The sequence below is a fragment of the Actinomadura sp. NPDC048021 genome, assembly GCF_040653135.1.
GTDB classification, from domain to species: Bacteria; Actinomycetota; Actinomycetes; order Streptosporangiales; family Streptosporangiaceae; genus Spirillospora; species Spirillospora verrucosospora.
Window position 1 is genome coordinate 1 of sequence record NZ_JBEZJQ010000045.1, and the last position, 46,916, is coordinate 46,916.

Here is a 46,916-nt window from a genome sequence, read left to right on the forward strand (position 1 = left end):
TAAAGGCACTGGCTTTTAACACGCTGTTGAGTTCTCAAGAAACGGACACCCACCGTACCGGATCCGCTTTCGCGTTTCCCGCCCCGGGGCGACTTATTCTTACTTTATCAGATCCGCTCGGACTGTCAATTCCGGGCTTTTCTGATACGCCATTCCGAATCCGCTTGCGCGGTTCCTTCCCGGCGGTGTTGCTATTTCACCAGATCCGGCCCGATTGTCAAATCGATCCTTTTCCGACCCATCCCGACGATGCGGGCGCGACGAAGTCGCGTCAGCTGATCGAGGATGGTTCCCCCGGGCCGGCCGCCGTCAGGCGTCCCGCACTCCCGTGGGGCGAAGTGAACAGTATGCCCAAGCGGAGGGGACGTCAAACCAGCTCGCACGCCCCAATGGCGCGGACTCGCGCGCGCGGCGCGCTCTGAGCCGCTCCAGCACGCGACCTACCTCGGGTTTCGTCCGGATCCACCCTGTTTGAACCGCTCGAACATCCCATTCACGCGGGCGAGGTTTCATTTCGGCAACGCCGACCGTTCGGCGCGCCTCAGGGCTTGGCCAGGTATCCGCCGACGAACAGCACACCTTCGGCGATCACCCAGGCGAAGGCCGTGACGGTGAGGGTCACGTCCAGCCGCCAAGGCCTGCGCCTGACGGCCGGCATCGACCACGCCGTGACGGCGACGGCCGCGGCGGCGACCGCCACGGGCGCCGAGATCCGCACGGCGTCCTCGAATCCGGCCGCGCATTCCAGGTCGCGGCCCTCGTCCTCACCGCAGAAGGCGGCGTCGCCCCAGCCGCCGAGAGCCGAGAAGAGCCAGAGGACGGCCAGCGCGCAGTTCGCGATCGTCGGAATCGCCGGCGAGATCCGCCAGCCGTTCGGGCGCCCGGACATGGCCTGCACGACCGGAACGTACCTCGCCTGGCGGGAGCCGGGAACCCCTCCGTGGGGCGGCCTCCGGTCCGTCAGGTGATCTCTTTGGCCTCGTGCAGGTTCATGTCCATGACGATGGCCGTCATGACCGCCATCGTCCGCAGCGGTTCCCGGACGGGGTCGGCGATCTCCACCGCGTACTTGTCGGCGGTCGTGAGCAGGTGGGTGGCGAGGCCCGCCCACTTCTTGCGGACGTGCGCCACCTTGCCGCCGTCGGCGTCCTTCACCTCGAAGTTGTTGCGCGGCACGTCGACCTCGACCGTGCCGATGAGCGTCCCGTCGTCGTCGTAGACGACGTAGCGGCGGCCGACCCTCTCGGTGACGAAGGAGCCGACGCGCTCTCCGTCCGGCCGGAGGATCTCGGTGTACTCCCGGCCGCTCTGCTTGTCCACGACGTACAGGGGGTCGCCGTCGGGCGTCGTCAGCAGGACGGCTCGGGCGTCGAGGTTCGACTTGCCGGGGAACAGGCCGCGCATGACCGCGGCGTTGCCCTTGTCGTCGGTCGGCGCCGCGATGGCGAGGACGGTCCCGCCTTCGTCCAGCACCTTGTACCGCGACTTGGCCAACGGTCCCCTGCGAGGCTGTTCGACCCTGAGCACCGGGGAGCTGAACACTTCGCTCACGTGTTCTCCTGCCTCGTCGGCCGCATCGGCGACCGCCTCACTGTTCACTTCGCCTGCGCCCGCGTCCTCGGCGGCACGCCCTCCAACCGGCGATCCTGCCAAGCGCCGGGCCCGCAGGGGAAGCACTTTGCGCGCCCGTCTCCGCCCGGCGGAATCGCCGCGCCCGCGCCCGGCTCACTGACCTGCACCGCCGTGGCCCGGGGTGCCCGTCCGAGAAACATTCTTCTTTCGGCCCGGCGTCCCCTGAGCATCCCCACGGACATCTCCGAGCCCCTACGGGCTTCCACAGAGCGTCGTCCTGCCCGAACCAGGGCTTCGACCCGCACCGGCCCTCGCGGACGCGGAAAGGGGCGGTTCCCGAAGGAACCGCCCCTTTCACATGCACTCGGAAGTGCGAACCGCGGACTCGCTCAGAAGTCCATGCCGCCGGCGTCGGGCATGCCGCCCGCCGGGGCCGGGTTCTTCTCGGGCTTCTCGGCGATGACGGCCTCGGTGGTGAGGAACAGCGCGGCGATCGACGAGGCGTTCTGCAGCGCGGACCGGGTCACCTTGGCCGGGTCGAGGATCCCCGACTCGAACATGTTGACGTACTCGCCGGTGGCGGCGTTCAGGCCCTCGCCCGGGGTCAGGTTGCGGACCCGCTCCACCACGACGCCGCCCTCGAGGCCGGCGTTGACGGCGATCTGCTTCAGCGGCTCCTCGAGAGCGCGCTTGACGATGTTCGCACCGGTGGCCTCGTCGCCCGCCAGCTCCAGCTTGTCGAACGCCTTGGTGCCGGCCTGCAGCAGCGCCACGCCGCCGCCGGGGACGATGCCCTCCTCGACCGCGGCCTTCGCGTTGCGGACGGCGTCCTCGATGCGGTGCTTGCGCTCCTTGAGCTCGACCTCCGTCGCGGCGCCGGCCTTGATGACCGCGACACCGCCCGCGAGCTTGGCCAGGCGCTCCTGGAGCTTCTCGCGGTCGTAGTCGGAGTCGGTGTTGTCGATCTCGGTGCGGATCTGGTTGACCCGGCCCGCGATCTCGTTGGCGTCACCGGCGCCGTCCACGATGGTGGTCTCGTCCTTGGTGATGACGACCTTGCGGGCGCGGCCCAGCATCTCGGTCGTGGTGTTCTCCAGCTTGAGACCCACGTCCTCGCTGATGACCTGGCCGCCGGTCAGCGTGGCGATGTCGCCCAGCATGGCCTTGCGGCGGTCGCCGAAGCCCGGCGCCTTCACGGCCACGGACTTGAAGATGCCGCGGATCTTGTTGACGACCAGGGTGGCCAGGGCCTCGCCCTCGACGTCCTCCGCGATGATCAGCAGCGGCTTGCCGGACTGCATGACGCCCTCGAGGACGGGCAGCAGGTCCTTGTTGGCCGACGCCTTGCCCTGAACGATCAGAATGTACGGGTCCTCGAGGACTGCCTCCATCCGCTCGGGGTCGGTCACGAAGTAGTGCGAGATGTAGCCCTTGTCGAAGCGCATCCCCTCGGTCAGCTCGAGCTCCAGACCGAAGGTCTGGCTCTCCTCGACCGTGATGACGCCTTCCTTGCCGACCTTGTCCATCGCCTCGGCGATCATCTCGCCGATCTGCGGGTCGCCTGCGGAGATGGACGCCGTGGAGGCGATCTGCTCCTTGGTCTCCACGTCCTTGGCGAGCTTGGACAGCTCCTCGCTCACCCGCTCGACGGCGGCCTCGATGCCGCGCTTGAGCGACATCGGGTTCGCGCCGGCGGCCACGTTGCGCAGACCCTCGCGCACCAGCGCCTGGGCCAGCACGGTGGCGGTGGTGGTGCCGTCACCCGCGACGTCGTCGGTCTTCTTCGCTACTTCCTTGACGAGCTCCGCGCCGATCTTCTCCCACGGGTCCTCGAGCTCGATCTCCTTGGCGATCGACACACCGTCGTTGGTGATCGTGGGAGCGCCCCACTTCTTCTCCAGCACGACGTTGCGGCCCTTGGGACCAAGGGTCACCTTCACGGCGTCGGCGAGCTGGTTCATGCCGCGCTCGAGACCGCGGCGGGCCTCCTCGTCGAACGCGATCATCTTTGCAGCCATAGGCTCCAGTCCTCCCGGAACAAGGTGGCTTAGACGGATCGAGCCGACGCCCGCGACGGACGGCCCCGCCGACGACTTCCATTCCGCCGCCGGCCTGAGGCCTCATCGCCCCGACCCATGACTGTGTGAAGTTGTCACTCTCCACATCAGAGTGCCAATGCTTGTTTAGCACTCTACCCTGCCGAGTGCAAGCGCCACACATCACCGCCGCACGCGTCGCGCCGACCCGCTCGGAAGCGCTCTGACCTGCACCGGAGGGTCGCTTTAGCGCTGACGGCCACCAGGCGGCGTCCCTCCGAAGAGCAGCCGAACCATCGTCCCGCCATGAGCGACTCACTTCCCCGTAACGCTTTCGTTCTGCCTTGAGCAGGTGCCGTCCGAGCGCGGGGAGCGCCGGTCGTTCAGACGCCGGCCGTCCGGCTGCGCGCACGGGCGGGATCACCCTCGGTCGCGCCATCCGCCACTCCGACGGCGCCGCCGGCTTCGACGAGATCGAGTCCCCTACCGGGCTTCTCCGGGCTGACCCTGCGGCTGTTCGACCCGGCGACCGCGCACGCCGCGCGGACCGGCACCTCGCCTGAGAGGGGGTGCCGTAGCGGCCACCCGTTCCGCGTGCCATTGCACCGGCGGCGGCCCGCGCCGCTGTTTTGCCGCGGATTTTTTCGTCACGGACCATTGGTGCCTGTTCTGTCGGTGCGACGACGTTTGCGGCGGCCCGGTGCACCGGGAATCACCACGGCCCGTTAGGGCCGCTTTCATGGAGTATGGCGAATGGTGAGGATGTTCTTTCGGTCCCGGGCAAAGGGCCGCCGCAAACGGGTCCGGACATTGGGCGGCCGCTCCGGCGTCGATGCGTGACCGGGCCGGAGCGGCCGTGGTGCTTCGGTGTCCTGCTAGGAACCGCGGTTCACCGCTTGGTGGACTCCTGCTCGGGGCCCTCGACCGCGTTGATCACGGTGTTGTGCTTCCCGCCGTGGATGTGGCTGGTGATGGGCCCGGTCATCGTCGCGCTGTTGCCGGCGTAGACGTTCGAGCGGGGCGATCCGCTGAGGTTCGTGAAGATCGCGTCGCCCGAGCCGTTCTCGATGTTGGCGACGTCGCCGTTCTGGCCGACGATCGCCTTCTCGGCCGCGTGGACGTGCACCGGCCCGGGGCGGTCCCCCGTGGTGGCCAGCCGCTGTCCGGCCTGCGGAGCGTTGGCGTCGGCCTGCTGCTCCGGCGCGGCCTGCTGGGCCTCCTGCTGCGGGGCGGCCTGCTCGGCACCCTGCTCCGGCGCGGCCTGCTGCGCGTCCTGCTGCGGAGCAGCCTGCTCCGCCTCCTGCTGCGGAGCCGCCTGCTGCTCGCCCTGCTGCTGAGCGGCCTGCTGCGCGTCCTGCTGCGGAGCGGCCTGCTCGGCGTTCTGCTGCGGGGCGGCCTGCTGCTCACCCTGCTGCGGAGCCGCCTGCTGCGCCTCCTGCTGCGGAGCAGCCTCCTGCTGCGGAGCGGCCTGCTCGGCGCCCTGCTCCGGCGCGGCCTGCAGCGACTCCTGCTGCGGGGCGGCCTGCTGAGGAGCCGCCTGCTGCTCGGCGGCCTGGTGCTCGGCCGCCTTGGCGAGCGCGACCTTGGTGGCCTCCTGCTCGGAGCCCTCGACGCCGGTGACGGCCGTGTTGTGCTTCCCGCCGTGGAGCTTCGTGGTGATGTCACCGGTCTTCACCGGCTTGTTCCCGATCACCGGCGCGGCCTTGGGCGACTTGGTGATGTCGGTGTAGATCAGATCGCCCGGACCCTTCTCACTGATGTACGAGGGCCCGTTGTGCCCCACGTACGCCTTCTCCACCGCGTAGAAGTTGATGTCGGCCATGGCCGAGGGAGCCGCGAGGACGGCCGCTCCCATCGTTATGCCGGTCACGGCCATCGTGCGCAAAATGCGCTTCATGCCTTTCCTCACTCTCGTATGCCGTTCGGCGCCCCAGGGAGCGCCACTCCGGGTTCAATCTTCCAGGACGCGGCCAGCGAGAAACCCAAGTGACGGAGAGGCGGTGACCAAGATCAAGTCGCGAAACTGGCGCTCGCTAAAACTTGTTCCATGCGCGTTTGGCCGGACGGGAAGAACAGTTGCCCAATCCAGCATCCACCGGGCAATCGCGTTCCGGAGAAGGGGGAATCGGCCAGATGTGAAAGGAAAAGCCCCGGCACGGTGGACGTGCCGGGGCCTCGCGGACGAGACGGACGTCAGCCGCCCGCCACCGCGGGGATGATGGAGATCTGGGCGCCCTCGGGCGTCGGGGTGTCGAGTCCCTCGGCGAAACGGACGTCCTCGTCCCCGACGTAGACGTTCACGAAACGGCGGATCTTGCCCGCGCCGTCCAGGATGCGGGCGGAGATGCCGGAGTAGCTGGCCTCGAGGTCGGCGACGACCGCGCGCAGGGTCGCGCCCTCGGCCTTCACCTCGGACTCGCCACCGGTGTAGGTCCGCAGGATCGTCGGGATACGGACGGACACGCTGCTCATGCTGCTCCTTCGTTCTCAGGCGAGGCCCGCGGCGCGGAACGCCTCCAGGGACGGGGCGATGTTCGCCGACGGCGCGACGACCGGGGCGACGGCGTCCAGGGTCTTCAGGCCGTCCCCGGAGTTGATGATCACGGTCTCGGCGCCCGGGTCGAGGGCACCGGCCTCGATGAGCTTGCGCAGGGTCGCGACGGTGACGCCGCCGGCCGTCTCACCGAAGATCCCCTCGGTGCGGGCCAGGAGCCGGATCCCCTCGACGACCTGCTCGTCGGTGACGTCCTCGACGGCGCCGCCGGTGCGGCGGGCCACGTCCAGGACGTAGGGGCCGTCGGCCGGGTTGCCGATGGCGAGGGACTTGGCGATCGTGTCGGGCTTCACCGGGCGGACGACGTCGTGGCCCGCCTTGAACGCGGCGGCGACCGGGTCGCACCCGGAGGCCTGGGCGCCGAAGACGCGGTACGGCTTCTCCTCCACCAGGCCCAGCTTGATGAGCTCCTGGAACGCCTTGTCGATCTTGGTGAGCTGGGAGCCGGACGCGACCGGCACGACGACCTGGTCGGGCAGCCGCCAGCCGAGCTGCTCGGCGATCTCGTAGCCGAGCGTCTTGGAGCCCTCGGCGTAGTAGGGGCGGACGTTGACGTTGACGAACGCCCAGTCGTCCTGCTCGCCCGCGATCTCGGACGCGAGCCGGTTGACGTCGTCGTAGTTGCCGTCGACCGTCACGAACGTCCCGCCGTACACGGCCGTCGTGATGATCTTCTGGGACTCCAGGTTCGACGGGACGAACACCGCGCTGCGGATCCCGGCGCGGGCCGCCGCGGCGGCGACGGCGTTGGCGAGGTTCCCGGTGGACGGGCAGGCCAGCACCTTGAACCCCAGCTCGCGGGCGGCGGCGAGCGCCACGGCCACGACGCGGTCCTTGAACGAGTGGGTCGGGTTGCCGCTGTCGTCCTTCACCCACAGGCTCTGCAGGCCGAGGCTCTCCGCGAGGTTGTCGGCGCGGACGAGGCGGGTCAGGCCCGGCTCGGTGTTCGGGGTGTCGGCGACGTTGGACGGGACGGGCAGCAGCCCGCGGTAGCGCCAGATGTTGCGCGGCCCGGACTCGATGGACTCCCGGGTGACGCCGTCGAAGTCGTAGGCGATCTCCAGGGGGCCGAAACACTCTTCACAGGCGTAGTAGGGCCCGAGGTCGCGGGACGAGCCGCATTCGCGGCAGACGAGAGCGGTAGCCGGTCCGAGGTCTGTGGCAGGCGTGAGTGCCATGAGGGCGAGGCCTTTCTCCCCATCTTCCCTGCGCCACCTTGGTCGCAGGCCGGAGTTGGCACCATCTCCCGGCCGGCCTCGCAGGATCGCGACGCGCCGCAGCCAGGTGGTTGCCGGGGCTTCGCAGGGCCGGTCCCTCCACCCCTCTGGATGAGCGTTATGAAGTTGTCGATCTACGAGCTTTGAACTCGTATGCGTGACTTTACATGAACTGACCGGATGCCAGACAGGCGGGTCCAGCGATTGAGACGTTACCCGGCGGGTGTCTTGATCACCCGTTGGGTCGGGTCGAGGAACACGTGCCGGACGGTCGGGACGCGCTCGCGGAGCCGCCGGTCGATCTCGCCGGCGACGTCCTCGGCCTCGTCGGCGCTGATGTCGTCGGAGAAGTGCACCTTCGCGGCGACGAGGATCTGCTCGGGGCCGAAGTGCATGGTGAGCAGTTCGTCCACGCCGGTCACGCCGGGCGCGCCGCAGATCTCGGCGCGGATCTCGCGCTGCTCGGCGGGGTCGGCCGCCTGGCCGATGAGCAGGCCCATGCTCTCCCGGCCGATCGAGAAGGCGAGGACGACCAGGAGGATCCCGATGAGGACGGACGCGAGCCCGTCCCAGAACTCCGACCCGGTGATCTGGCGCATCGCGAGGCCGCCGGCGGCGAGCGCGAGGCCGATCATCGCCGCGGTGTCCTCGAACAGCGCGGTCTTGAACGTCACGTCGGGCGACTTGCGGACATGCTCGACCAGGTCGCGGTCGCTGTCGCGCGTCTCCTTCTTGGCCTGGTAGAAGGCGCGGATCCAGGACGTCCCCTCCAGCACCGCGCCGAGGCCGAGGACGGCGTAGGCGAGCCACACCGTCGTCCCGCCGCCGCCGTGACCGGTCATGGTCAGGATGCCCTCGAAGATCGAGAATCCGGCGCCGGCCACGAAGATGCCGAACGCGGCGAGCAGCGACCACACGTACCGCTCGTTGCCGTATCCGAAGGGGTGGCGCCGGTCGGGGGGCCGCTCGCTGCGCCGGAGCGAGGTGTAGAGGAAGCCCTGATTGAGGGTGTCCGCCACCGAGTGCGCGCTCTCCGCGAGCATGGCGCTGGACCCGGCCAGCAGGCCGGCGAACAGCTTCGTGATCGCGAGGATGAGGTTCGCGGCACCGGCGACGAGCACGGTTTTCGTCGTCTCGGACTTGCTCATTGCCGCCGGATACCCCCTGGGCGGATGACTAATCGGGCGGAACGGACACAAGGGCGGGCGATGCCGGCCACCTCGCGGGTCACTTTGATGCGCCTCGGCCGCAACTGAGACCCTTCCCGTATGAGCCAAGTGCTGGTGGCCTCGAACCGGGGTCCGGTGTCGTTCTCGCTGTCGGACGACGGCGGGCTCACCATGCGGCGCGGGGGCGGCGGTCTCGTGTCGGGCCTCGCCGCCGTGACGGGCGCCCCGCGCGACCCCGGCCCGCCGCGTCCGGCCGAGTCGGCGCGGGAGCCGTCCTCGACGGGAGCGGACGTGCTCTGGGTGTGCGCGAGCCTCGGCGAGGCCGACCGCACGGCGTCGCGCCGTTCCCCGGACGGCCGCCTCGACCTCGCCGGGTACGAGACCGGCGGGGCGGCGGTGCGCATGCTCGACATCCCGGCGGCCACGTTCGACCGCGCCTACAACGGCGTCGCCAACTCGACGCTGTGGTTCGTCCACCACCTGTTGTACGACACGCCGCGCAGCCCGCACTTCGACGCCCGCGCCCGGCGGGACTGGCAGTCCTACGAGGCGTACAACGCGGCCTTCGCGGACGCCCTCGCACGCGACGCCGCCCAGGGCGCGAAGGCGGCGATCCAGGACTACCACCTGTCGCTGGCTCCGCGGATGCTGCGCGACCGGCGCCCCGACCTGAAGATCGTGCACTTCTCCCACACGCCCTGGGCGCCGCCGGAGTACTTCCGGCTGCTCCCGGACGACATCGGCGCGCGAGTCCTTCTCGGCATCCTGGGCGCCGACCACGCCGGCTTCCTCACGGAGCGGTGGGCGTCGGCCTTCCTCGACTGCTGCGAGCTGCTGCCTGGCGCGCGCGTCGACCGCGTGGCCCGCACCGTCTCCTGCTCGGGCCACACCACGCGCGTGGGCGTGCACGGTCTCGGCGTGGACGGGGCGGCGCTGCGCAGGCGCGCCGCCGAACCGGACGTCGTCGAGAGGGCCCGCGCGCTGCGCGAGCAGGTGGGCGACCGCCGGCTCATCGTGCGGATCGACCGGACGGAGCTGTCCAAGAACATCGTGCGCGGGCTCGCCGCGTACCGGGAGATGCTCGTCAACCATCCCGAGTGGCGCGGACGCGTCGTGCACCTCGCGTTCGCCTACCCGTCCCGCTACGACCTGCCCGAGTACCGGGAGTACACCGCGGCCGTCCAGCGCATGGCCGGGCAGATCACCGACGAGTTCGGCACCGCTGACTGGGACCCGCTGATCCTCCAGGTGAACGACGACTACCCGCGTTCCCTCGCCGCCTACGGCCTGGCCGACGTCCTGCTCGTCAACCCGATCCGGGACGGGATGAACCTGGTCGCCAAGGAAGGGCCCGTCCTGTCGCGGCACGGCTGCGCGCTCGTGCTGTCGCGAGAGGCGGGCGCGGCGGCGGAGCTGTCCGAGGACGCGCTGGTGGTCAATCCCTACGACGTCTCGCAGACGGCCGAGGCCCTGCGCCAGGCCCTCCTGATGCCGCGCGCCCGGCGGGCCGAACGCTGCGCCCGCCTCGCCGACGCCGCGACCGCCCTGCCCCCGCAGCGCTGGTTCGCCGACCAGCTCGCCGCGCTGGACTAGCTCCCCGCGGAAAGGGAGCGGCGTGCTGCTCTGCGGGCGTCAGGGCAACACGCCGCGGGTCCGGTCAGGGGGCGCTGCCGGCGGACTGCTCGGCGGTGAGGAGGCACTCGACGGGGTTCGGCTCGTGGTGCTGCCTCCACCGCTCGCGCAGCGCGGCCTTGCTCTGCGCCATGCGCCGGTGGGTGGCGGTGCGGGTGAAGCGGGCGAGCAGGGCCGCGGACGGCTTCGGCAGGCCGCTCGGCTCGTAGCCGTACTCGGCGAGCCGCTCGCCGAACGCGGCCTCGGCCAGGCTGATCTCCCACGCGTCGAGGCGCTCGGCCCATGATCCGACGCGGTCGGTCGTGACGGCGTCGCGGGTCCGGCCTTGCCACTTCCTGGTGGACGGGACGATCCGCTTCGCCAGCCCCTCCGGGTGGGTCATCTCGGGGTCGAAGTCCTCGCCGAGGAAGCCGCAGAGCCGGGTCAGCTCGTCGGCGGGGTCGGCGACGAGCCGCTCGTACTGCAGCTCGTAGTAGGAGTCGGGGCCGAGGCGCTCGGCGAGCCGGCGGCCGCGGTCGATCGTCTCCCGCCAGGCGGAGACGGCGTGGTGGATGTCGGCGTCGAACCAGGGCATCTCCATCAGCGACGCGACGCAGTCCCGGCCGTCCCGGACAAGATGGACGAACTGGGCGTCGGGAAACATCCGCAACAGCGTGCCGACGTGCTGGGAGTAGCTCGGGCGCTTGTCGCCCCAGCGCGGTTTGCCGTGCAGGCGGGCGTAGGCGCGGAAGACGATGCCGACCGCCGAGCCGAGCGTCGGAGGCCCGTCGGCGATCTCCTCCACGAGCCCATCGGCGTCCATGCCGAGCGCCCGCACCTTGGTGGCGCGTTCTCCGACGATCCACTCCGCGAGCATCCGCCTGTTCTTGCTGTCCCGGAGGTCACCGTAGTCGCACCTCGCCGCATAGGCGGGCAGGACGAACCGGGTCTCCGCCGGGATCGCGATGCGGGCGTGCGAGTGGAGCATCAGGCGCAGCAGCGTCGTGCCCGAGCGAGGACAGCCGAAGATGAAGATCGGACGATCGCGGCGGAGGGCCGGTCCTGGTGGCATGCACCGCATGCTGGTGCAGAAGCCCAGTTCAGAACCCGGCTTCTGCACCCACTGTTACGGTCCGATGACCCACCCTTGACCGGCGGTCAGGTGTAGGACTCGCCGAGCGTCTGCCTCACCTGCTTGCGCGCCTCGTGGATGCGGGACTTCACCGTGCCGAGCGGGAGCTTGAGCTGCTCGGCGATCTCCGCGTACTCCAGCTGCGAGACGTCCCGCAGCACCAGGGCCTGGATGAGGTCGGGCTTGCGGGCCTCCAGGTCCTCCATGGCGTCGAGGATGTCGACCCGGGAACCCGCGATGACGCTCGTCCGGCGCGGGTCGGGACGCTGCTGGGGAAGCTCGCCCGCCTGCTCGACCGAACGCCGCTTCAGCGAACGGTAGGTGGAGCGGGCGGAGTTGGCGACGACGACGTGCAGCCAGGTGCTGAAACGCGACCGGCCCTCGAACCGGTGGATGTTCCGGGCGACCTGGAGCAGCGCGTCCTGGCACGCCTCCTCGGCGTCCTGTCGGCAGGGCAGGAACCGGGAGCTGTGCCGCAGCACGTCCGGCTCGATCTTGCGGAGGAGCTCGTTGAGGGCGCCCTGGTCGCCCTGCGCGGCCTTGACCGCCAACTCCTCGGTCCTCTCGTCGAATGCCATGCCGCCTCATTGCTCGTTCGCGCGCTCACCCCGTTGTTGGGATGATACGGGAGTGTCTTTCCCACCATCAGTAGGCCGTTACCGGATCGATCGCGTCCTGGGGTCGGGGGCGTTCGCCTCTGTATGGCTGGGGCACGACGACGCCCTCGAGTCCCAGGTCGCCATAAAGGTCCTGAACGGCAGCCTGATCGACGATCTGGACGTGCGCAACAGGTTCCTCGAGGAAGCCCGGATCCTGCGCCGCGCCGACTCCGAGCGACTCGTCCGCGTCCACGACATCGGCGAGCTCCCGGACGGGCGCCCCTACTTCGTGATGTCGTACGCCGACCGCGGAACGCTCGGCGATCGCATGCGCGAGCGGCCACTTCCGGTCAGCGAGGCGGTGGCGCTCGCCGAGCAGATCGCCTACGGCGTCGAGGTGATCAACACGCTGGGCGTCATCCACCGCGACCTGAAGCCGTCCAACGTGCTGTTCCAGTCGACGCCGGACGGCGGCGAGAAACTGCTCATCGCCGACCTCGGCCTCGCCAAGGCGCTCGCGCACGCGTCCGGCGCCTTCACCCTTCCGGTCGGCACGCCCGGGTACATGTCGCCCGAGCAGGCGCGGTTCGGCGGCGGGCTCGACATCCGCGCGGACGTGTACGGCCTCGGCGCCCTGACCTACCACATGCTCACCGGGCGGGCCCCTGGCCCGGCGCCGGTCAAGAAGGCGCCGAGCGAGCTGCGCGAGGGCCTGCCCCCCGCCTTCGACCAGGTGGTCCTGCGGGCGCTGGAGGTCGAGCGGGAGAAGCGGTGGCCGACCGCCGAGGCGTTCGCGGAGGCGCTGTCCACGCTGCGGCCCACCTCCGCGCAGGCCGCGCCGGCGCCCGCCCAGACGGCGCCCCCGCCGCCCGAGCCGCAGATCGACGCCGACGCGACCGTCCAGGACTTCTACCGCGAGGGCGTCCAGGTCCAGCAGCAGCCCCCTCCCGTGCAGCAGCCCGGGCCCCCGCAGCCCACTCCTGCGCAGCCCAACCCCGCGCAGCCCGCCGCGGCGGCGGGCCAGAGCGCGCAGCCCGGCATGCACACGCGGTTCGACCGGCCCGGCGAGGACGACCTCCACACGTCCGAGATACGCGTCCCGCCCAGTACGCCGTCCGAAGAGGTGACGGTCGTCGACCGGCCCAGCGGGCGCTCCACACCCTTCACCCAGGTGGAGGCGCCCACATCACCCGACAACGACAACAACCCGACGATCGCCTACCAGGGTCCGCCGCCACAGGGCCAGCCGCAGGCGCCGCCGCAGAACCAGCCGCAGGGGCCGGACGACAAGACGACCGCGTTCCCGGCCCAGTCGCCGCAGGGCGGGGCCCCGCAGGGCGGGCCGATGCAGCAGATGGGCCCGGGCGGCCAGCAGCCCTACGGGCCGCCGCCGACCGGTTTCCAGCCTCCGCCGCAGGGGCCGGTCCAGGGCGGCGGGCAGGGCGGGCCGCGCGGCGGCGGGGCCCCGAAGAAGTTCGTCACGCCGCTGATCATCACGGCGGTCGTGCTGGTGGTCGCGGTGATCGGCGGCCTGACGCTCGGCATGATGTTCTCCGGCGGCGACGACGGCGGCAAGGACGGCAAGGACAAGAAGCCGGCGGTCCCGAAGGACTTCGTCGCGGCCGCCGACGGCTCGGGCAAGATCAGGACCGCGGTCCCGAAGGCGTGGCCGGTTCAGGGGCAGGAGCCGACGTGGACGCCGTCCGCCGTCGGCCTCGCCGACGGCCAGCCGCGCCCGGTGCTGCGCGCGACGCCGGACAAGGCCGCGTTCCTCGGCAACGGCAAGGGCCCCGGCGTGTTCGTCGGCGTGACCACCGACCTCGGTGCGAACCAGCTCCCGCCGCCGCGCGCCGCCGTCCACCCGCAGTGCACGAAGGCCGCGCCGGAGAACTACACCACGCCGGACGGCGCCCTCAGCGGGACGATCACCCGCTTCACCGCCTGCAAGACAGGCACGCCGTCGGTCACCGAGGTCGGCCTCAAGGACAAGTCCGGCAAGTTCGGCCTGTGGATCCGGGTCAAGGAGACCGACGGCCGCGACGCCACCAAGGACATCCTCGACAACCTGAAGGTCACCGGCCCCTGACCCGGGGCTCGGACCGGTACCACGAAGACCCGCGCATCGAGGCGCGGAGCGGCCCCCCGCTCCGCGCCTCGTTCCGTTCGGCGCGGGCGCACTCCGCAGTGATTCGCGTCACAGAGTTGCATCGCGACATGTTAGCGATATATCGTTGAGGCATCGCAACCGATCAACAACGAAGGAGACTGCGATGCACGAGCACACGATGAGAAGGCGCGGCGGCTTCAGGCGACCGGAGGAGCGGGGTCGCCGCGGCGACCCGTTCGGCCCGTGGGGGTCCGGCGGCCCGGGAGGACCCGGCTTCGGCCCGGGCTTCGGTCCCGGCCATCGCGGACGCGGTGGCCGCGGGCGGCGCACCCGGCGCGGCAACGTCCGGGCGGCGCTGCTCGCCCTGCTCGCCGAGCGGGCGATGCACGGCTACGAGATGATCCAGGAACTGGACGGCCGCACCGGCGGCGTCTGGCGGCCGAGCCCCGGCTCGGTCTACCCGACCCTCCAGATGCTGGAGGACGAGGGCCTGGTCAGCAGCGAGGAGCAGGGCGGCAAGCGGCTGTTCTCCCTCACCGACTCCGGCCGGGAGGAGGCGTCGGCGCAGACCGCCGCCCCCTGGGACGAGGTCACCGAGGCCGCCGGCGAGAACGTCCTGCGCGGGCGCGAGGCCGTCGGCCAGCTGATGGGCGCCCTCCAGCAGGTGATGTCCGTGGGCAGCGAGGCGCAGAAGGCGCGCGCGCTGGACGTGGTCAACGACGCCCGCCGCCGCCTGTACGGGATCCTCGCCGACGACCCCGAAGCCGAGTGAACCTCAGGGAGCACCGACCGGAACCGCCGTGGCCGCCCAGGTCACGGCGGTTTCATTTTCCCTTCGGGAACGGCGCCTCCCTGGCGAGCCGGTCGGCCATGTACAGCTGCTTCCACACGTACAGGGCCAGGTCCGAACGCCTGACGCGGCGGTCGACCGGGACGCCCACCGTCGCGCGGACCAGGTACGCCGAGCCCGGCGGAAGGTACTTGTCGCCGCCCTCCCCCGCGACCAGCGCACCGCCCGCGAGCCGCCGCACGACCTGGCTGTCGGTCGGCGGCGTGCACAGGCCCTCGGGGACGCCGGCCTGCGGCATGCAGCGCCCCCGCGCCGCCGGCGTGACGAGGTCGCGCCGGACGAACACGTCGCCGGGGAAGTCGAGCAGGACCTTCTCGCCGCTCGGGTTGGCGAGGATGTACTCGATGTAGGGGAACGCCGTCCCGGACGGCGGCGTGGACCGGGACGCCGTCCCCACGCCGTCGCTGATCCCGGACGTCACCGCGGCGATCCTGTACCGGGAGCCGTCGGCGGTGCCGATCGTGAGGGGCGCGCCCGCGGGCGGCAGCTTGGCGGCGCCGCCCGGCGCCCGCTCGCCCGCGGCGGGGGCCGCCTCGGTCGCGCCCTCGTCGCCGGAGCCGGGCGTCAGCACGACCCCGGCCGTGACCAGCGCGGCCAGGGCGAGCACCCCCGCCGCGACCAGCCCGCTTCGGCGTCCCTTCCGCCGCCGCTCCCGGCGCTCGCGCTCGCGCTCGCGAGGCCCGAGCCGCACCTGGACGCCGCTGGTCTCGCGGACGCCCATCGGCCCCGTCGCCGACGACCGCTCCTCGGGTTCGGGGTAGGCGTCCTGCGCCTCGGGCACGGCGGCCCACTCCGACCCGCCGAGCGGCGGCTCCGCGCGCGACCGCGGCGGCTCGGGAGGCGACGGCGGCGGCAGCGGGGGCGACGGCGGCGGCAGCGGGGGCGACGGCGGGGGCCCCGGGGGCGACGGCGGGGGCGTTCCCCAGACGCGCGGCGGCGCCTGCGCGGCCGGCGCGGTGTGGACGATCGGACGCGTGGGGGCGTCCGGCGGGATGGGAGGGCCCGGCGGAACGTGCACGCCGGGCGGAACGCGCACGCCGGGCGGAACGTGGGCCACGGGCGGAACGTGGGCGCCGGGCCCGGGCGGGCGGACCGGCGTCCCCTCTCTGGGCGTGGCCCTCGGGATGCCCTGGGAGGGCGTGTGCCTGATCTCGCCTGGACGGCGCGGAAGTCCCGGTTCCGTGTCCACCGTCTCGCCTCCCGATGTCCCTCGTGCGGCTTCCCCGCGAACCACACTCCCCACAATTCACCACATTTTGACCTAATCGCCTTCCGCTGCCACACCGGCCCCCGGAGTCTCGCGAGATGCGACAAGTCGAGCCGGGAGTCTTGTCACCTGACGGACAATTACTCCGCGCTCCGGCGCCCCGGGCGACGCCGGAGGCCGTTGGAGTGAGTCAGGAGAGGGAGTCGGCGAGCGAGCCGATGAGGTCGACCACGCCGGCGGGCCCGTCGACCACCAGGTCCGCCCGGTCGGCGAGCGCGGTGACCTCGGTCGAGCCGCTGCACACCAGCACGCCGGGCACGCCCTCGGCGCGCAGCGCGTCGACGGCGTCGAACGCGGCGAGGTCGCCGAGGTCGTCCCCGGCGAACAGCAGGGCGGAGGGGCGCGTCCCGCGGTCGTCGACGTACGCGCGCAGCGCCTTGCCCTTGTCCATGCCGGGCGGGCGCAGTTCGAGGACGTACCGCCCCGGCTCCACCGACAGCCCGGTCCGCTCGGCGAGCGCGGCGAGGATGCTGCGCAACCGGTCCAGCGCGACCTGCGGTTCGGCGCACCGGCGGGTGTGGACGGCGAGCGCCTGCCCCTTGTCCTCGACGAACGTCTCGGGCGGGGCGCCGGCGGCGGCGAGGACGCCGGGCAGCTTCGCGCGGGCCTCGGCGACGCCGGGCGGCGGCTCCGGCACGGTCAGCGTGCCGGAGTCCCAGCGTTCGAGCCCGTACTGCCCGAGCACGACGAGCCCGTCGATGCCCTCGAAGCCGCCGTACTCGACGGCCACGGCGGCGGGACGTCCGGTCACGATCAGCAGCGAGCCGACCAGCGGGGCCAGCCGGGCCAGGGCCGGCGCGGCGTCCGGATGGGCCCTCGCCGAGGCGGGGTCGGGGACGATCGGCGCCAGGGTGCCGTCGAAGTCGAAGCCGAGCACGGCCCCGGCCGGGTCGTCGCGGATGGCGTCAAGTCCTTCGGCGCCTGCGGCCGTCAAAGAGCGGGGAGAGTTCACGTGACCAATGGTGGCCAGGTCAGGGCCGGATGCCGAGCCGCCGCGCGGCACGGCCTCGTTGCCGCTGTGTCCGCATCCGGCGCAGGCGCTTGACGAGCATCGGGTCGCACTCCAGCGCCTCGGGCCGGTCGATCAGGATGTTCAGGAGCTGGTAGTACCGCGTGGCCGACATGTCGAACGTCTCGCGGATGGCCTGCTCCTTGGCGCCGGCGTACTTCCACCACTGCCGTTCGAAGGCGAGGATCCGGCGGTCGCGCTCGGAGAGCCCGCCGGCGCTGAACGCGGCGTCGTCCGCCGCGCCCTCCGCTTCGGCGGGGCCGGGCTCGGCCGGGGGGCGGCCGTCGTCCATGGTTCGGTCCTGTGGGGGGACGTCACCGCGGGGGTCACCGGGGGCGTTCGCCGCTCGCATCAGGTCCCCTCTGTGGTTACTGATCCCGGGTCGTCCGGGTTCGGGCGGGAGCCATGCTACGCGTCCGCGCGGACAAGTTCCGGCGGATCCCGGTGAACGGACGCCGGTGGTTCAGTGCATCACATCCCCCTTCACCTGGGGCTCTTTCGCTCCGTGTGTCTCACCGGCAACGGCGTTCACGTCACGGTGAAACATATGTACGCTGCATACGTTAGAGTAGGTGATCCGCAGCGTCCGGCGTTCGGAACGGAGACCTTGCATGGCGACGGAGACCTCCGCCACGGGACGGACCGCCGAGCGGGCCGCGCCTCGGGACGGGAGCCCTCCCGAACCCCCCGCCGACGGCTCCCTCACCGAGATCGCGACCGCGCTGTTCCATCTGCGCCGCGTGTGGGCCAAGCCCGACCTCGTCAAGCGCGTCCGCGCCCAGACCTCCACCGCCGGGGACGGGCGCCCGCTGCAGCTGTCGAACCTGATGGTGGTCAACGCGGTCGCCGCCCTCACCGACTGCGCGCGCCCGGACGAGCCCTCCTGCGAGGTCACGGTCGGCGCGGTCGCGGAACGGCTGGAGATCGACCCGTCCACGGCCAGCCGCCTCGTCGGGCACGCCATCGACGCCGGCCTGGTGTCCCGGCGCCCCTCCCCCGTCGACGCGCGCCGCGCCAACCTCGGCCTGACCGAGTCCGGGCGGCGCGTCAAGCAGGTCTCCGACCGGTTCCGCCGCGCCTACCTCGACGACCTGATGGCCGACTGGTCGGAGCGGGAGCGCACCGAGTTCGCGCGGCTGCTCACCCGCTTCGCCGACGCCGCCGTCCGGGCACCGATGTACCCGGACGGCATCGACCGCATCTTCGAGGAGGCGGCCGCCGACTAGGCACCGTTGCGCAGGGCGGACATGCGGACGTGGTACTCGTCCTCGTCGATCTCGCCCCGGGCGAACCGCTCGGCGAGCACCGAGCGCGCCTTGGTCATCGGGTCGGCCGCCGCCCTGGCCGCCGCGGCGCCGTCGTGCATGCGGCGCCGGATGAGGTAGAAGGCGGTGCCGAGCACGGCCAGCCAGAACAGGCCGAACGTGATGGGGAAGACCGGCCAGAACGCGGGGGCGTCCCCGTCGTGCCAGCCGCCCGGGTGCATCGCGGCCGCCTGCGTCGCCAACATCGTCACCATGGTTCATCGACCTTCCTGTGTCGGATGAGTCGATGCTCGGCGAGAGGTCCGGGGGGCCGCATCGTCCGGCCGGAGGCACTCGCGCTACGCCCGCCGGAGTACCGCGCTCACCACCAGGGCGGCCGGTACTCCTCGTCCTCGCCGGGCCGCGGCGGCCGCGAGTGCCGTCCGCGCGGCTCGCCGTCGGCGGGGTCGGGCGGCGGGACGGGCCCTTCCGGCGGTTCGGCGCCGCCCAGGCCGGGCGGCGGGACGTCGGGGAACGCCTCGGCCGGCGCCTCGTCCGCGTGAGGTACGGGCGGAAGCGGCGGCTCGCCGGGCGGTTCCGGCGGTACCGCGGCGAGCGGATCCGTCGCGGGCCCGGGGACGTCCGGCGCCTCCAGGGCGCCCCGGCGGAAGGCGTCCCAGTCGTCGTCATCGAGGACGGACGGCTCGTCCCGCGCCGCCCCGTTCAGCCCGGCGCCGTTGCGCCCCATCCCGTTGAGCGGATCGTGTCCGCTGAGGGGGTCGTGCCCGTTCAGCGGGTCGTGCCCGTTCAGGGGGTCGTGCCCGTTGAGGGGCTCATGCCCGTTGAGCGGGCCGTGGCCGTTGAGCGGATCGTGCCCATTGAGGGGGTCGTGGCCGTTGAGCGGGTCATGCCTCTGGTGCGTCCCGTGCCCGCCCGTGGTGAACTCACCGGGATCGAACGGGCGCAGCTCGCCCGGCATGACCGGCGGCTGCTTCGGCTCGATGGGAGGCGTCGGCCGCCCGTCCCAGCCGGACGGCGGCGGGGGCTCGGGGAGAGCGGGGTCCGGCGGCGGGAACGCGGCGGGGCCCGGCTCGGGCCGCGGGGCCTCCCAGAGCGGGGCGTCCCGCGGCGCGGAGGCCGGCGGCGGAGGCTCCTCGAAGGCGGGGGCCGGGTAGACCTCGTTGTTCTGGAAGAGCGGCGCGTTGACCGGTGCGACCACGGGCGCCGCGTACATCTCGGCGGGGACCGGGGGCACGGCGGCCGCGGGCTCGCGCGGCGCGGCCGGGGCCGAGGGCAGGCCGTAGTCGGCGACGGCATCGGTGTCGCCGCCGTCCTCCTCGGGGCGCCGCCGCTGCCGCCACCCCAGCACGAGCCCGAGGACGACCAGCAGCCCCCCGCCGCCGAGGACGAGCGGGAACAGCACGCCGGAGTCGCGGTCGTCCCGCTGCGCGGCCGGCCGCGGCGTCGCGGCCGCGGGCGGCGGCGTCTCCACCGGCCCGCTGGAGGTCTTGTTGATCTGGTTGGCGGCGACGAGGGTGCGGACGGCGTCGACCGTCCCGCGGCATTCGGGCGACCCGGTGGGGTGGGCGGCGCGGGCCGGCGAGCCCTGGATGAGCGCCCGCCGGACCTCCTCGGGGCTCAGCCGCGGGTAGCGGGAGCGGACGAGCGCGGCGACCCCCGCGACGATCGCGGACGAGGCGCTGGTCCCCGTCCCGACGACGTAGCCGTTGCTGGCGTCCGCGCTGACGATCTCGACGCCGGGCGCGCAGACCGCGGCGCCCGAGCGCCGGTTGCTGTCCTTCCAGAGGCGCAGGCGGCGGTCGAGCGCGCCGACGGCGATCACGCCCGGGTAGGCGGCGGGGAAGTTCTTGCGGTTCGCTCCGGAGCCGTCGTTGCCGGCGGAGGCGATGAGCACGACGCCCTTGGAGAGCGCGTACCGGATCGCCTTCTCCTGCGAGGGCGTGCCGTTGTAGGACTGGCGGCCGCCGCCGAGCGACATGTTGATGATCCCGGCGCCGTGGTCGACGGCGTACCGGATGCCCTGGGCCACCGCGTCGCGGTCGCCGCCGGCGCCCGGCTGCTGCCCGTTGTCGCGGCGCAGCGGGTCGTCGTTCTCCAGCGTCACGCGGACGGACAGGACGTTGCTGAGCGGCGCGACGCCCATCATGCCCTGCGACAGCTCGGGACCGTGGCCGTGACCCGCGATGATGCTGGCCATGGACGTCCCGTGCAGGCCCCAGTAGCGGCTGCCCGGACGGCGTACGCCGCCGGTCAGGTCGGGGCCGGTGACGACGCGCCCGGTGAGGTCGGGGTGGCGCCGGTCGACGCCGGTGTCGAGGACGGCGACCGTGACGCCGCGCCCCCTGGAGTACCGCCACGCCTTCTGGGCGCGCAGGACGTCGAGGTGCCATTCGCGGGAACGGATCTGGTCGGTCGGCGCGTTCAGCAGCGGCCCCGCCACGGCGCCGGCCGACGCGCCGCGCACGGTCCGGTCCTTCGCGGGGGAGTCGGAGACGATCGCCGCGGGCACGGCCACGGCGGCGCCGAGCGTGAGCGCGGTGAGGGCCGCGGTCGTCCGGGCGCCGAGCCGGAGCAACGGCACGGCCGGCCGGGGGTGCGCCGGACGGCGCCGACCGGCTTCGGACACGCCGCCCCTCCCTCTGGCTGACCGCCGCGCTCCACGGCGGGTGACATTCTGCCACGCGAACCGCCCCTGGCCCGGGCACTCGGCACATTAGGGCACGGGCCCGGACAGCGCGGATCTTCCCGGACCAGCCTTCCGTACTCGCGGGTAATCAAACCGGGCACGGCATGCTAACCCGTGCGCGCCGTCCGGGTCACTGTGATCCCGCACCCGTCAGAGCCCTGACCGACAGGTCGTCGTAACGCTCCCGGTCGGCCTTCTCCCGTCCGGCGAAGGTGCCGGCGACCGCGCACGCGAACCCGATCGGGATCGACACGAGCCCCGGGTTCTCCAGCGGGAACAGGTGGAAGTCGACGCCCGCGGGGAACAGCGACAGGCTCTCCCCCGTCACCGGATCGACCTTGCCGGAGACGACGGGAGAGAAGAGGACCAGCACCAGCGACCCGATCAGGCCGCCGTAGATGCCCGCGACGACCCCGGCGGAGTTGAACCGGCGCCAGAACAGCGACAGCACGATCGCCGGGACGTTCGCCGAGGCGGCCATCGCGAACGCCAGCGCCACCAGGAACGCCACGTTCAGGTCGCGGGCGACCACCGCCAGGACGATCGCCAGCGAGCCGACGAGGAACGAGGCGAACCGCGCGACCGCGACCTCCTGCGACTCGCGCGGGCGGCCGAGCATCAGCACCTGGCCGAAGTAGTCGTGCGCCAGCGACGCCGACGACGCCAGCACCAGCCCGGACACGACCGCGAGGATCGTCGCGAACGCCACCGCCCCGATGAACGCCAGCAGGACGTCCCCGCCGGCCCGCCCGCCGACGTGCTGCCCGACGGCCTGCGCGAGCTGCGGCACCGCGGTGTTGCCGGACGGGTCCTGCGCCACGATCGCGGACCGGCCCACCAGGGCCGCGGCGCCGAAGCCGAGCGCGAGCGTCATCAGGTAGAAGACGCCGACGAGGCCGATCGCCCAGGACACCGACGTGCGCGCGGCCCGCCCGTCGGGGACCGCGAAGAACCGCGAGACGACGTGCGGCAGGCCCGCCGTGCCGAGCACGAGGGCGAGCGCGAGGCTGATGAAGTCGAGCTTGTTGACCACGGTCCGGTAGGCGTCGCCCGGGACGTCCCGCCCGTACTGGAGCCCGGGGCGCAGGAACGCCTCGCCCTTCCCGCTCGCGTCGGCGGCCGACCCGAGCATCGCGCCGGCGTCGAACCCGAACCTGCCGAGCACCAGCGCCGTCAGCACCACCGCCCCGGCCATCAGCAGCCCGGTCTTGATGATCTGCACCCAGGTCGTGGCCTTCATGCCGCCGAACGCCACGTAGAGGATCATCAGCGCGCCCACCGCCACGATCGTGACGGTCTTCGCGGTGCCCGCGCCCATCCCGAGGAACCGCTCGCCGCGGTGGATGCCGAGCAGCAGCGACACCAGCGCCCCGGCCCCGACCATCTGCGCGAGCAGGTAGAACACCGAGACGGTCACGGTGGACACGGCGGCGGCCCGCCGCACCGGCGCCTGGCGCCGCACCCGGCGCACCAGCACGTCCCCCATCGTGAACCGGCCCGCGTTCCGGACCAGTTCGACCAGCAGCAGCGCGAGCAGCCACGCCACGAGGAACCCGATCGAGTACAGGAACCCGTCGTACCCGTTCAGCGCGATGATCCCGGCGATGCCGAGGAACGAGGCCGCCGACATGTAGTCGCCGGCGAGCGCGATCCCGTTCTGCGGGCCGGTGAACGTCCGCCCGCCCGCGTAGAAGTCGTCGGCGCCGCGCGTGGTCGCCCGCGCCCGCACCGTGATGGCCAGCGTGATCAGGACGAACGCCAGGAACAGCCCGAACGTCAGCGCGCGCCCCGTCACCGGAGCTCCCCGGCCAGCGGGTCCAGCCGCCTGCGCGCGTACGCCAGGTAGCCCCAGGTCAGCGCGAACGTCGAGACGAACTGCAGCAGCCCCAGCAGCAGCGCGACGTTGACGTTCCCGGCGACCGTCCGCGCCATGAACCCGCGCGCGAACGCGGCCAGCCCGACGAACACGAGATACCACCCGAGGAACCCGGCCGCGACCACGGCCGCCGCCCGCCGGAACCGCCGCCGCAACAGCAGGAACCTCTCATATCCCGCAACTGGCGCAAGTCCCCCCGCCATCGGTCTCCCCCTGCCCCTTCGTTACTCTCCGCGTCCTTTCGGTCGCCCTATGAGAGCAAAGATTCGCCGACCGCAAGCGCCGTTTGACGAGATCCGCATGACGGCGGCCGGAGACGGCCAAACGACCGCCGTGCTGGAGCGGCGGCCGCGACCGTGCAGGTGAGGAGGGGAACGGCGGTCAGCGTTCGTAGCGGCGATGGCCGCGTCTGGCCCGGAGGCCGGCGACGATCGCGACGCCGACCACCGCCAGGCCGATCTGGAAGACCAGTTCGATCCAGTCGATCCCCTTGGTCGTGGCGACGCCGACCGACTGCGCGATCGCGGTGCCGATGATCGCGGCGACGATGCCGACGAGCACGGTCAGGAGGACGCCGATGGGCTGGCGGCCGGGCAGCAGCAGCCGGCCGAGCGCCCCGATGATCGCGCCGATCACGATCGCGCTGATGATGCCTGTGATGTTCATGTCCTCGCCTGTGCCCGTTCAGGCCCGAACGTCACCTTTTCGGGCCGTCTCCCATGGACCGCAGGTCGTCGAAGGTCAGCGCCGGGCCGCCGAGCTCCCCGGGGCGTCCGGCGCGCAGGCCGTCGACGAGCAGGTCGAGGTGCCGGTGCGCCAGCTCCTCGCCCGTCTCCCGCGGCAGCGGGCCGGGCAGCGGGCGCGACAACCGCACGAGCAGCATGCCGACATCGCCGTGGGTGACGTCCGGACGCAGGTCGCCGTCCTCCTGGGCGGCGGCGACGAGTTCCTTCATGACGGCGACGCCCTCCTCGCGGGTGGCGGCGATCTCCGCGTCGTCGAACGGGATCTGGTCCAGCAGGACGGGGAAGACGGCGCCGATGCGGATGTCCAGCACGCGGTGCATGTAGCGGACGAGGGCGTCGAAGGCGGTCCCCTCCTCGTCCCGCGCGCGCCTGACCTCGTCCCTGGTGCGCTCCAGGGCGTCCAGGGCGACGGCCCTCGTCAGCGTCCGCCGGTCCGGGAAGCGCCGGTAGAGGGTGGCGATGCCGGTGCCCGCGCGCCGCGAGATCTCCTCCAGCGGAGCGCCCGGTCCCTGCTCGACGAACACCTCACGGGCGGCGGCGAGGATCCGGTCGCGGTTGTCCCGCGCGTCGGCCCGCAGCGGCCGTTGCTTCGCACCCATGAACCCAGCGTAGTGGAGGCTCACCCTCCGAATCTCCTCTAGTCACAGTTAGTGACTATCAAGATCTATGACTATAGCGTCCCCGAGCGGAGGAGCCGAGAAACGGCACTAACCGGAGACATAACCTCCGGCTAGTGCTGCGGTGCGAATAAGTGGAGAAGGAACCTCCGGAAGGAAGAGATCATGAATGCCGCCACCCGGACCCCCGCCCGGACTCGCCCCGCCGAGCCGCTGACCGTCGACGCCACCGGCCCCGCGGACGTCCCCGCCGCGGTCCTCGCGTCCCGTGAGCGCGGGCTGCCCCTGACCGTCCAGGCCACCGGGCACGGCACCGTCGTCCCGCCGGACGAGGGGCTGCTGCTGAGGACAGCCCGCATGTCCCGCGTCCTGGTCGACCCGTCCCGCCGCGTCGCCCGCGCCGAGGCCGGGGCTCGCTGGAGCCACGTGATCGCCGCCGCCGCGCCCCTCGGCCTGGCGCCGCTGTCGGGCTCGCACGCCTCCGTCGGCGTCACCGGCTACACCCTCGGCGGCGGCGTCGGCTGGCTGTCCCGCCGGTTCGGCTTCGCCGCCGACCACCTGCTGCGCGCCGAGCTCGTCACCGCCGACGGCCGGCACCTCACCGCCGACGCCGACCACCACCCCGACCTCTTCTGGGCACTGCGCGGCGGCAGCGGCAACTTCGGCGTCGTGACTTCCCTGGAGTTCCGGCTCCACCCCGTCTCGACCGTCTACGCGGGAGTCGCGCTGTTCCCGGCCGAACGGGCCGCCGAGATCCTCACCCAGTTCCGGGACGACGCCGCCACGCGCCCCGACGCGCTCTCCGTCTCAGTGGCGCTGGCCGACCACGCTGACCGCGGCCGGGTCGTCGTCCTCCGCGCCGTCTATGCGGGAACCGCTGAAGACGGCGCGCGCGCGTTGCGTTCCCTCCTGAAGGTCGCGGGCCCGCCACTGCATGACAGCTTCCGGACGATGCCCTACGCCGAGACCGAGTCGCTGGGCGGCACTCCGCCCCTGCACTTCCACCTGTACGCCGACCTACCCGACGCACTCATCTCTGCGATCGCCCGCAGCGACGCCTCGGGGATCGAGGTGCGGCACTGGGGCGGCGCCATGGCGTGCCCCGCCCCAGGCGCCGGCCCCGTCGGGCACCGGGACGTCCCGTTCTCCCTCACGATCGAGGGCTCCGCCGCGGACGCCGCTCCGCTCGCCGCCTTCGCGACCGGAGGCTCGTTCCTGAACTTCCTGCACGACACGTCCAGGACGGCCACCGCCTACACCCCGGAGGACTTCCGGCGGCTGCGCGAGGTCAAGCGCGCCTACGACCCGCAGAACGTGTTCCACCGCAACCACAACATCCGGCCCGCCTGAGCGGCTACCTCCGCACGACCCGCATCGGAAGGGCCCCCGCGGGACGGAACGTGATCTCCGCCCGGACGGGCACGGTCACACCGGGTACCAGGTCAAGCCGGTGCGTCCGGGCGATGGTGGCGAGCACCAGGGTCGCCTCCAGCATCGCGAAACCGGCGCCCACGCAGATGCGGCGCCCTCCGCCGAACGGCAGATACGCGTACCGGGGATGTGTCTGCTCCCCCATGAACCGCTCCGGCTGGAAGCCCTCCGGATTCGGCCAGACCTCGGCGTTCCGATGAATCAGGTAAGGCGGCACGGCGATCGTCGAGCCTGCCGGCACCTGCACTCCGGCGACGTCGTCGTCTTCGAGGGCGTCACGCTCGATCGTCCAGGCAGGTGGACAGAGCCGCATCACCTCGGACAGGACGGCCTTCGTCCAGGGCATCCGGTCGACGTCCTCAGCCGTCGGTTCTCTGCCGCCCAGAACCTCGTCCACTTCGTCCTCTAGGCGGTCCCTGGCCGCCGGGTACTTCGACAGGAGCATGAACGTCCAGGCAAGCGAAGCCGCCGTGGTCTCGTGACCGGCCAACAACAGGGTGAGAACCTCGTCGCGCAGCTCCGCCTCGCTGAACTGACCGCTCTCCTTGAGCAGATTCAACAGTTCGCCGCCGGACGAGCCCCGCACGACCCGCTGGACCATGCCGTCGAGGTGTTCCAGCGCACCCCCAAGCCCCGGCACCCGCTGATACACGCCGCGCTTTGCGGCCGCCCCGGGCAGGAAGGTGCCGACGACGGCCGCTCTTTGGAGCGCCTCAAGCGCCCGCCCCGTCTTCTCGGCTTCCCCTTCGAGCTCGCTGCCGAACAACGCCCGTCCCACGATGCCCAACGTGAGGCGTCGCAATTCCCTCGCCGCGTCCAGCGCGACCCCGTCGGGCCACCGTTCGACGGCCTTCGCGGCCGTATCGACCATCTGCGGCGCGAACCCGACGACATGACGCTGCGCGAACACCGGCTGCACCACCCGCCGATGCCGCCGCCACGTCCCGCCTTCGCTGGTCAGGAGACCGTCCCCGAGAACGGCCCGGAGCGGCCGATACGTGAACGCCTTGACGTAGTTGTCCTGGTTGGCGACGAGGACCCGTTCGGCATGCTCGGGACGCGACAGAAGGAAGAACGCCCGGTTCCGTCCGAACGGCACCCGCACGGTGTCTCCGTAGCGTCTGGCCAAGGCCCCGTAGGTGTCGAGCGGGTTCCGGGCCATCCGGCCCCACCACCGAACAGCCTCGACCGCCCCCGGCCCCTGCGCACCCCGTCCGTCCATGCCTCAACCGTAGGAACCGCCCCAACCCCCGACAACCCTTCGCTCTATCTCACTGTCGGTAGTCGATTGACCACATAAGGCCATCACGGCGAGCTGACGCACTGTCACTCTCCGTGCAACGGTGGTCGCGCGGCGTCACTCAAGCCGCCAACCACACCAGACGAACGGAGAGCCCCCCGATGGCCAATTGGAAAGCGCGCCTCCTGGTGACCACGACCGCCCTGGCCGCCTGCGCCATCGTGACCGGCCCCGCGGTCTCGACCGCGGCCCAGGCCGCCACGGTCACGACGCGCACCGCCGAGGCGGACCTTCCCCCCGGCGTCGTCAAGCTCGGCGACGCAGAAGGCTGCCCCCCGGTCACCCTCTGCCTCTACCGGGACTACAACCGGCGAGGCCCGGCCTACGGCATCGGCGCCGGCTACAAGGTCGACCTCAAGGACCTGCCCATGGGCGACGACACCGCCGCCAACAACGTCTCCTCGTGGGTCAACAACACCCACGGCCTCGCCGTACTGATCGACGCGGACAACGGCAAGGTCCGTCCGCTGTACCCCGGCCAGCCCCTGGAGGAGCCGCCGTCCGACAACGACACCGTGGACCTGGTCGACTGGGCCTGACGCCCCAGAGGCCGGGCTCCTCCGATCCACTTCCCTTGCGCACTGCCACAAGACCAACACGGTAAGGAACCGACCGTCCGCACTAGGCGCGGGCGGCGACGCAAAGCAAGGAGGACGATGTGGACACGCATGTGCGCAAACGCAGGCTGAAGAAGTGGTGGGTGCTGGAAGTCGGCACCGACAGGGAGATCTCAGGGCCTTACGACACCAAGGAAGAGGCCGAGAAGGCGAGGGACGATGCGAAGAGCTGACCCGCCTTTCTAACTGAACCACCGGCTCCCCGCGCTGTGCGCGGGGAGCCGGCTTGTTTCACGCCATGTCCCGCTCCGGGCCCCCGCCTCCGCGACCAGCGGCTACAGATCGGTCCCCACCGGACGCTTGCGCAGTGGGCGCTCCTCGGGACGGTCAGTACCGCAGGCGTGCTCAGCGCGAACGTATTCCGACAAACCCAATTATCACAGCCGTGCTCAGCGCGGCCCTTCACGCAAAGGAAACCCGATCATGGACAACATCACCGCCATGCTCAAGCGCAACCGCGTCGTCATCGCCGTCGCGGCCTTCGTCACCCTCGTCGTCTTCGTCTCCGGCGACAGGGCCCACTTCATCTTCACCGCTCTGGGGGCCGGCCTGGTCCTCGGCGGCTACAGGATCGTCGTTCGGCTGGCGAAGAACCCCGCCGAGGGAAAGAAGCACCTGGTGGCCGGCTCGGTCGCCCTCACGGCGGTCATCACGACCGCCATCAACAGCGACCTCAGTGTCGACGCCGTGGGCAACATCATCACCGGCATCGGCGGCACCGGCTTCATGCTGCTGATGTTCCTGCTCTTCAAGCACTTCTGGGCCGACGGCTCGAAGTGAAACCCCACCGGGGCTCCCGCCGAGTCCTGGTCCGATTGAAAAACGGCCCCCTCGGGGCCGTTTTCTGCTTTCCCAGGCTTTTCGGTCAGCGGCCGATGGCCGCGAGGACGTCGTTGGCGATGGCCTCGTCGATCCTGCCGTCGGGTGCGCCACCGACGCCGATGCCGGCGATGGGGAAGCCCCGGTACTTGACGGGGACACCGCCGGGCAGCACCAGGGTGCCGGGGATCTGCTTGATCGTTTCGTTTCCGGTCAGGGCGCTCGTGGGCTGGCCGAACGCCACGGCGGTGTAGGCCTTGCGCTTGGCGGACTCGTACGTCTGCGGGCCCGCCTTGCGGGTGCGGACCACGAGCCGGATGGTGCCGGCCCGTTCCATGATGACCATCGTCACGTGCTGGTTCCCGTGGCGCCGCGCCGAGTGCACCAGGGCCCTGGACGCCCGGACGAGCGCGCTGTCGGACAGGACCCGTTCCGGTGCCGTGGCCTTGCCGTGCCCGCCATGCCCGCCGTGCCCGTCGTGTCCGCCATGCCCGCCGTAGACGGTGATGGCGGCGGCCGGCACCGCGGCCGACGCCGTCCCCGTACCTCCGAAGGTCCCGGCCGCGACCGCGCCCAGCGCGATGGCGCCGCCCACGAGATGCCTGATCGACATGTCTCCCCGATTCTGCAACATCCGACTACATAGAGTGATCGTTCAGATATGCACGGTAATGGGGCCGGGGCCCGGGAACAACCCGCTGTGCGCAGAGCGCCGCGCAACACTCGGGAAACGAATCGCCATGGCTCCCCAAAGCCGGGGCGCGGGTGGGGGCTGCCGGTGACGCTCGGCTGACCACCGGCCGGTCGTCAGCCGAGCGCCAGGGCGAACACAAGGGCGAGAAGGAGAGAGTCGAGCCTGTCGAGGAGACCGCCGGCGCCCGCGAGCCACGAGGCGGAGTCCTTGGCCTCGACCCCCCGCTTGACCATCGACTCCAGCAGGTCCCCCAGCGGGGCGCCGACCGCGACCGCGACCGCCCAGGCGGGCGTGAACGCACCGAACACGGCCAGCGTCCCCAGCCCCGCGGCGGTCCCCGCGAGCAGGCCGCTCCAGTGCTTGGACGGCGACAGCCGGGAAAGGGGCGGCCCGCCCAGCGACCGGCCCGCGAAGGAGGCGGTGATGTCGGCGATCGACACCGCGGCGAACAAGGCCAGGACCTCCGGTCCGAGCAGGACCACGCCGGCCAGCGGCGCGAACCAGATCACTCCCAGCACCCCGAAGCACAGCCTGGACAGGCCGCCGGCCGCGTCCCCGGCCAGCACCGGCACCAGGGCGACGGCCGCGAGCGTGAGGGCGAGGGCCTGGAGCAGATGGGCGGGCGCCACCCAGGCCGTCACGGGCGCGACGGGCACGGCGACGGCGAGCACCGCGCGGTCCGGCCGCGGGAGGTCGGTCAGGCCGCCGTATTCGATGGCGCACGCCACTCCCGCCGAGGCGGCGAGGACGGCCGCACCGCCGGGACCCACGTCCAGTGCGATGACCACCACGGGCACGCCCACCGCCCAGGCGCACCACCGGAGCATGTACTCGCGCCGTTTGGACAGCACGACCGCGATACCGCCGACGAGCAGCGCTCCGGCGAGGTAAGGGAGCGGACCCGCGACCCCGGTCACGCCATGCCGAGCGGGGCGCGCAGTGCCTCGGCGACGGTGACCGCCACGCGGGCGTTCGCCGCGGCGTCCCGTACCGCGATCCGTACCGTCCTGCCCTCGAACGCCGGGGACATCGGCGACAGGTCCCGCAGGAACACCCCCCGCCGCCTGCACCGCTCGACGAGCCGGGACGCGGTGAGCCCGCCCCCGGGCAGCGTGAGCAGGACGAAGTTCGCCACCGACTCGCTGACGGACAGGTTCTCGTCGACCTCGGCGAGCGCCGCGGCGAGCTCGGCGCGCAGCACCGCCGTCTGGGCCCACCGGGAGGCGTAGTACGCCGGATCGCGCAGCGCGTTCACCGCGGCTATCTGGGCGGGCAGGCTCACCGCCCACGGCGGGGTCCAGCGGCGCAGCTCCGCCGCGATCGGCGCAGGCGCGGTGAGATAGGCCGCCCGCAGGCCCGACAGGGCGTACATCTTCGACAGCGATGTGCAGACGACGGCATTACCGGCCTCCGCCGCGTAGGGCTCCAGCGTCTGCCCCGCGCCGACGTAGCCGGCGTACGTCTCGTCGATCCAGAACCGGGTCCCGGCCGGCGCGTCCTCCATCACCCTCCGCAGCCGGGCCGCGTCGGCATGGACCCCGGTCGGGTTGTTGGGGTTGACGATGACCACGAGGTCATAGCGTTTCCGCAGGACGCGGGCGAGACGTTCCGGATCGATCCGCCAGCCCTCCGCGCGGTGCAACGGGAACCGGTCGGCACGGCAGCCGATCACCCGCTCGACGACATGCGCGTACTCACCGTAGGAGGGGTCGATCAGCAGCACCCGGCTGGAGGCGTCCAGCCAGCCGCGGAACGCGCGGAAGATCAGGTCCGAGGAGCCCGCCCCGACGGCGAGGGCGCTCTCGGGCAGGCCCCGCCGGCGCGCGATCTCCTCGACGAGCCCGTCCGCCCGCACCGGCGGGGACGTCCGCGCGATCCAGTCCAGCCCGCGGGTCAGGGCGGCGACCGCGGCGGGAGCCGGCGGGAACCACGCGTCGAGCACGTCGGCGGGGACCACCTCGCCGCTCGCGTCCAGGGTGTCGAAGCCCCGTCCGAGCGCTTCGACGGACGCACCGCCGTGCGCGCACATCTCGTCCCCGGGCAGGAACGGGACCTCCAGCCCCCAGCGCACCGTCTGTGCCAGCTCGCGCAGCAGCGTCCCGTGGCGTCGCAGGGTCCGGTCGGTGAGCTCGGCGACGTCGCCGGTGAGCAGCTGGAACCCGGCGGCACCGGAGCGCACCGCCGTCCCGGTGGACGCGAGCCCGAGCTCCAGGTACATCGGCAACAGCTCGACCCGGCCCAGGGCCACGATGCCCCGGCCCCCGTGCCCCGCCACCCAGCGGAGCGCCGCGTACATCAGCAGCCTGCCGATCATCCCGCCCCGCAGGCCCGGATCCACGGCCAGGATCCGGATCTCGAACAGGCCGTCCTCGCACAGCGCCGGGTGCTCGTCCCTCCGCAGGTGCCTATCGATCGAGAAGCGGCCCGCCCACGGAGGCGTCACACTGATGAACCCGGCCGGGCGGCCGTGGTGGACCGCCACGATGTAGACGTTGCTCCCGTCGAGGTCGTCGGTGAGCAGCCCGGCGTCGTTGGGGGCGTGCTGGCCGAGTTCCCGCGCGTAGACCTCGTGCCGGAGACGGCCGATCCACTCGACGTCCGCTTCGGACGACATCCGAAGTTCCAGCTCCTCGACGCCGGGCGCGACGAGCGAACCGGCGGCGGACGTTCCCGGAAGTTGTTGATCCGTAGTCATTGACCTCACCTCGGGCGCCACTCTGCCGAGGCCGTCGCGCCACCGCCTGGGTACCCGTACTCAGCCCTCCGGCGCCTCGTACTCAACAGCGCCGGAACCGGTGGTCCCCGCTCGCGGTGCCATCGAGCCGGGGCATCTGATTACATCGGGTCACTTGGACGCGAAGAAGGAGACCTGTGACCGAGGACGCCACCGACAGCCAGGTCTGGGACCCCTACGGCACGCTTCGCCGGGTCCTGTGGGTCGGAGGCGGGCAGTGGGCCGGCAAGTCCACCGTGACCCGGCTGCTGGCCGACCGCTACGGGCTGACCTGCTACAACTACGACTACCACGACGCCCGCGGCCACAACGACCGCCGGATCGCCCGCCGGATCAGGCTCGGCCATCCGCCCGCCGACCCCGACCCCGACGCCACCTGGGTGAACACCACCCCCCAGGACATGGCCGCCGAGACGCTCGCCGGCTTCCCGGTCCGCTTCGAGTGGGCCCTGGACGACCTGCGCGCCCTCGTCTCGGGACGCCCCGTCATCGCCGAAGGCTGGGGACTGCGCCCCGAGCTGGTCGCGCCGGTCCTCGGCTCCCCCCGGCAGATGGTCGTCATGGTGCCCACCGAGGCGTTCCGTGACCGGCAACTGCGCGAACTCCCCCGAGCCGCCGCCTTCGGACCCCGCGTCAGCGACCCCGCGCGGGCCCAACGCAACCGCATCGAACGAGACCGCCTCGTCGCCGACGACGCCGTCCGCTCCGCCCGGCGCCTCGGCATCCGCGTGATCGAAGTCGACGGGAGCCGCGACGCCGGCGCCGTCGCCGACATCGTCGCCGACCACTTCCGCCCGTATCTCCCGCCCCCGGAGAAACGCGACCCCTGACCGCCGCAGGCGGTCGTCCGCCTTCGGAGAAGCCTGTTCGGCAGAGAGATGTGGCCCCTCCCGAATGCTCGGGAAGGGCCACACTCCTGGGGAGCGACCCCCGTCGAAGGGTCGCCCGTGTCTCAGCCGACCGCCCAGACCTTCAGGCCATCGGCGACGTAGAGGTCCGAGGACCCGGCAGCGGACGTGCGGGCTTGCAGGCCGTGCTCCGAGAAGTCGACCCACAGTTCGGTGTCCGCGCCGGCGCGCCGGCGGAAGGACTCGTCCGCACGCGCCTTGATCAGCGCGTTCCGCACGACCTCCTTCTTGGTGCTCCCCGTGACGCCCATGAGCAGAAGAGGCTCGACCTCCTCGTCGAGCCGCGGACGCCTGATCGGCTCGACCGCCGCGACGTTCACCCAGGAGGTCTCGTAGCGGGGACCGTCGGCGTCCTCGTTCTCGTACATCACGCAGTAGAACATCTCCAGCCGCGCGTCTTCGCCGACGCAGGCGCGCGCCTTCCTCAGCGCCGTCTGCTCGATCTCCTTCTTGCCGGCCCCTGTGAGGCCGCTGAACGCGAGAACGGTGACCGTCTCCTCGTCCTTGTTCACCTCGGTGAGGATGGTGGGTCCGACCTCCACGACGTCCACGACCGGAATTCCCTGGTCGGGGGCGACCTCAAGGGAGGCCTCCGGGGGGAAGCACCGACGCGCCCTCTCAAGCGCCACCGCTTCCTTCTCCGCCCGGTCGGCTCCGGCGAGGTGCCAGAAACCGAGAGCTGCCAACGTCACGTTGACCTCGGCGATCGCCATATCTTCGTCCTTCACGTGAGTTTTTTTGATTGATCTGGGAACGCGTTCCCCTCAGGCTGAACCGTACGGCATCGCGGGTGTCGGTCAAGGTCGTCACGGACGCGGGCCGACCGTGGCATCGAAAAGGGTGCTCACGCCAAAACAAAGAGCGGCCACGCGCCGGGCAGAAAAGGCCTCCGTGGCCGCACTTCCGTACCGTTCTCATCCCCGCATAGAGCGGGCCCGGTCGTCGCTCAGCGGGTTCGCGCGGGCGGCACGATCTCGCCCACCGCACCCGAGGCGTCCAGGCGGACAACGGTGGGGCCGCGCTCGCATTCCCACGTCGTGACGTTGGCGAAAGTCGTCTCCCCGTGGCGCCAGAGCCCACCGTCCTGGTGGATGTGGCCGAACAGGTGCAGCTTGGGACGAACCTGCCGCACCCGGGCCAGCAGATCCTCACAACCGTGGCGTCCGGGGTAGGCGTTCGCGTCACCGATTCCGAGCGGAGGCCCGTGGGTGACCAGGACGTCGACGCCGTCAGGAATCAGAGCCCATTTCTCCGCGAGGGAACGGCCCCGAGGGAGATTGAACGCCCACTGGTTGAACTCCGGCTGCCAGGGGCTGCCCCAGAAGGTGACGCCGTTGATCTCCGTTCCGCCGTCCTCCAGATAGCGGATACCGCGATCGGCGAGAACGGCACGGGCCCGTGCGGGGTCGTCCATGAACATCCAGTCGTGGTTTCCCGCGACGACCACCTTCGCACGATGCGGAAGGGCCTGCATCCAGTCCGCGGCGTCCTCGAGTTCTCGCGGGTCCTTGCCGCGCCGGCACAGGTCACCGGCGTGAACGAAGACATCTCCGTCGGGGACGGCGAGCTCGCGATGATAGGTGTGCGTATCGGCGACCGCCACAATCCGCATGAGCCGAGCGTACTGAGCCGCCCCACCGCCCTTGAAGACCACCGCCCGCAGGGGCGGTCCAGGGCTAGAGTGCGCGCGTGGGCTCAGTGATCGGGTTCGACTGGCAGGCGGTGGTCTACCGGGACTTCGACGTCGACCTGGACAAACCCGGCGAGCGCAGCGGCGCGGCACTGGAGGCGCTGCTGGCCGACCTGAACGTGGAGGTCGAATCGCCGTTCATCCTCGGCGACTGGGTCGACAGACTGGGCGCTTCCGCGAACGCGGAGCCGGCCGCGCTGCTGGAGCGGCTCACCCACCCGAACGTTCAGATCCGCCGGATCCTGGCCGTCGTGCTCACCTACCTGGACATGCCCGACGATGCGGTTTCCCGCATCCGCGCCAGGAGCGAGAGCGACCCGGACGCCCCGACCAGGCTCGGGCTGCTGCTCGCCCTAGGCCGGTACCCCCTGGCCCACGACCACCTGCGCCGCCGGCTGGATCGCGAGCCGTCCGACGCGCTGGGCGCCGCGCTCGGCCTGCTGCTGCACAGCCCCGAGACGGTGGACGACGCGGTCCTCGACGCGCTCACCCACTGCGACGGCGAGGCCGGATCGGCCCTGGCCGAACTGGCCTGGGGCGACCCCGAATGGGTCGGCCTCCCGCCGGGCGGCCCCGTCGACGCCGTCGTCAGCTGGCTTCACCCCACGCCCGAGCTGCACTCACGCTGGCTGGCCCGGATGCTGGCGCGCTTGAGGACCGGCCCAGCGAACCCAGCGGCCACCCACCTCCTGGTCGCCTCCGCGGACCGCCTGTTCCCCCGGTTCCCCGAACACGCCGCCGCCGTCGCGTCCCTGCTGCGGCACCCAGACCCCGTGGTACGGCGAGCGGCCGTGGCCAAGAACCACCTGCCGTCCCACCCCGCATACGCCGATGCCCTCGCGGCCTGTCTGAGCGATCCCGAGTTGTCGGAGATGGCCCTCGTCGCACTGACCCAGCGCGGTGACCCTCGATGCGTGCCCGCGCTTCAGCGCCTGATCGCCCACGCCCCCCTGGATCTCCAGCTACAGCACCGGTTCCGTGCGGCATCGGCGCTGGCTGAGCATCTCTGGCCGCAGGTCCGAGCCCGGCTCGCCAGCTCCTCCTCCTTCGAGGCCAAGGCCCTGCTGTCGTGGATCAGGGAATGGCCCGAAGGAGAACAGGCCGTCCCCGAGGTCACCGCCGTCCTCGAAGGACTGATCCTGCGGCTCGGCGTCCCCGCCCCCGACAGCGGTGACCTGGAGACCGCCGCCGCGTGCTGCATGTTCCTGCGCAGATGGGGCCTGGCCGACGAACAGGCACTGACCGTCCTCCGGCGGGTCGCGTCGGGCCCGGACCCAGAGACCGGCCTTGCCGCCATCCGCGCTCTCATGGGCCTCGGCGAACCGGCTGACGAAGAGGTCGTCGGCCTGCTGCTGCACGTCCTGGAGCGCCGCCACCAGTTCGACCGCAAGGCCGGACGCCACGGCTGGCGCTTCGACACCAACGCCTGCGACTGGCTCGGCGAACTCGGCCCCCGGGCCCGCGCGGCCGTCCCCGCCCTGCGCGCCGTCCGCGACGACCCCACCGAACCCGCCCGCGCGGCCGCGGCCTTCGCCCTCTGGCACACCACCCGCGACGCCGGCGAGGCACTCCCCGTCCTGATCGAACAGATCCCCGCCGACCCGGTGCGCACGCTGTACGACCTGAGCCTGATGGGCGAAGCCGCCCGCCCCGTCCTCCCCGTCCTCCGCGACTACGCCGAAGGCGAGGGGGACGTGGCAAAACACGCCCGCCAGGCCCTGAGACGCATCGCTCCCGAGGCGTGATGAACCGGTGCGCCCGGGCGCCGGATTCTCGATAGCGGAAAACAGCAAGGGCCCGGCGATGCCGGGCCCTGCTTGTTAGGGAGGCACCAGCCAGCGCTGGAACCCCTTGATGTGCAGGTGGCGGATGGATCACTCCTTGCGGAAGGTCACCTTCCCGCCCTCTTCGCGTACGTCCAGGGCGTCCTCCTGCCACTGACCGGAGACCTCGACATCACCGCCCCCCGTGCTGATCACGAGCTCGGTGGGGTTGTCCGCCCGAACACTGGCGTTCCCGCCATGGGTGTACAGGTGGACCTTGCCGGCAGCCCTGCCCACGACGATCGGGCCGGACGAGGTGAGGGAACCGAAGGTGAGTTCCCCGATCGTGATGCCCTTCCGACCGTCCAGGTGCACCCAGTCCGAAGGGCCGGAAACGGTGATGGCACCTCCGCTGGTCGCCTCCATCTGACGGACGCTGAGCGGCAGGCCGACGGTGACGGTCCCGATCCGCGACAGGCCGCGCCGATGACGGCCCTCCACGGTGTCGAAATGGGGACCGGAGAACAGGAAGGCGCCGTCGGGCACCCTCTTGAGTCCGCGTCCGCGGTAGTCGAGGACGACCTCGATCTCTTCTCGGTCTTCCACGACGATGACCACGTCGGCGGCTCCGCCGTTGATGACGATGGCCCTGTGGGTGTGGAGCATGGTGATACGACGCTGCATGTCGAATCTCCTAGGTGAGGTGTTTGGGTTGCTTCACGCGTCGATGTACGAGCGCTAAGAACAACCGTCCCGGAAATGCCCCCGCCCGCCAGCCACCGACATCACCCTGCGAAAGTGGGCGCTGGTAGCGCAAGCAACACCTAGGCCTCAGGCGGCAAAACGCACAGCGCCGACGCTGAGCGCCTTCAACAGGTCAGAGGGATTACGGCGACTTCGGACAACAGCGGGGGTCCGGCACATATTCGGCAGACTCACCATCCCCCGACGTGCCTCAGGGCCTTTCCGGGCGTTCACCAGATCGTGCCTGCCGATCAGCGCCATGTGCGCTCGGGCATCCGCCAGCACCGCAGCGAGCCTTGCCAACGAACGGTCGACCGCTACGGGGGCCTCAAGCAGGGCGGACAGACGGTATCCGTCTACTTCAAAGCGGCTGGCGAGCAAGAGTCGGCCGGAAGGGCCAGCCGTTTGATCGGCACGGCCGGACGTCCGCGGGCGGCGCGGCGGGCCGGCACCCACGCCAGACGGCCATAATGCCTCCAGGAGCGGGCGACCTTGGCGGCGTCGGACATCTGTTCACAAGAGACTGGCCACCCCAAGATCGCCACGCGAACCCCAGGCAACCCGTGTGCACCTGGTGGTGGCTGCCAGCAGTTCTGTCGCGGTACTTCTCGCCTGATCACGGCGTTCGCCGGCCTCCAAGCCCGTGTTCGAGAAGGCTCTCGTTGGAGGTGTTCGACGGGCCTTGGGCTTGGCGGACGGCGGGCCGTCCGCCACGTGGCAGGTGCCCGTGGCTCGACGAGCTGAGGCTGCCGCCATCCCTCGGTGCCTCCGCCTTGCACAACCTGTAAGCCAGTAAGACCTCCCGGAGAACGTTGTTCTTCCCTGCGCAGAATCCCCGGAAGCCGCTCACAGCGTGTCGCGATACGAGCCAGTGCCTTCACCCGCGCACGCCCTATGGCGTCGCGGATGAGGAGGGGCTCACACGAGACGGAAGGGCGGGGCGGATCGCTGGGATCCGCCCCGCCCTCGACTGGCGTCCCGGCGCCGTCAGTGGCGCCGGGAGGAGTTCATCGGCCAGGACCGAGCCGCGAGTCCCGGTCGGGCCAGTGACCGTACCCCCGTGCTCCGACGAACAGGTAGCCGGAGACCGAGGTGTCGTTCAGCGGGCCATTCCCGCCGATGCCGGTCTTGGTGAGATCCCCGTCGACCGTTTCCATCAGCCGCCGGAAACTCTCCAGCGCGGTTTTCTCGGAGCTGGAGAGACGGACCACGGCCGCGAGTTCGGAAGCGACCGGCCGGTAGATGGTCTTGCTGGAGACTGCCGGCTCGACCTTGTCGATCGCGAGGGTCAGCATGGTCTTCTCGATCGCCATGGACTGGGGATCGGCTTCGGAACTGCCGGGGCAGCCGGGTGCCCGGAGGAGATGGACGTCGACCCAGATGACGGCGTAGACGTCTTCCGACTCCCTCTGGGTTTCCAGGGCCCGCGTCAGGGCCTCGCCGCCCGGCAGGTCGGCCAGCATCTTCGCGTCCTGCGCGCAGGCGTCGGCATAGGTCGGCGGCCGGCCGTCGGTCTCTCCGAGACCGCAGCCGCTCGCGAGCAGTGCCAGCAGCGCCAGAAGCACCGCGATGGCCCCGCGTCGTTTGGTAGACACGTTGGGTCCTCCAAATTTTCCTTTGCGGACCGCTCTTCCTGGCGGTCGTTCTCAGAAGACCGTCGCTGGCCGGCACCGATCGGCAATGCACCGCCCGAGCGGCTTGCCGGTCAAGCGGAGGTGCCGACCGGGGGAGGTCCGCGAGGCAGTCGATACGGGCACGGTGCCGGACGACCGGATCACAATGAAGGCGTTCCTTGAACGCTGGGTTTCGGTGAACCTACCGGGCACTCTGGCAGAGTCCACGGAAGACGACTACGCCGACATGGTCCGTCTGCACCTGGTGCCGACGTTGGGCTGCAAGAAGCTCACGGTGGCCAAGGTCGATCGGCTCTGGAACAGCGAGAGGCCAGATACGCCGCAAACTCCGGAAGAGAACAGCGGTCGCAAGACGCGCATCGTGCTCAGCGAGCTGAAGACGGCCAAGTCACGGCGGACTCTCGTGTTCACGCCAGAGATCGTGAGCAAGCTCCGCACGCTGCACACCGACCAGGCCAAGGCACGGCTCGCGTTCGGCCAAAGCCTGGCAGGATCACGAGCTGATCTTCCCGTCCGAGGTGGGCACCCCCACCGCCCCAGACAACTTCTCGCACACGTTCTCCAAGCTGGCCCAGCGGACGGGCCTCGGTCACTGGCATCCACATGAGCTGCGCCACTCGGGGACCTAGCTGATGCTGGCGCAAGGCACGCCGCTGCACGTGGTCTCGGAGACTCTCGGTCACGCGGGCATCGCCCTCACGAAAGACACCTACGGTCACCTGATCGTGGACGACAAACGCGCGACAGCCAAAGCCATGAGCAGCGCACTGTTCGGCGGCTGATTCCCGTGGCTCCCACGGCGGCTCCCACGGTGCTGCAAAAGCCCCCTTCCAGCGCTGGGAAGGGGGCTTTGAGCTGGGAGTCGGCGAGGAGACTTGAACCCCTTACCTTCTGTTTACAATAAACCAGCCGCCCCACGATCACCACCGTTACCGCAGGTAGAACCATGTGCGCTCGGTCGCCAGTGCCAGCGGCCGTAAGCCTCTGTTGCGGTACTTCCGTGCTGTACTTCTCGGCACCCTGCCACGTGGTAGACGCCCAACCGCTAACCGGAACCACCGCTGCTACCAGGGAACTGAGCATCCGGCGAGATGTGTCGCTGTGTGGGACTGTCTGTTGAAGCCGCCCTCATCGCCGCTCTCGCGACACTCGGATGAGTTGGGCAACTTCAGCGTCTGGTGACTGCGCTTGCGCTCTCCAGGAGGAGGGCCATACGTGGTTGGCGTTGAGTAGCCTCGCCGTGGCACCTTCGAAGTCGGGTTCGTTGTGGAACTGGGCCTCGTTGAATTCGGCTGTGCCGTTGAACTGGCTCCCGCGAAACCCGGCATCTCCGTTGAATCTAGCCCCCCGAAAGCGGATAGTTTCATTAAATACAACTTCATCAAACCACGCGCCCGCATAGAATTGGTTATCCTCAAACCATGTGGGCCCGTTGAACTGAGCGCTACCGAACCAGGCATCCTTTCCGAAGCAAGCCTCGTCGAACCAGGCACTCCCATCGAACTGGGCCCGATCAAATCCAACCTCATCATCGAATTTCGCTGCATCAAACCTGGCAGTGCCGCCGAATTGGGTTTTGCTGAACTTGACGTTGCCATTGAACCGCGCTCCACCAAACCCGGCCTCCTCGACAAACTTAGCCTCGTCGAACCTTGCGGTACCCGTGAACAGGGCTTCAGAGAAATTCGCGCGTACAGGACGGCAGCGAGTGAAGTCGAACTCGATAAGGTGGGCGCCGCCAAGGTCAATGAGAATACCGTCCCAATATCTTTTGGACTGTTCTTCATCAGATGGGAAGGCAGTCAAATGACGATGCAACATTCGTTGAGCGGCCAGCCGAACCTGGAGTTCTTGCCGGGCAATCTCGACGGGTACTGCCTCTGAGGCGTCTAGTTGGAGGTGATGAAAAGGCATACGCAAGTAGGCGCAGACGACGTCAGTCACGGTTTGCCGGTGCTGTTCGTGACCTTGGGCGAGGCGCTCCAATGAATACAGACCGCCCAAACGAACGGCGGCCTTCTCGTGCCCAAGCTGCTCCACAGCTTGTCCGAACAGTTCCGTGACGCGGCGCTCGGTAGCGTCGAAAGCATTGACCCGTGCCACCTGTTCGGCATGCGCTTGGGCCCGTTCGGCTCGTTCGGCCGCTGCTTCGTCGACGCGCTGGCGCCGGTAAGCGGTAACCAGAGCAACGAGGGCACCGACACCAGCGACCAGGGCGAAGCCGAGTTTGAGGAGCTCCAACTGTGCCTTGGTGTCCAGAGGTTGGGGCGTAGCCTTAGATGGTGAGCCCAACAGCCAGAAGATGAAAGACCAGGCAGCAACCAGCAGGATCACTGCGGTGGTAAATGCCACGGTGAGCGCCCGCCGGATCGACCACAGCCCCAACGTGCGGTGGGCGTCCTTCACATGGCGCTTATCCCGTCCTGCGGGTTCGGTGTTATCGCTCACGACCCGTGATGATAGAGAAATCCGGATACCCTCCGCGGTACTTTGCTCTCATCTCCCCCCTAGACCTAGGCACCGCCACTTGGGGTCTCAACCAACCCATGTCCTACGTGTTCAGATCGTGGGCAGGATGAGGCCACGCGGGACGCCCGCGCCCAGCGCATCAGACGTGCGCATCGCACCAAACTCTCCGAGCGATTTCCCGATGGTGTGCCAGATAGACCGCAAGCGAGTGCTCTGACTCTCCAGAGGCCGCAAACCGATTGTCAGCTGGTTCACTCTCGCTCTACCACCTGGGGTCCTGACCGGACAGCAGCCCCTTGACTGGAGCCAACTGCGCAAGGCGCGGATCGCGACCTGGCGGGCCGGCGTCTGGTGACCGGCACCCAGACCACATGCTCCGAGCGGCGTGGGCATGGGTGGGCACGAGCAACGCCGCCCTAGACGCCACAGGCCACGATTCGTCGTTGCAGACGTCTGGTTACAAGCGAGATCAGCGACGTCCAGGCATGTCCCCACGTGCCCGCTGACCAGCGCCGCAACTTCCCGGACGTCCACACCCGTCCAAGATCATCCGACCTCGTTGTTAGCACCGCCGTTAGCACCCACACTCGTCCCGGAGGGTGCGCCCGCGCGAACGACGAGACGCTGTGACAGACCGATTCGCGCGGGCGTGCCCTCCGGCCCGCGGGGGGCTGGGGGCCGCGAGGCCCCCGCTTCACACTCGTCTCGCTATACGAGATATTTGGGCTGCCGATGCTTAGTGAAGCAGCGGTGAGCCCGCAGACACCTAAGACGGCGTCCCCGTGATTCTCCTCGGGGGATGTATCTTCGTACAGTGCCTGCTGAAGCGCCGTTCAACTCCCAGACCCCGTTGTTGCCCTCGCTCCCCGAAGTGGAAGTGGAGCACGGTGAGGTGTTCACACGGCGTTGGATCGTAGATCTGATCCTAGACCTCGTCGGCTACACGGCGGACCGAGACCTTGCAACTCTGCGTATCTGTGAACCTGCTTGCGGCCAGGGTGCCTTTCTCGGCCCCATCGTTGAACGACTTTCGGCCTCGTGTCGAACATTCGGCCGATCACTTTTGGACGCCCAAGAGGCCTTGGAGGCCTTTGACCTCCTCGACCATAATGTCAAGCACACACGAGATTTGCTAGTTACTCAGCTACTTGAAGATGATTGGGATCAAATAGAAGTATCGAAAGTAGTCCGAGGGTGGGTCACAAGAGGAGATTATCTACTTTCAAAGAAATCCAGATTCGCTCAAGTAGATTTTATTGTAGGCAATCCACCCTACATGCGAGTGGAGGCCGTTCCGGACGAGCGCATGGCAGCATACCGGTCCGCGTGCCCCACTATGGTCGGCAGGGCAGATATCTACGTCGGCTTCTACGAGTTGGGTTTGCGTGGTTTGAAGCCGGGCGGAAAGCTAGGCTTTATCTGCGCGGACAGATGGATGAGGAACCAATATGGGCGACGCCTTCGACAGCTAGTTAGCGATCGATTCAGCGTGGACCTAGTACTGAATATGCACGATGTGGATGCATTTCATGATCAGGTGTCCGCCTACCCAGCCATCACCATAATTAGCAATCGTTCTCAAAGTTCGGCCATTGCGGCCGAGACGACGCGGGATTTCGGCCCAGCGCAAGCTCGGGCCATGTTGTCTTGGACTCAGAAGCCGAGTGCCGTTCGAATAGACGCTCCGGAGTTTCACGCTGCCCGCCTTCCACACTGGTTTCCTGGCGAGGAATCGTGGCCAGCGGCCTCTCCGGCGCGTCTCGCGATGTTGGAACAGCTGAGCGACAATTTTCTGCCGTTGGAGGACGAAACAACCAGAACGCGGGTCGGTATTGGCGTAGCGACAGGCGCCGACAAAATCTTCATCACTGACAACCCTGATCTGGTGGAGCCCGACCGTCTCCTACCGTTGTCTATGGTTCGCGATACCGCGTCAGGCAAGCTTCATTGGGGTGGCAGATACCTCGTCAACCCGTGGAGCCTCAGTGGACAGTTGGTCACTCTCTCCGACTATCCGCGCCTCTGGGCCTACCTTGAACGGCACCGGGCCGCCCTAAGCAAGCGCCACATTGCAAAGAAGAACCCTGACCGCTGGTACAAAACCATCGATAAGGTTGACCACCAACTGATCGCGCGTCCAAAACTGCTTTTGCCGGACATGAGGCTGACGATCCATCCGGTCCTCGATGAGGGGGGCCACTATCCCCATCATAATCTGTATTACGTGACCTCTGATGTGTGGGATCTCAAGGTCCTCGGCGGCCTTCTGCTATCCAAGGTTGCAGAAGCTTTCGTCGAAGCCTATGCCGTCAGAATGCGTGGTGGGACTCTGCGTTTTCAGGCTCAGTACCTTCGCAGGATCCGCGTTCCCAATCCGGCGGATATCCCCCCTGAGACACGGAACGCCCTCATCAGAGCCTTTGAAATGCGAGACGTTCAAGGCGCAACTGCCGCCGCACTCAGCGCCTACAAGATAGAAGGCATCCCGGACTAAAGATTCTCAATATTAGAACTCGATAATTTCGACTTTTGCAACATCTCACCCCAAAGCACCTCTGCTTGCTTTTCACGACTTAATCTCACATTATACACCTCCACCCCCCGGGAGACATAATGGCACCAACCTATGACGACTTCGTGACGGCAGTAAAGGCTTACTGGGGCGTCAAAGAGGCGCAGATGGAAGCCTCGAAAATCGCCAATGCAGTAGGGGCCGGCACGGCTGGAGCTATTCGGAGCGGGAAGCACTTTGATCCGATCGCCCATCTAATAGCCAAGTTCTTCGTTGATGCGGGATTTCCAGCAAGTGCGATCCGAGTCAGAGAAGGAGATCGCCTGGAACTGCCTGGATATTATCGTCCGCAGAAGAAATGGGATCTGGTAGTTGCATACCGTGACACACTCGTCGCAGCGTTTGAACTGAAAGGCCTGGGTGCAGGAGAGGAGGGTAAAGGTTTCGCCAAGAATTACAATAATCGCTTGGAGGAGGCACTAGGCAGCGCCGTAGATCTCCGGAGAGCAGAATTGGAGAGCATTTTCCCCGGCGAAAAGCCTTGGCTTGGCTATTTCTTCATCATGGAGGACCATCCTGTCTCCCGCACCGAGAAGAAGGAACGCAACAACAAGATCAAGCCAGCTTTTGAAGTGGATCCAATCTGGCTGAGTAATTCTTCCTACAGAGACAGGTATGCGCTCTTCTGCAAGCGGGTGATTGATGAGGGTTTGTACGACTCAGTTTGCTACATCACCTCATCCGAGCACGAGCCAACCCCGATCGAACCCTCCGTCAGATTGGACTGGCAGCATTTCTCGGCGGCAATCAATGCGCGCATTACGTATCTTCACGATCTCGGCATCCCGGGCCCTGAAAAACAAACAACGATCTTCGATTAGCCGTTGGTCGGAAAAATATTGTGCAACTTAGGGAATATTCGATCGCTCTAGCAAAACAAAAAGCACTCCAACGCCACCTACAAGAAGACCGAAGACAACGGCTAGCGCTGACCCCTGAACTAGCGCAACAAGGAGCGGATTACCGACTTTTTTCGAATCTACCGCTAGAGCAACGGTGGAGGTAATAAGGAGGGTCAGCATGAAGAAGCTCGTAGCAAGCAGGGAAGCCATGAGCTTGGTCCGGGCAGCAGATAGTCTCTGCTCAGATGCTCTTTGTGCTGCATTGTTGGATGGCCGCGGAGGGAAGGCGGCGAGCACTGCAATTGCGGCAATCGTAAAGCCGAGTAGTGCGCTGGCGGTGTTTGTAAGCGAAGCATATGTTTCTTGCCTTGCCGAGGTCGAGACCATAGCAAGCAAAACCGGGCCGTGTCCGGTCAGATGAATCCCCGCCAGACTTACCTCGAAAGCAACGAAAGGAATCGTAGGGATCGCCCATAGATTCTTGTCTAGCCAGAGCAACATGCGGACTAGCCGTGTGTGCATATAGGTGACTCTACCTCTAGGGTACGACAGTCTCTAGCGAGACCGCATAGCTTGAGCCTGGACAGCCCTAGAGAAAATTCCATCAGCGTGAAACTCGCGATGCGCTGTTTTGAGTGCATCAATTACTGCCTGTTCATCGGGAAGAGTGTCGACGTCCGGACTCGATGGCAGATCAACCCTGGATTGTATCCTCTCGTTTAGAAGATTGATCTCTTCGACTAGGCCCGTTCTCTCGTTTCTCCCCGAGATAATTAGACGGTCCACGACATCATGCATGTCTTCTACAACGCGGAAGACTGCCTCCTCTGTCGCATCGTTGAGGTAGCGATCGCGAGGCCCGTATCTACCCATCCCAATCGCGACAGAAATGGAAGGAGCAGATTCCCCAAAAACTTGTGGTATAAGTGTCGCGAACGCGCCACCATCTGTGTTGACGTACTCGGGACGGGTTAGAGAAATTCGGACTGTCCGTAGCCGGCCTCTAATTTCCCCAAGTCGGTCCTGCATGTCCGGCCGAAAGAGTTGCTCGAACGCGATGTGCCTGTTGAATTTTTTTCTGAAATAGAACGAGAGACGTCCAAGTCTAGGCGAATTTCCGTGAACGTCTTGTCCCACGATGCCATCGGGCCACACTGCAACGTGGGTAACGTCCGCAGGGTATTGATCGTCCAGCAGTGGCAATGGGCCTAGTTTTTCTCCTGGAGTGTATTGAGAAGGCCTCTGCTGAGGTCCTCGGAGTGCAAGCAGTTGGAAGACAGACGGCTCTGTCTCTGAACCTCTTTCGAGGACCGTGACCGCAGTGGCGACTTCTTCGTTCGTCAGGATCGTGGATTCCGGATTGGCCCTGATCGCGTTAGCGAGTTGAGCTGCGACTGTGGATGGGAGGAAGGTCGCTCGATTCGGGATCGAACTCCACGCGGAATAAACCAGTCGACGCGAGACCATACGGGCAATGCTAGACCTACTACATGTTATGCGCTAGCCAGTTGAGCAGAGCGCCACGTCATCAGAACTGCGCGACGAAACGACAATGTGTCCGTTTCGCGGATCGAACTTGCCGGGCGGCCGGGGCGGGTCGGCCCGGAGAGGCCGCATGCCCGGCCCGGGCCGACCGGCGGCGGCCGCGTAGCGGGCGCCCTTGAAGACGTAGAGAAAGTTCTCATCCGGCGGACGGGACCTTCTGATGATCTTGGCTTCTGGACATGCATCGGCCCCTGAGTTGCCTGGTCAGGAGCCTTGTGGCGGCAACTCAGGGGCCGTGTGCGGACTTTGGCTAGGTGGTGTGGGGAGTGGTCGGGGTGTTCACCTCTGATGCCATGGCCACCCCTTCGTCAGGGTGATCTGCTCGCGTAGCTGGTGGACGTCGGGGGCCGACAGTAGGCGGTCCCCGGTCGGTAGCGAGATCATCGCCCACCACTCCCCCGTCGCCTCCCCGTACCAGGCTTGGACCCCGGGGAACATCTCGGCGAGGACTTGGGCGGCTCGCTTGGTCTCAGCGTTGCCGCTCATGACGGCGGCCCTTTCCGGGCCTCGGCTGGTGGAGCCGGCCCCAGAGGATGCGCTCGACCTCGGTGACCGCCTGATCCAGGTCGGCGCAGGGGATGGGTTGGGCGCTGCTGCGGGTGAGGTAGACCCATCGGCCGAAGTGCGTGGCGCTGAGTTCCTCAGTGGCCGGCGCGTGCTTGGTGGGCCCGACCCGCAGCGTTGCCGGGGAGACGTGGAAGCGTCGTCTTGTGCGCCATCCCTGGGCGGCGAGGGCTTCGGCGAGTCGGTCTAGGCCGTGTTTCGAAGTAGGTGGAGCCATTCGTTGATGGCGGTGATCTCGAGGGTTGCCTGGTAGCGGACGGAGAGCTTGTCGTATCTG

Annotated in this window: 45 protein-coding genes and 1 riboswitch; of the genes, 15 read left to right on the forward strand and 30 right to left on the reverse strand. The window is 69.3% G+C overall.

The features are described 5' to 3' along the window. Positions 1-422: hypothetical protein (locus tag AB0C87_RS41290; RefSeq protein WP_360582003.1), on the forward strand; the 422-nt coding region annotated here is incomplete at its 5' end. Positions 423-541: 119 nt separating this feature from the next. Here AB0C87_RS41290 and AB0C87_RS41295 read toward each other — a convergent pair. From AB0C87_RS41295 to AB0C87_RS41325, 7 genes are all read right to left on the reverse strand, one after another. Beyond that, positions 542-898, reverse strand: a complete 357-nt coding sequence (locus AB0C87_RS41295; RefSeq protein ID WP_353831319.1) for a hypothetical protein — start codon at positions 896-898, stop codon at positions 542-544. Positions 899-960: 62 nt separating this feature from the next. After that, complete coding sequence (locus tag AB0C87_RS41300) at positions 961-1,551, reverse strand: phospholipid scramblase-related protein (RefSeq protein WP_345173111.1); 591 nt, start codon at positions 1,549-1,551, stop codon at positions 961-963. 410 nt (positions 1,552-1,961) lie between these two features. Next, on the reverse strand, positions 1,962-3,590 hold the full coding sequence (gene groL, locus AB0C87_RS41305; RefSeq protein ID WP_185031769.1) for a chaperonin GroEL: 1,629 nt from the start codon (positions 3,588-3,590) through the stop codon (positions 1,962-1,964). A 907-nt stretch (positions 3,591-4,497) separates the two neighbouring features. After that, complete coding sequence (locus AB0C87_RS41310; protein WP_360582005.1) at positions 4,498-5,505, reverse strand: hypothetical protein; 1,008 nt, start codon at positions 5,503-5,505, stop codon at positions 4,498-4,500. A 296-nt stretch (positions 5,506-5,801) separates the two neighbouring features. After that, a complete protein-coding gene (locus AB0C87_RS41315) occupies positions 5,802-6,080 on the reverse strand; it encodes a MoaD/ThiS family protein (RefSeq protein WP_360582007.1) in 279 nt (92 codons plus the stop codon). A 15-nt stretch (positions 6,081-6,095) separates the two neighbouring features. Next, on the reverse strand, positions 6,096-7,340 hold the full coding sequence (gene thrC / locus AB0C87_RS41320; protein ID WP_345173106.1) for a threonine synthase: 1,245 nt from the start codon (positions 7,338-7,340) through the stop codon (positions 6,096-6,098). Between the two features lie 16 nt (positions 7,341-7,356). Next, a riboswitch (SAM riboswitch) is annotated at positions 7,357-7,497 on the reverse strand. Positions 7,498-7,591: 94 nt separating this feature from the next. Beyond that, entirely contained in the window at positions 7,592-8,527 is a 936-nt protein-coding gene (locus tag AB0C87_RS41325; RefSeq protein ID WP_345173105.1) for a cation diffusion facilitator family transporter, read from the reverse strand. Positions 8,528-8,647: 120 nt separating this feature from the next. Between AB0C87_RS41325 and AB0C87_RS41330 the strand changes: the two genes are divergently transcribed. Continuing rightward, complete coding sequence (locus AB0C87_RS41330; RefSeq protein WP_360582010.1) at positions 8,648-10,141, forward strand: trehalose-6-phosphate synthase; 1,494 nt, start codon at positions 8,648-8,650, stop codon at positions 10,139-10,141. 64 nt (positions 10,142-10,205) lie between these two features. Here AB0C87_RS41330 and AB0C87_RS41335 read toward each other — a convergent pair whose 3' ends face one another. Together AB0C87_RS41335 and AB0C87_RS41340 are read right to left on the reverse strand one after the other, a co-directional pair. Beyond that, positions 10,206-11,231, reverse strand: coding sequence for a sulfotransferase (locus AB0C87_RS41335; RefSeq protein ID WP_360582012.1), 1,026 nt, complete (start codon positions 11,229-11,231; stop codon positions 10,206-10,208). An 86-nt stretch (positions 11,232-11,317) separates the two neighbouring features. Then, complete coding sequence (locus AB0C87_RS41340; protein ID WP_089313869.1) at positions 11,318-11,869, reverse strand: RNA polymerase sigma factor; 552 nt, start codon at positions 11,867-11,869, stop codon at positions 11,318-11,320. 52 nt (positions 11,870-11,921) lie between these two features. On the opposite strand from AB0C87_RS41340, the gene AB0C87_RS41345 reads away from it, so the two are divergent. Both AB0C87_RS41345 and AB0C87_RS41350 read left to right on the forward strand, forming a co-directional pair. Beyond that, on the forward strand, positions 11,922-13,976 hold the full coding sequence (locus AB0C87_RS41345; RefSeq protein WP_360582014.1) for a serine/threonine-protein kinase: 2,055 nt from the start codon (positions 11,922-11,924) through the stop codon (positions 13,974-13,976). 184 nt (positions 13,977-14,160) lie between these two features. Further along, the gene (locus tag AB0C87_RS41350; RefSeq protein ID WP_345173098.1) at positions 14,161-14,769 is read left to right on the forward strand and encodes a PadR family transcriptional regulator; all 609 of its coding nucleotides are present in this window, start codon (positions 14,161-14,163) and stop codon (positions 14,767-14,769) included. A gap of 52 nt (positions 14,770-14,821) precedes the next feature. On the opposite strand, the gene AB0C87_RS41355 is transcribed toward AB0C87_RS41350, so the two are convergent. The 3 genes from AB0C87_RS41355 to AB0C87_RS41365 all read right to left on the reverse strand — a co-directional run bounded on the left by AB0C87_RS41355 (position 14,822) and on the right by AB0C87_RS41365 (position 17,415). After that, positions 14,822-15,904: a hypothetical protein gene (locus AB0C87_RS41355; RefSeq protein WP_360582016.1), complete on the reverse strand. Its 1,083-nt coding sequence runs from the start codon at positions 15,902-15,904 to the stop codon at positions 14,822-14,824. Positions 15,905-16,244: 340 nt separating this feature from the next. Continuing rightward, a complete protein-coding gene (otsB, locus tag AB0C87_RS41360; protein ID WP_345173094.1) occupies positions 16,245-17,066 on the reverse strand; it encodes a trehalose-phosphatase in 822 nt (273 codons plus the stop codon). Positions 17,067-17,085: 19 nt separating this feature from the next. Continuing rightward, positions 17,086-17,415, reverse strand: coding sequence for a DUF3263 domain-containing protein (locus tag AB0C87_RS41365; protein WP_353831322.1), 330 nt, complete (start codon positions 17,413-17,415; stop codon positions 17,086-17,088). Positions 17,416-17,734: 319 nt separating this feature from the next. On the opposite strand from AB0C87_RS41365, the gene AB0C87_RS41370 reads away from it, so the two are divergent. Further along, positions 17,735-18,349, forward strand: coding sequence for a MarR family transcriptional regulator (locus AB0C87_RS41370; protein ID WP_353831323.1), 615 nt, complete (start codon positions 17,735-17,737; stop codon positions 18,347-18,349). Here AB0C87_RS41370 and AB0C87_RS41375 read toward each other — a convergent pair. The 6 genes from AB0C87_RS41375 to AB0C87_RS41400 all read right to left on the reverse strand — a co-directional run bounded on the left by AB0C87_RS41375 (position 18,346) and on the right by AB0C87_RS41400 (position 24,295). Continuing rightward, positions 18,346-18,642: a hypothetical protein gene (locus tag AB0C87_RS41375; protein WP_353831324.1), complete on the reverse strand. Its 297-nt coding sequence runs from the start codon at positions 18,640-18,642 to the stop codon at positions 18,346-18,348. The genes AB0C87_RS41370 and AB0C87_RS41375 overlap by 4 nt on opposite strands. 107 nt (positions 18,643-18,749) lie before the next feature. After that, positions 18,750-21,014, reverse strand: coding sequence for a S8 family serine peptidase (locus tag AB0C87_RS41380; protein WP_360582019.1), 2,265 nt, complete (start codon positions 21,012-21,014; stop codon positions 18,750-18,752). A gap of 190 nt (positions 21,015-21,204) precedes the next feature. Further along, positions 21,205-22,869 (reverse strand): cation acetate symporter, encoded by a 1,665-nt coding sequence (locus tag AB0C87_RS41385; RefSeq protein WP_353831326.1) that lies wholly within the window; start codon positions 22,867-22,869, stop codon positions 21,205-21,207. Beyond that, the gene (locus AB0C87_RS41390; RefSeq protein WP_345173085.1) at positions 22,866-23,105 is read right to left on the reverse strand and encodes a DUF485 domain-containing protein; all 240 of its coding nucleotides are present in this window, start codon (positions 23,103-23,105) and stop codon (positions 22,866-22,868) included. The genes AB0C87_RS41385 and AB0C87_RS41390 overlap by 4 nt, the downstream gene beginning before the upstream one ends. A 226-nt stretch (positions 23,106-23,331) precedes the next feature. Continuing rightward, positions 23,332-23,616, reverse strand: coding sequence for a GlsB/YeaQ/YmgE family stress response membrane protein (locus AB0C87_RS41395; RefSeq protein ID WP_345173084.1), 285 nt, complete (start codon positions 23,614-23,616; stop codon positions 23,332-23,334). A 31-nt stretch (positions 23,617-23,647) separates the two neighbouring features. Further along, the gene (locus AB0C87_RS41400) at positions 23,648-24,295 is read right to left on the reverse strand and encodes a TetR/AcrR family transcriptional regulator (protein ID WP_345173082.1); all 648 of its coding nucleotides are present in this window, start codon (positions 24,293-24,295) and stop codon (positions 23,648-23,650) included. Between the two features lie 183 nt (positions 24,296-24,478). Here AB0C87_RS41400 and AB0C87_RS41405 point away from each other — a divergent pair, with 183 nt between their 5' ends. Continuing rightward, the gene (locus tag AB0C87_RS41405) at positions 24,479-25,663 is read left to right on the forward strand and encodes an FAD-binding oxidoreductase (RefSeq protein ID WP_345173081.1); all 1,185 of its coding nucleotides are present in this window, start codon (positions 24,479-24,481) and stop codon (positions 25,661-25,663) included. Between the two features lie 4 nt (positions 25,664-25,667). On the opposite strand, the gene AB0C87_RS41410 is transcribed toward AB0C87_RS41405, so the two are convergent. Continuing rightward, positions 25,668-26,966 (reverse strand): cytochrome P450, encoded by a 1,299-nt coding sequence (locus tag AB0C87_RS41410; protein WP_345173079.1) that lies wholly within the window; start codon positions 26,964-26,966, stop codon positions 25,668-25,670. 179 nt (positions 26,967-27,145) lie between these two features. Here AB0C87_RS41410 and AB0C87_RS41415 point away from each other — a divergent pair, with 179 nt between their 5' ends. The 3 genes from AB0C87_RS41415 to AB0C87_RS41425 all read left to right on the forward strand — a co-directional run bounded on the left by AB0C87_RS41415 (position 27,146) and on the right by AB0C87_RS41425 (position 28,441). Continuing rightward, positions 27,146-27,583 carry a peptidase inhibitor family I36 protein gene (locus tag AB0C87_RS41415; RefSeq protein WP_360582022.1) on the forward strand — a complete coding sequence of 146 codons (438 nt, stop codon included), beginning with the start codon at positions 27,146-27,148 and terminating at the stop codon, positions 27,581-27,583. A gap of 119 nt (positions 27,584-27,702) precedes the next feature. Then, entirely contained in the window at positions 27,703-27,834 is a 132-nt protein-coding gene (locus AB0C87_RS41420) for a hypothetical protein (RefSeq protein WP_345173076.1), read from the forward strand. Positions 27,835-28,084: 250 nt separating this feature from the next. After that, on the forward strand, positions 28,085-28,441 hold the full coding sequence (locus AB0C87_RS41425) for a hypothetical protein (RefSeq protein WP_345173074.1): 357 nt from the start codon (positions 28,085-28,087) through the stop codon (positions 28,439-28,441). An 85-nt stretch (positions 28,442-28,526) separates the two neighbouring features. Here the strand turns inward: AB0C87_RS41425 and AB0C87_RS41430 are convergent, their stop codons facing one another. The 3 genes from AB0C87_RS41430 to AB0C87_RS41440 form a co-directional block, all read right to left on the reverse strand. Beyond that, positions 28,527-29,093: a heme-binding protein gene (locus AB0C87_RS41430; RefSeq protein WP_360582025.1), complete on the reverse strand. Its 567-nt coding sequence runs from the start codon at positions 29,091-29,093 to the stop codon at positions 28,527-28,529. Positions 29,094-29,287: 194 nt separating this feature from the next. Beyond that, the gene (locus AB0C87_RS41435; protein WP_353831332.1) at positions 29,288-30,091 is read right to left on the reverse strand and encodes a phosphatidate cytidylyltransferase; all 804 of its coding nucleotides are present in this window, start codon (positions 30,089-30,091) and stop codon (positions 29,288-29,290) included. After that, positions 30,088-31,869 carry an aminotransferase class I/II-fold pyridoxal phosphate-dependent enzyme gene (locus AB0C87_RS41440; RefSeq protein ID WP_360582027.1) on the reverse strand — a complete coding sequence of 594 codons (1,782 nt, stop codon included), beginning with the start codon at positions 31,867-31,869 and terminating at the stop codon, positions 30,088-30,090. The genes AB0C87_RS41435 and AB0C87_RS41440 overlap by 4 nt, the downstream gene beginning before the upstream one ends. Before the next feature lie 176 nt (positions 31,870-32,045). Here AB0C87_RS41440 and AB0C87_RS41445 point away from each other — a divergent pair, with 176 nt between their 5' ends. Then, positions 32,046-32,738 carry a hypothetical protein gene (locus tag AB0C87_RS41445; protein ID WP_360582029.1) on the forward strand — a complete coding sequence of 231 codons (693 nt, stop codon included), beginning with the start codon at positions 32,046-32,048 and terminating at the stop codon, positions 32,736-32,738. Between the two features lie 122 nt (positions 32,739-32,860). On the opposite strand, the gene AB0C87_RS41450 is transcribed toward AB0C87_RS41445, so the two are convergent. Both AB0C87_RS41450 and AB0C87_RS41455 read right to left on the reverse strand, forming a co-directional pair. After that, entirely contained in the window at positions 32,861-33,544 is a 684-nt protein-coding gene (locus AB0C87_RS41450; RefSeq protein WP_360582031.1) for a hypothetical protein, read from the reverse strand. A gap of 218 nt (positions 33,545-33,762) precedes the next feature. Then, on the reverse strand, positions 33,763-34,428 hold the full coding sequence (locus tag AB0C87_RS41455) for a metallophosphatase domain-containing protein (protein WP_360582033.1): 666 nt from the start codon (positions 34,426-34,428) through the stop codon (positions 33,763-33,765). A gap of 77 nt (positions 34,429-34,505) precedes the next feature. Between AB0C87_RS41455 and AB0C87_RS41460 the strand changes: the two genes are divergently transcribed. Further along, a complete protein-coding gene (locus tag AB0C87_RS41460) occupies positions 34,506-36,251 on the forward strand; it encodes a hypothetical protein (protein ID WP_360582035.1) in 1,746 nt (581 codons plus the stop codon). A gap of 129 nt (positions 36,252-36,380) precedes the next feature. Here the strand turns inward: AB0C87_RS41460 and AB0C87_RS41465 are convergent, their stop codons facing one another. Further along, positions 36,381-36,953 carry a hypothetical protein gene (locus tag AB0C87_RS41465; RefSeq protein WP_360582037.1) on the reverse strand — a complete coding sequence of 191 codons (573 nt, stop codon included), beginning with the start codon at positions 36,951-36,953 and terminating at the stop codon, positions 36,381-36,383. 1,067 nt (positions 36,954-38,020) lie between these two features. After that, on the reverse strand, positions 38,021-38,608 hold the full coding sequence (locus AB0C87_RS41470) for a hypothetical protein (protein WP_360582039.1): 588 nt from the start codon (positions 38,606-38,608) through the stop codon (positions 38,021-38,023). A gap of 557 nt (positions 38,609-39,165) precedes the next feature. Here AB0C87_RS41470 and AB0C87_RS41475 point away from each other — a divergent pair. After that, positions 39,166-39,276 (forward strand): hypothetical protein, encoded by a 111-nt coding sequence (locus AB0C87_RS41475; RefSeq protein ID WP_360582041.1) that lies wholly within the window; start codon positions 39,166-39,168, stop codon positions 39,274-39,276. 3 nt (positions 39,277-39,279) lie between these two features. Further along, entirely contained in the window at positions 39,280-39,429 is a 150-nt protein-coding gene (locus AB0C87_RS41480; protein WP_360582043.1) for a hypothetical protein, read from the forward strand. 346 nt (positions 39,430-39,775) lie between these two features. Here AB0C87_RS41480 and AB0C87_RS41485 read toward each other — a convergent pair whose 3' ends face one another. Beyond that, on the reverse strand, positions 39,776-41,095 hold the full coding sequence (locus tag AB0C87_RS41485) for a pentapeptide repeat-containing protein (protein ID WP_360582045.1): 1,320 nt from the start codon (positions 41,093-41,095) through the stop codon (positions 39,776-39,778). Positions 41,096-41,930: 835 nt separating this feature from the next. Here AB0C87_RS41485 and AB0C87_RS41490 point away from each other — a divergent pair. Further along, entirely contained in the window at positions 41,931-43,610 is a 1,680-nt protein-coding gene (locus tag AB0C87_RS41490; RefSeq protein WP_360582047.1) for an Eco57I restriction-modification methylase domain-containing protein, read from the forward strand. Between the two features lie 119 nt (positions 43,611-43,729). Then, a complete protein-coding gene (locus AB0C87_RS41495; protein ID WP_360582049.1) occupies positions 43,730-44,509 on the forward strand; it encodes a PaeR7I family type II restriction endonuclease in 780 nt (259 codons plus the stop codon). 27 nt (positions 44,510-44,536) lie between these two features. Here the strand turns inward: AB0C87_RS41495 and AB0C87_RS41500 are convergent, their stop codons facing one another. From AB0C87_RS41500 to AB0C87_RS41510, 3 genes are all read right to left on the reverse strand, one after another. Beyond that, positions 44,537-45,052, reverse strand: a complete 516-nt coding sequence (locus tag AB0C87_RS41500) for a hypothetical protein (RefSeq protein WP_360582051.1) — start codon at positions 45,050-45,052, stop codon at positions 44,537-44,539. Positions 45,053-45,085: 33 nt separating this feature from the next. Then, the gene (locus AB0C87_RS41505; RefSeq protein WP_360582053.1) at positions 45,086-45,997 is read right to left on the reverse strand and encodes a hypothetical protein; all 912 of its coding nucleotides are present in this window, start codon (positions 45,995-45,997) and stop codon (positions 45,086-45,088) included. A gap of 357 nt (positions 45,998-46,354) precedes the next feature. After that, positions 46,355-46,561: a hypothetical protein gene (locus AB0C87_RS41510; RefSeq protein ID WP_360582055.1), complete on the reverse strand. Its 207-nt coding sequence runs from the start codon at positions 46,559-46,561 to the stop codon at positions 46,355-46,357. Positions 46,562-46,916 lie beyond the last annotated feature (355 nt).

What these genes read in the sequence shown, in the direction of transcription:
- groL (WP_185031769.1), bottom strand. Translation starts at nt 3,590, where the DNA reads ATGGCTGCAAAGATGATCGCGTTCGACGAGGAGGCCCGCCGCGGTCTC.
- AB0C87_RS41310 (WP_360582005.1), bottom strand. Translation starts at nt 5,505, where the DNA reads ATGAAGCGCATTTTGCGCACGATGGCCGTGACCGGCATAACGATGGGA.
- AB0C87_RS41315 (WP_360582007.1), bottom strand. Translation starts at nt 6,080, where the DNA reads ATGAGCAGCGTGTCCGTCCGTATCCCGACGATCCTGCGGACCTACACC.
- thrC (WP_345173106.1), bottom strand. Translation starts at nt 7,340, where the DNA reads ATGGCACTCACGCCTGCCACAGACCTCGGACCGGCTACCGCTCTCGTC.
- AB0C87_RS41325 (WP_345173105.1), bottom strand. Translation starts at nt 8,527, where the DNA reads ATGAGCAAGTCCGAGACGACGAAAACCGTGCTCGTCGCCGGTGCCGCG.
- AB0C87_RS41330 (WP_360582010.1), top strand. Translation starts at nt 8,648, where the DNA reads ATGAGCCAAGTGCTGGTGGCCTCGAACCGGGGTCCGGTGTCGTTCTCG.
- AB0C87_RS41335 (WP_360582012.1), bottom strand. Translation starts at nt 11,231, where the DNA reads ATGCCACCAGGACCGGCCCTCCGCCGCGATCGTCCGATCTTCATCTTC.
- AB0C87_RS41340 (WP_089313869.1), bottom strand. Translation starts at nt 11,869, where the DNA reads ATGGCATTCGACGAGAGGACCGAGGAGTTGGCGGTCAAGGCCGCGCAG.
- AB0C87_RS41350 (WP_345173098.1), top strand. Translation starts at nt 14,161, where the DNA reads ATGCACGAGCACACGATGAGAAGGCGCGGCGGCTTCAGGCGACCGGAG.
- AB0C87_RS41365 (WP_353831322.1), bottom strand. Translation starts at nt 17,415, where the DNA reads ATGGACGACGGCCGCCCCCCGGCCGAGCCCGGCCCCGCCGAAGCGGAG.
- AB0C87_RS41370 (WP_353831323.1), top strand. Translation starts at nt 17,735, where the DNA reads ATGGCGACGGAGACCTCCGCCACGGGACGGACCGCCGAGCGGGCCGCG.
- AB0C87_RS41375 (WP_353831324.1), bottom strand. Translation starts at nt 18,642, where the DNA reads ATGGTGACGATGTTGGCGACGCAGGCGGCCGCGATGCACCCGGGCGGC.
- AB0C87_RS41395 (WP_345173084.1), bottom strand. Translation starts at nt 23,616, where the DNA reads ATGAACATCACAGGCATCATCAGCGCGATCGTGATCGGCGCGATCATC.
- AB0C87_RS41400 (WP_345173082.1), bottom strand. Translation starts at nt 24,295, where the DNA reads ATGGGTGCGAAGCAACGGCCGCTGCGGGCCGACGCGCGGGACAACCGC.
- AB0C87_RS41405 (WP_345173081.1), top strand. Translation starts at nt 24,479, where the DNA reads ATGAATGCCGCCACCCGGACCCCCGCCCGGACTCGCCCCGCCGAGCCG.
- AB0C87_RS41410 (WP_345173079.1), bottom strand. Translation starts at nt 26,966, where the DNA reads ATGGACGGACGGGGTGCGCAGGGGCCGGGGGCGGTCGAGGCTGTTCGG.
- AB0C87_RS41415 (WP_360582022.1), top strand. Translation starts at nt 27,146, where the DNA reads ATGGCCAATTGGAAAGCGCGCCTCCTGGTGACCACGACCGCCCTGGCC.
- AB0C87_RS41425 (WP_345173074.1), top strand. Translation starts at nt 28,085, where the DNA reads ATGGACAACATCACCGCCATGCTCAAGCGCAACCGCGTCGTCATCGCC.
- AB0C87_RS41430 (WP_360582025.1), bottom strand. Translation starts at nt 29,093, where the DNA reads ATGTCGATCAGGCATCTCGTGGGCGGCGCCATCGCGCTGGGCGCGGTC.
- AB0C87_RS41440 (WP_360582027.1), bottom strand. Translation starts at nt 31,869, where the DNA reads ATGACTACGGATCAACAACTTCCGGGAACGTCCGCCGCCGGTTCGCTC.
- AB0C87_RS41455 (WP_360582033.1), bottom strand. Translation starts at nt 34,428, where the DNA reads ATGCGGATTGTGGCGGTCGCCGATACGCACACCTATCATCGCGAGCTC.
- AB0C87_RS41465 (WP_360582037.1), bottom strand. Translation starts at nt 36,953, where the DNA reads ATGCAGCGTCGTATCACCATGCTCCACACCCACAGGGCCATCGTCATC.
- AB0C87_RS41480 (WP_360582043.1), top strand. Translation starts at nt 39,280, where the DNA reads ATGCTGGCGCAAGGCACGCCGCTGCACGTGGTCTCGGAGACTCTCGGT.
- AB0C87_RS41495 (WP_360582049.1), top strand. Translation starts at nt 43,730, where the DNA reads ATGGCACCAACCTATGACGACTTCGTGACGGCAGTAAAGGCTTACTGG.
- AB0C87_RS41500 (WP_360582051.1), bottom strand. Translation starts at nt 45,052, where the DNA reads ATGCACACACGGCTAGTCCGCATGTTGCTCTGGCTAGACAAGAATCTA.
- AB0C87_RS41505 (WP_360582053.1), bottom strand. Translation starts at nt 45,997, where the DNA reads ATGGTCTCGCGTCGACTGGTTTATTCCGCGTGGAGTTCGATCCCGAAT.
- AB0C87_RS41510 (WP_360582055.1), bottom strand. Translation starts at nt 46,561, where the DNA reads ATGAGCGGCAACGCTGAGACCAAGCGAGCCGCCCAAGTCCTCGCCGAG.